This window comes from Streptococcus sp. IsoGale022 (genome assembly GCF_031142805.1).
GTDB classification, from domain to species: domain Bacteria; phylum Bacillota; class Bacilli; order Lactobacillales; family Streptococcaceae; genus Streptococcus; species Streptococcus sanguinis_A.
This window is the reverse complement of the sequence record NZ_JAKZJI010000014.1, coordinates 1-57671: the sequence shown is the minus strand read 5'-3', so window position 1 is coordinate 57671 and position 57671 is coordinate 1. Positions and strand designations below refer to the sequence as shown.

The 57671-nt window shown below is 43.8% G+C and carries 51 protein-coding genes and 2 pseudogenes (1 of these 53 running past the window's edge); 9 read left to right on the top strand and 44 right to left on the bottom strand.

All coding sequences use genetic code 11. The features are described 5' to 3' along the window. The 8 genes from RG608_RS08185 to RG608_RS08150 all read right to left on the bottom strand — a co-directional run. Positions 1 to 482 carry the beginning of a serine hydrolase gene (locus RG608_RS08185; RefSeq protein ID WP_308946825.1) on the bottom strand. Its footprint begins 598 nt before the window's first position, so only the first 482 of its 1080 coding nucleotides appear in the window; the start codon lies at positions 480 to 482; its stop codon lies beyond the left edge, outside the window. Between the two features lie 135 nt (positions 483 to 617). Continuing rightward, positions 618 to 1223, bottom strand: coding sequence for a superoxide dismutase SodA (gene sodA, locus RG608_RS08180; protein ID WP_002906995.1), 606 nt, complete (start codon positions 1221 to 1223; stop codon positions 618 to 620). 62 nt (positions 1224 to 1285) lie between these two features. Beyond that, a complete protein-coding gene (holA, locus tag RG608_RS08175; protein WP_268687938.1) occupies positions 1286 to 2332 on the bottom strand; it encodes a DNA polymerase III subunit delta in 1047 nt (348 codons plus the stop codon). A 250-nt stretch (positions 2333 to 2582) separates the two neighbouring features. Next, on the bottom strand, positions 2583 to 3677 hold the full coding sequence (locus RG608_RS08170; protein ID WP_268687937.1) for a DUF805 domain-containing protein: 1095 nt from the start codon (positions 3675 to 3677) through the stop codon (positions 2583 to 2585). Positions 3678 to 3802: 125 nt separating this feature from the next. Beyond that, positions 3803 to 6043 (bottom strand): DNA internalization-related competence protein ComEC/Rec2, encoded by a 2241-nt coding sequence (locus RG608_RS08165; protein WP_268687936.1) that lies wholly within the window; start codon positions 6041 to 6043, stop codon positions 3803 to 3805. After that, positions 6027 to 6704 (bottom strand): helix-hairpin-helix domain-containing protein, encoded by a 678-nt coding sequence (locus tag RG608_RS08160; protein WP_308946824.1) that lies wholly within the window; start codon positions 6702 to 6704, stop codon positions 6027 to 6029. The genes RG608_RS08165 and RG608_RS08160 overlap by 17 nt, the downstream gene beginning before the upstream one ends. Positions 6705 to 6853: 149 nt before the next feature. After that, on the bottom strand, positions 6854 to 7402 hold the full coding sequence (locus RG608_RS08155) for an HXXEE domain-containing protein (protein ID WP_268687945.1): 549 nt from the start codon (positions 7400 to 7402) through the stop codon (positions 6854 to 6856). Positions 7403 to 7475: 73 nt separating this feature from the next. Next, positions 7476 to 8216 (bottom strand): 1-acyl-sn-glycerol-3-phosphate acyltransferase, encoded by a 741-nt coding sequence (locus RG608_RS08150; protein ID WP_002925501.1) that lies wholly within the window; start codon positions 8214 to 8216, stop codon positions 7476 to 7478. 157 nt (positions 8217 to 8373) lie between these two features. Between RG608_RS08150 and RG608_RS08145 the strand changes: the two genes are divergently transcribed. From RG608_RS08145 to RG608_RS08130, 4 genes are all read left to right on the top strand, one after another. Then, entirely contained in the window at positions 8374 to 10713 is a 2340-nt protein-coding gene (locus RG608_RS08145) for a cation-translocating P-type ATPase (RefSeq protein WP_308946823.1), read from the top strand. Positions 10714 to 10842: 129 nt separating this feature from the next. Next, positions 10843 to 11589, top strand: a complete 747-nt coding sequence (locus tag RG608_RS08140) for a tRNA1(Val) (adenine(37)-N6)-methyltransferase (RefSeq protein ID WP_049542665.1) — start codon at positions 10843 to 10845, stop codon at positions 11587 to 11589. Beyond that, positions 11579 to 11842 (top strand): GIY-YIG nuclease family protein, encoded by a 264-nt coding sequence (locus tag RG608_RS08135; protein WP_049542667.1) that lies wholly within the window; start codon positions 11579 to 11581, stop codon positions 11840 to 11842. Before RG608_RS08140 ends, RG608_RS08135 begins: the two co-directional genes overlap by 11 nt. Beyond that, positions 11835 to 12701 (top strand): DapH/DapD/GlmU-related protein, encoded by an 867-nt coding sequence (locus RG608_RS08130; protein WP_268687932.1) that lies wholly within the window; start codon positions 11835 to 11837, stop codon positions 12699 to 12701. Before RG608_RS08135 ends, RG608_RS08130 begins: the two co-directional genes overlap by 8 nt. A gap of 44 nt (positions 12702 to 12745) precedes the next feature. Here the strand turns inward: RG608_RS08130 and RG608_RS08125 are convergent, their stop codons facing one another. From RG608_RS08125 to RG608_RS08115, 3 genes are all read right to left on the bottom strand, one after another. Continuing rightward, positions 12746 to 13279: an isoprenylcysteine carboxyl methyltransferase family protein gene (locus RG608_RS08125; RefSeq protein WP_023915926.1), complete on the bottom strand. Its 534-nt coding sequence runs from the start codon at positions 13277 to 13279 to the stop codon at positions 12746 to 12748. A 182-nt stretch (positions 13280 to 13461) separates the two neighbouring features. Continuing rightward, positions 13462 to 14208 carry a DeoR/GlpR family DNA-binding transcription regulator gene (locus tag RG608_RS08120; protein WP_002897983.1) on the bottom strand — a complete coding sequence of 249 codons (747 nt, stop codon included), beginning with the start codon at positions 14206 to 14208 and terminating at the stop codon, positions 13462 to 13464. 386 nt (positions 14209 to 14594) lie between these two features. Continuing rightward, on the bottom strand, positions 14595 to 16166 hold the full coding sequence (locus RG608_RS08115) for a DEAD/DEAH box helicase (RefSeq protein WP_268687931.1): 1572 nt from the start codon (positions 16164 to 16166) through the stop codon (positions 14595 to 14597). Positions 16167 to 16524: 358 nt separating this feature from the next. On the opposite strand from RG608_RS08115, the gene RG608_RS08110 reads away from it, so the two are divergent. After that, positions 16525 to 16923 carry a hypothetical protein gene (locus tag RG608_RS08110; protein ID WP_125434130.1) on the top strand — a complete coding sequence of 133 codons (399 nt, stop codon included), beginning with the start codon at positions 16525 to 16527 and terminating at the stop codon, positions 16921 to 16923. Between the two features lie 31 nt (positions 16924 to 16954). Here the strand turns inward: RG608_RS08110 and icd are convergent, their stop codons facing one another. The 31 genes and pseudogenes from icd to RG608_RS07955 all read right to left on the bottom strand — a co-directional run bounded on the left by icd (position 16955) and on the right by RG608_RS07955 (position 51974). Continuing rightward, positions 16955 to 18151, bottom strand: coding sequence for an NADP-dependent isocitrate dehydrogenase (gene icd, locus RG608_RS08105; protein WP_268687930.1), 1197 nt, complete (start codon positions 18149 to 18151; stop codon positions 16955 to 16957). A gap of 1 nt (position 18152) precedes the next feature. Continuing rightward, positions 18153 to 19271 carry a citrate synthase gene (locus RG608_RS08100; RefSeq protein WP_002911999.1) on the bottom strand — a complete coding sequence of 373 codons (1119 nt, stop codon included), beginning with the start codon at positions 19269 to 19271 and terminating at the stop codon, positions 18153 to 18155. A 2-nt stretch (positions 19272 to 19273) separates the two neighbouring features. Beyond that, positions 19274 to 21937 carry an aconitate hydratase AcnA gene (gene acnA, locus RG608_RS08095; RefSeq protein ID WP_268687929.1) on the bottom strand — a complete coding sequence of 888 codons (2664 nt, stop codon included), beginning with the start codon at positions 21935 to 21937 and terminating at the stop codon, positions 19274 to 19276. Between the two features lie 211 nt (positions 21938 to 22148). Further along, positions 22149 to 23057 (bottom strand): magnesium transporter CorA family protein, encoded by a 909-nt coding sequence (locus tag RG608_RS08090; RefSeq protein WP_268687928.1) that lies wholly within the window; start codon positions 23055 to 23057, stop codon positions 22149 to 22151. A 338-nt stretch (positions 23058 to 23395) separates the two neighbouring features. After that, the gene (locus RG608_RS08085) at positions 23396 to 24940 is read right to left on the bottom strand and encodes a peptide chain release factor 3 (RefSeq protein WP_308946822.1); all 1545 of its coding nucleotides are present in this window, start codon (positions 24938 to 24940) and stop codon (positions 23396 to 23398) included. 557 nt (positions 24941 to 25497) lie between these two features. Then, entirely contained in the window at positions 25498 to 26184 is a 687-nt protein-coding gene (locus RG608_RS08080) for a TIGR02206 family membrane protein (protein ID WP_268687926.1), read from the bottom strand. Between the two features lie 18 nt (positions 26185 to 26202). Then, positions 26203 to 26889 carry a TIGR02206 family membrane protein gene (locus RG608_RS08075; RefSeq protein ID WP_268687925.1) on the bottom strand — a complete coding sequence of 229 codons (687 nt, stop codon included), beginning with the start codon at positions 26887 to 26889 and terminating at the stop codon, positions 26203 to 26205. 58 nt (positions 26890 to 26947) lie between these two features. After that, positions 26948 to 28318 carry a UDP-N-acetylmuramoyl-tripeptide--D-alanyl-D-alanine ligase gene (gene murF / locus RG608_RS08070; RefSeq protein WP_268687924.1) on the bottom strand — a complete coding sequence of 457 codons (1371 nt, stop codon included), beginning with the start codon at positions 28316 to 28318 and terminating at the stop codon, positions 26948 to 26950. A 75-nt stretch (positions 28319 to 28393) separates the two neighbouring features. After that, positions 28394 to 29440, bottom strand: coding sequence for a D-alanine--D-alanine ligase (locus tag RG608_RS08065; protein ID WP_268687923.1), 1047 nt, complete (start codon positions 29438 to 29440; stop codon positions 28394 to 28396). Between the two features lie 217 nt (positions 29441 to 29657). Further along, complete coding sequence (gene recR / locus RG608_RS08060) at positions 29658 to 30254, bottom strand: recombination mediator RecR (protein ID WP_002897999.1); 597 nt, start codon at positions 30252 to 30254, stop codon at positions 29658 to 29660. Between the two features lie 104 nt (positions 30255 to 30358). Then, entirely contained in the window at positions 30359 to 32425 is a 2067-nt protein-coding gene (pbp2b, locus tag RG608_RS08055; protein ID WP_268687922.1) for a penicillin-binding protein PBP2B, read from the bottom strand. Between the two features lie 209 nt (positions 32426 to 32634). After that, complete coding sequence (locus RG608_RS08050; RefSeq protein ID WP_308946821.1) at positions 32635 to 33327, bottom strand: phosphoglycerate mutase; 693 nt, start codon at positions 33325 to 33327, stop codon at positions 32635 to 32637. 149 nt (positions 33328 to 33476) lie between these two features. Then, entirely contained in the window at positions 33477 to 34223 is a 747-nt protein-coding gene (locus tag RG608_RS08045) for a hypothetical protein (protein WP_268687921.1), read from the bottom strand. A 33-nt stretch (positions 34224 to 34256) separates the two neighbouring features. After that, a complete protein-coding gene (locus tag RG608_RS08040) occupies positions 34257 to 35000 on the bottom strand; it encodes a hypothetical protein (protein WP_268687920.1) in 744 nt (247 codons plus the stop codon). Positions 35001 to 35008: 8 nt separating this feature from the next. Further along, on the bottom strand, positions 35009 to 36046 hold the full coding sequence (locus RG608_RS08035; protein WP_268687919.1) for a hypothetical protein: 1038 nt from the start codon (positions 36044 to 36046) through the stop codon (positions 35009 to 35011). Between the two features lie 442 nt (positions 36047 to 36488). Then, a pseudogene (locus RG608_RS08030) lies at positions 36489 to 36933 on the bottom strand (Fur family transcriptional regulator). A 223-nt stretch (positions 36934 to 37156) separates the two neighbouring features. After that, positions 37157 to 40747 (bottom strand): LPXTG-anchored SHIRT domain periscope protein, encoded by a 3591-nt coding sequence (locus RG608_RS08025; protein ID WP_268687918.1) that lies wholly within the window; start codon positions 40745 to 40747, stop codon positions 37157 to 37159. A gap of 332 nt (positions 40748 to 41079) precedes the next feature. After that, positions 41080 to 41355 carry an HU family DNA-binding protein gene (locus tag RG608_RS08020; RefSeq protein ID WP_002896125.1) on the bottom strand — a complete coding sequence of 92 codons (276 nt, stop codon included), beginning with the start codon at positions 41353 to 41355 and terminating at the stop codon, positions 41080 to 41082. A gap of 112 nt (positions 41356 to 41467) precedes the next feature. Beyond that, positions 41468 to 42301, bottom strand: a complete 834-nt coding sequence (locus RG608_RS08015) for a DegV family protein (protein WP_268687917.1) — start codon at positions 42299 to 42301, stop codon at positions 41468 to 41470. A 439-nt stretch (positions 42302 to 42740) separates the two neighbouring features. Next, positions 42741 to 43469 (bottom strand): metallophosphoesterase, encoded by a 729-nt coding sequence (locus tag RG608_RS08010; RefSeq protein ID WP_268687916.1) that lies wholly within the window; start codon positions 43467 to 43469, stop codon positions 42741 to 42743. A 52-nt stretch (positions 43470 to 43521) separates the two neighbouring features. Further along, positions 43522 to 45180 (bottom strand): DNA repair protein RecN, encoded by a 1659-nt coding sequence (gene recN / locus RG608_RS08005; protein WP_268687915.1) that lies wholly within the window; start codon positions 45178 to 45180, stop codon positions 43522 to 43524. 8 nt (positions 45181 to 45188) lie between these two features. Then, positions 45189 to 45620, bottom strand: coding sequence for an arginine repressor (locus RG608_RS08000; RefSeq protein WP_268687914.1), 432 nt, complete (start codon positions 45618 to 45620; stop codon positions 45189 to 45191). Continuing rightward, the gene (locus tag RG608_RS07995; RefSeq protein ID WP_268687913.1) at positions 45613 to 46428 is read right to left on the bottom strand and encodes a TlyA family RNA methyltransferase; all 816 of its coding nucleotides are present in this window, start codon (positions 46426 to 46428) and stop codon (positions 45613 to 45615) included. Before RG608_RS07995 ends, RG608_RS08000 begins: the two co-directional genes overlap by 8 nt. After that, positions 46421 to 47296 (bottom strand): polyprenyl synthetase family protein, encoded by an 876-nt coding sequence (locus tag RG608_RS07990; protein ID WP_268687912.1) that lies wholly within the window; start codon positions 47294 to 47296, stop codon positions 46421 to 46423. Before RG608_RS07990 ends, RG608_RS07995 begins: the two co-directional genes overlap by 8 nt. Beyond that, a complete protein-coding gene (locus RG608_RS07985) occupies positions 47293 to 47505 on the bottom strand; it encodes an exodeoxyribonuclease VII small subunit (RefSeq protein ID WP_002896137.1) in 213 nt (70 codons plus the stop codon). Before RG608_RS07985 ends, RG608_RS07990 begins: the two co-directional genes overlap by 4 nt. After that, positions 47483 to 48823, bottom strand: a complete 1341-nt coding sequence (xseA, locus tag RG608_RS07980) for an exodeoxyribonuclease VII large subunit (protein ID WP_268687911.1) — start codon at positions 48821 to 48823, stop codon at positions 47483 to 47485. Before xseA ends, RG608_RS07985 begins: the two co-directional genes overlap by 23 nt. Beyond that, on the bottom strand, positions 48768 to 49004 hold the full coding sequence (locus RG608_RS07975) for a hypothetical protein (RefSeq protein WP_002919435.1): 237 nt from the start codon (positions 49002 to 49004) through the stop codon (positions 48768 to 48770). Before RG608_RS07975 ends, xseA begins: the two co-directional genes overlap by 56 nt. Further along, complete coding sequence (locus RG608_RS07970) at positions 48980 to 49822, bottom strand: NAD(P)H-hydrate dehydratase (RefSeq protein WP_268687910.1); 843 nt, start codon at positions 49820 to 49822, stop codon at positions 48980 to 48982. The genes RG608_RS07975 and RG608_RS07970 overlap by 25 nt, the downstream gene beginning before the upstream one ends. 107 nt (positions 49823 to 49929) lie before the next feature. After that, complete coding sequence (locus RG608_RS07965) at positions 49930 to 50703, bottom strand: HAD hydrolase family protein (protein WP_268687909.1); 774 nt, start codon at positions 50701 to 50703, stop codon at positions 49930 to 49932. Next, positions 50700 to 51554: a bifunctional methylenetetrahydrofolate dehydrogenase/methenyltetrahydrofolate cyclohydrolase gene (locus RG608_RS07960; protein WP_268687908.1), complete on the bottom strand. Its 855-nt coding sequence runs from the start codon at positions 51552 to 51554 to the stop codon at positions 50700 to 50702. Before RG608_RS07960 ends, RG608_RS07965 begins: the two co-directional genes overlap by 4 nt. A 189-nt stretch (positions 51555 to 51743) precedes the next feature. After that, positions 51744 to 51974, bottom strand: a complete 231-nt coding sequence (locus RG608_RS07955; RefSeq protein WP_002896146.1) for a DUF1797 family protein — start codon at positions 51972 to 51974, stop codon at positions 51744 to 51746. Between the two features lie 249 nt (positions 51975 to 52223). Here RG608_RS07955 and RG608_RS07950 point away from each other — a divergent pair, with 249 nt between their 5' ends. After that, positions 52224 to 54494 (top strand): ATP-dependent Clp protease ATP-binding subunit, encoded by a 2271-nt coding sequence (locus RG608_RS07950; RefSeq protein WP_268687907.1) that lies wholly within the window; start codon positions 52224 to 52226, stop codon positions 54492 to 54494. A 135-nt stretch (positions 54495 to 54629) separates the two neighbouring features. Here RG608_RS07950 and RG608_RS07945 read toward each other — a convergent pair whose 3' ends face one another. Beyond that, the gene (locus tag RG608_RS07945) at positions 54630 to 55244 is read right to left on the bottom strand and encodes a GyrI-like domain-containing protein (protein WP_268687906.1); all 615 of its coding nucleotides are present in this window, start codon (positions 55242 to 55244) and stop codon (positions 54630 to 54632) included. 59 nt (positions 55245 to 55303) lie between these two features. Continuing rightward, complete coding sequence (locus RG608_RS07940; protein ID WP_268687905.1) at positions 55304 to 56203, bottom strand: YafY family protein; 900 nt, start codon at positions 56201 to 56203, stop codon at positions 55304 to 55306. A 224-nt stretch (positions 56204 to 56427) separates the two neighbouring features. On the opposite strand from RG608_RS07940, the gene RG608_RS07935 reads away from it, so the two are divergent. From RG608_RS07935 to RG608_RS07925, 3 genes and pseudogenes are all read left to right on the top strand, one after another. After that, positions 56428 to 56877: an NUDIX hydrolase gene (locus RG608_RS07935; RefSeq protein ID WP_268687904.1), complete on the top strand. Its 450-nt coding sequence runs from the start codon at positions 56428 to 56430 to the stop codon at positions 56875 to 56877. A 67-nt stretch (positions 56878 to 56944) separates the two neighbouring features. Further along, a pseudogene (locus tag RG608_RS07930) lies at positions 56945 to 57246 on the top strand (DUF1827 family protein). A gap of 155 nt (positions 57247 to 57401) precedes the next feature. After that, on the top strand, positions 57402 to 57671 hold a 270-nt coding region (locus tag RG608_RS07925; protein WP_308946819.1), incomplete at its 3' end, for a transposase family protein.

The following is a 57671-nucleotide window of genomic DNA, read 5'->3' as shown; positions in this document are numbered from 1 at the left end:
GCAGCAACCTCATCTACTACCAGCATATTGAGAGGGAGCTTGTAGGTCGATCCCGCAGTCATAGGCTGGGTATCATTCATTGCAAAGGTCTTGCCAGTCGTCAAATCCTTATATGAAAATGCAACCTGGGAGGGTTCAATTCCCATTTCAGTCATATAAGCCTGAATGACCTGAGTCAAATCCAAATTTGCATAGTCAAATCGCAGCCCTAAAGCATCCATAGTCGGGCCGTCCGCCTCCATGACCTTCTGCTTCTCCTCTGGACTTTTTTCAACTGGCTTGGGCTTTTCTTCAACTGGTTTGGAATCAGGCTTGACTTTCTCCTCCTCCTGTTCTTGTTCGCCAGACTTTGCAAGTTGGGCAGACCCTTGTGCTTTCTTTTCAATGGCCTTATTTCGTTCGGTTATAAACAGGAAAATGAAGCCCAGCAGACAAAGACAAGAAACTATCGCTACGATAATCGTTACAATTTTTTTACTCAAAACATTTCTCCTAGCATTTGTATTATAAAAAATTATGAGGAAAATAACAAGTGAAATCCAGAAAAAAGGTATTTTAAGCATTAAAAAAGGCAAATCTTTAAACGATTCGCCTTTTTATATATTGAAACTGCCTGATTATTTCGCAGCTGCGTAAAGTTGGTCAACCTTTTTCCAGTTAATAACTGAGAAGAAAGCTTGAATGTAATTCGGACGAAGATTACGGTATTTCACATAGTAAGCATGTTCCCAAACATCCAGTCCCAAGATTGGAGTTTTACCTTCTGAAATAGGAGTATCCTGATTTGCAGTTGAGGTCACTTCCAACTTGCCTTCCTTATTGACAACCAACCAAGCCCAGCCAGAACCAAAACGAGTTGTTGCCGCTGCAGTGAAAGCCGCTTTAAAGTCTTCAAATGATCCAAAAGTAGCTTCAATATCTGCTGCCAATTCTGCAGATGGTGATGTTTCTGCTGGTGTCATCAATTCCCAGAAAAGAGCGTGGTTAAGATGACCACCACCGTTGTTGATGACTGCCTGACGGATATCAGCTGGGATAGACTCCACATCAGCCAATAATTTTTCCAAGTCTTCACCGATTTCAGGATGTTTTTCAAGCGCAGCATTAACATTCGTTACGTAGGTATTGTGGTGCTTGTCATGATGCAAGTGCATTGTTTCTTCATCAATGTAAGGCTCCAAAGCATCGTAAGCGTAAGGAAGATCAGGTAAGATAATTGCCATTTGATAGACCTCTTTTTCTATATGATTATAAAAATGATAACGCAATCATTAGAATTTTTCAACTATTTTGCTTGTAGCTCACCCGTCGCAATCTTGAGCAGAGCCAAATCAAACAGGTAATCTTTATCATACAGCCCCGATTTAATTTGGTAATCCGTTTCGATTAGACAGGCCATAGTCTTTTTAAGAAAGGCTAAACTCAGTGAGCGAGCATCCTTTAAGGCAAACTTGACTTGATAAGGATTGACCTTGCGGCCCAGATAGTCGGACAAATCAGACACAATCTGACTCTCAGTTCTGCCATTTGCCGCTAAAACCTTAACCTGCGTAAAGATACGAAACTGCCCCAGCATAATGGCAATAAGCTTGATTTCATCCTCACCTTGAAGAGTCAAATCTCGTACCAAACTTCTGGCTTCATCAATCTTCTGCTGCAAAATCAGCTGGGTCAGGTCAAAAATATTGTCCTGAAGAGTCTTGGGAATGGCCTCGGCAATGTCTTCTAAATCAATCTGACCAGACTCTTTATAACCTTTCAGAAAGGCTAAATTTTTACTAACTTCACTGAACTGAAAACCTGATTTCAGCAGCAACTGATCGAAAGCTGTCGGAGCAAATTGTAATCCTTCTGCCTGCGCTTCCTTGCTGAAATAAGCCCGTAGATCTGCTTCCTTGAGTTCTGCAGCCTCAAAAATTTTCCCATCCCGTTTCAGCAGTTTGACCAGACGTCGCTTGCTATCCAGTTTGCCTTCTGCAAAGATAACCAGACGAGTCGTATCCGCTGGATTTTCCAGATAACTTTCGAAAGATTTGAGTTCTTCATCAGTCAGATAGCGCTTCTTGGCTGTTGTCAAATCAGCAAAATGATCCAAAATCACGATTTTTTCATCCGTAAAAAAAGGCAGACTGACCAAGTCCAACTCCACATCCTGATAGTTTGCTTCTTTCATATCGAAAATAGCAGTGTTCAAATCGCCCGGTTGAAACTGAATCTGGCGGAGAAACTGCTCCTTCAACAACTCAAACTGCCCCAAGTCATCCCCAGTCAAAATGGTCAAAGCAGGAAGATTGCTTGGCGTGATTTTTTTAATTTCCTCAATAGCTAACACCGAAAGTCTCCCTTGCTTTATATTTCTTGTCAATTTTTTTCATGTATTGATTGTAACAAAAAAGAGTCGGAAAGTCTGCTATTTTCTTTGCAAACAAAATCTAATTTTTAAGTATATCCGCTATATAAATATAAACTGTTAGTGGCTTCATTTTTCTTTGTTCTAAAAAACTATAAATGTCCAATTCTGTTCAAGATTTTCTGCGAGCGACAGAACAAAAAGAGCTGGAAAAATTCCAACTCTTCTTTGTTTATTCTTGGTTTTCAGTTGCATCCTCTACACTGTTTTCAGCTGGTGTAGAAGCTTGCTCCTCTTGAACTGATGAAACAAAAGGATTATCCTGAACAGGTGCTTGAGTTCCAAAATCCTGAGGTGTTGACTGCTCAGGTGTTTCAGCAGTAAATGGATTTTGAACTGGTTCTGCTTGCTCCACCGCTTGATTTTGATCAGAAACAGGTTGTTGTGGCTGTTGACCAAATTGCTGATCTTGGAAACCACCTTGCTGTGGCTGTTGGCCAAATGGTTGGTTTTGGACTGGTTGCTGTGGTTGTTGACCAAACTGCTGGCCTTGGAAACCACCTTGTTGTGGTTGTTGGCCAAATGGTTGATTTTGAACAGGTTGTTGTGGTTGTTGACCAAATGATTGGTTTTGGACTGGTTGCTGTGGTTGTTGACCAAATTGTTGTCCTTGGAAACCACCTTGCTGTGGCTGTTGGCCAAACTGTTGATTTTGAACTGGTTGTTGTGATTGACCAAACTGTTGTCCTTGGAAACCACCTTGTTGTGGTTGTTTTTCATAGTTCAAACCTTGATTGTAAGGCTGTTGGCCAAACTGTTGTCCTTGGAAGTTTTGCTGGCCATATTGCTGACCGTATGAATTTCCAACCATTTCAGGCTTAGATCCTTGACAAAGCAAAACAATCAAAGCAATAAAACATGGAAGAGCTACAAGAACTGCAATAATATTTAGAACAGGAATAAGGATCGCAATAGACGGACCAATAGCCAAAAATAGGAAAGCCCAATGATAACCAGCATCCCGCAAACGGCGAACTATAATTGCCATACTAGGAACTAAGATAGCTAAATAATAAATCAGTAGGATAAACCAAAAAATAACAGCAAATCCTGCCCCAGCCAAGAATGCTGATGGATCTGGTTCATATCCATAAGCTGCGTCCTGAGCTATAGAAAAAATACTTCCTAATGCAGAAACCCAAATAATGATAAACAATGGTACGATGATAATCATGTTACACAAAAACGCCCACCAATAGTCTGACCGACTTGAACGGCCTGAAAAATCAGCATAGTGTGTCCAGAATTTTTTATATGCAGCAAACATAAAATTCTCCTCTATAATTTTTTTATACCCATTATCTTATCACAAATGCATAAATAAATCAATATGACTTCCTGACTGAAGCTAAGCAGTCTACAAAGTATGAGTTGACATCTTTAGCGCGGCTATCAGTGAACCGTTTCAATCCTCCAGGAATTCCAACCAGTCAACCGAATGGCCCCCTGCTGGTCAGTTCGATAGATGGCTGTATTAAACTTCTCAAATCTTTGCAAAGTTTCCTGATGCGGATGTTGATAACGATTATTCTGACCGGCTGATATCAAGGCCAGTTTCGGCTGAATTTGCTCTAAAAACTCTGGACTGGAAGAGCCTTTAGAGCCATGATGCCCTGCTTTTAAGACATCTGCTTTCAGCTGAGGAAATCGCTGCAGCAGTTCAGTTTCTCCTTGCTTTTCCAAATCACCTGTAAACAAAAATTTTGTCTGAAAGAACTCCCCGTAGAGTACAATCGAATCATCATTTCCACCGTCGCCTGTTCCACTAGGATAGAGAACCTGCAAAGCTGAGTCAAATACCGGAATCTCATCTCCTACTTCTACGACATGGACAGAAGTTTCTATCTGCTCCAGCTTTTGAACAAAATCAGGCTGAGTCAGACTTCCTTTAGAAACATAGATTTCCTTGATGGAAAAATGTTGGGATACCTCCAGCATATCGCCCATATGGTCGGTATCGGTATGAGTCAGGACCAATACATCCAGACTACCAACACCACGACTTTTGAGATAGGGAATCAAGGTCTTTTCTGCATTGGATGAAGTCTGTCGTTCTTGCCACTTCTCTTTCTTTCCTATCTCGACTCGTCCTCCTACGTCAATCAAAATCGTCCTGCCCTGCCAGTCCCTGAGAAAAATGCTATCCCCTTGACCAATATCCACCACCGTAATCTCATTTTGCAGCGGATGCTTTGTTAGGAAAAATAAGAGAAGAGCTAGGAAACTAAAAGACAAAAGCCAGCTTTTCTTTCTCCGAAAGTCATAGATTAAAGCCAAAACTAAAAGGAGGGCAACAAGTAGCCAGAGATTTGGCTTCCCAAAAATCAAAGGACGCGGAGCAAAATCAGCTACCCAACGAATCACACCTTCGAGTAACTCAAAGAAAAAATTGACCTGAGAGATTTTTATAAGTGGTGACAAAATAAAAATGAGGGTTAACCCTGGCAGAATCAGCAAGTCAAAGAGTAGTGAAAATAGAAAAGTTAAAATCACGGACCAAGGCTGAAATTCAGAAAAATAGTAGATTAGTATAGGCAAAATGCCCAATGAAATAGTCAGACTTTCTGCTAAAAGCTTCCGAATCGGCGGTAAATTTTCAAAATCCAGCATAGAAATCAAAAAAGCATAAGCGCAGGACAAGACACCGCCAGCTGTCAGAAGAAAATTGGGCATGATGATAAAGAGAACCATCAGTGTCAGGGCAAAATTATCAAGTCTGGTCAATCCTTGCTGGGCCAATAACTTCTGAACTAAGCTTCTGACGACAGAAACAGAAAAGCCTGTCAGTCCAGCATAGATAAATGAAAAAGGCAGCTGCAAAGCATTTACTGTCTCCCTCTTCATCCCCAAACGTAGAAGAATTCTGCGAAAACCATCCAAAAAGAAACCTACCTGCATACCAGACAAGGCAAACAAGTGGATGATACCCAAGCTAGAATACAGGTCACTCATTTCCGCAAACTCCGTATCCAAGTCACCAAACAAGAGTCCAGTCATGTAATGGCTCATTGGACTAGGAAAATTACTTCGAATATAAACTAGCGCTTTTCTCCGCCAGACAGACAGCCAATCAAGTGGATTTAGGCTGGAAATTGGTCTTAGTGACTGAATCTTATTGATTTTTAAGGTACGGTAAATCCCCTGACTCTTTAAATAAGCCTGATAGTCAAAGCCCGAAAAATTTCGTTGCTGCTGGGCCTGTTCAAACTCTCCTTCAATATTAAGGACGACCAAATCTGTCAGTTGCTGGAAATTTTCCTTTTCACTGGCTGATTTGATCTTATAGAAGACCTGATAAAGTCGACCGTTGGTTCGCCCTCGAAAGGATAGGGAATCTCCATTGACTTTGATCGTATCCGGCAAAACTTGAACCGAGCTAGCTGAAGGAGGTTCCTGCCTAAAGGCCTGCTCTGCCATTTCCCGACAAAGCAAGAAAAAGAGGAAAAAAAGGGACAGGAATGCCAAGGCAGCTAGACTCTTTTTGAGAGGATAACTGAAAAAGAGACGAAGCAGAAGGACACCTAGCCCCAAAAAAGCCAAGGAACTGCCAGAATAGACTGCAAAATAGACCCATACAAGAATGAAAGCTAGATAGATAGGGGTGAGGGGTAACTTTTTAATCCACTGTGACATATTCTTTCAGCTTTTCTAAGGTCTTATCTCCAATCCCTGACACCTTTTTCAGATCATCTACTGACTTAAAGCGGCCATTGCTTTCGCGGTAGGCGATGATGTCAGAAGCCCGCTTCTGTCCGATGCCTGAAATAGTCTGCAGTTCAGCCTCTGTCGCCGTATTTAGATTGACCTTGTCCGACTTTCCACCACTGGCACCAGCAGAATCAGAAGCTCCTGCTTGATGCTGGCCACCCTGTGTGACATCGGCTCCTTCTTCACCAATCTTTGCCACATAGACTACTGCTTCATCCGTTAATTTTTGTGCCTGATTAATGGACTTAGCCTCGGCGTCTGCTGTCAATCCGCCAGCTTTTTGGATGGCTTCATGGACTCTCGCTCCTGCTCTCAGCTCATAGACACCAGGATTCTTAACTGCTCCCTTTATATCCACAGTGACTTGCTCACTCTCTTCTTCGCCTTTAGTCTTAGCAACAACTTTTTCCTCCTCTTCCTCTGTAGAACTAGATGAAGAAGTGACTTCTTGACTCAAGGCGGCTACCTGATTTTGCGGCTGGTGATTTCCTTTGATGAGGAGAAAACCACCTAGTACAGCGCCAACTACTACCAGACCGACAAAGAACTTGTATTCTTTTAGCTTTTCAATGATTTCTTCAAGCATATTTTTCTCCTTTGTCTTTTTATTCGTAAAAAAAATTCAAAAAAATATGACAAACCGCGAGAATTTTCAGCTTGTCATATTTTAAAATCTTTATTTTACAAGTAGTCGTATAGATAGAAGGTGCATTGTTGAAAATAGGAGCTGTAATATCAGTCTGCTTTGCTTATCCTGTATATCCAAGCTTCTAACTTATGAGCTCTGCTATGTAAAAAAGCCAGATTTGCCAAAAGAAAAGCCATCACAAGCGCGCTTAGAATCAGAAGCAGCGCCCAAGAAACTGAATGCTGACTTAGATAAAGGATGAAGACTAAGATGAGCATAGGAAAAGTCGTCAAAGCTGTGAAGCCACCCGGTACCAAGCGACGAAAGCGAAACACTTGCATAATATGGCGTAGCAGATGGAGAGTATGACAGAAGCCAATAGCCAAAACTAACTCGGGAATACGAAATAGAATCGCAAGCAACAAAAGGATAAAAGCCAGCAGAAATTCCTCTGCAATCATCAGAGCAATACTTTCAGCAGAAAGATAACTTCCTCTCCTAGCAATGAACATCTCCTTTTGATAGTCTTGATGGTCTTGATTCTGAGCGATCCAAGGCCGAATCAGGATAATCTCATCAAACTCGTGCAGCATAAACAGTGATAAGGTTACAAAAGATAAAAATTCAAGAGACATGGCATCCTCCTTATAAAACATACCAATATTATAGCTCACTCGCATAAAAAAAATCAGCTCCCAAGCGAGATTGCTCAGCAAGCTGATTAGTATCTTATTTTCTATGCTTATCTGGATCCCAGACAAAGCTAGCAAAAAAGCTAAAAATGATGGTCAAAATTCCAATCAAAATAGCAGGAATAAAGACAAAGGCACGTAAAATCCGCAAGAAGATATTGCCTTTCTTATGTGTCTGGTAAGGGGCTACTTCAGCATCCAGACGGTCAAACTCAGCATGAACACGGCGGGCCACTTCCTCAACCCCCTCATCATTCATCTTCTTAATGTCTGAAATATCAATTGGATTACCAAAATTCATGTCCACGCGCTCTCCAGCTGCCAAGCCTTTGAGGCTCATGGGACCAGCGTAGACTACTGGCATGATACGGACTTTAGCCATCTTAGCAATCACTGCCACTCCTCCCTTGACATCCGTAGAATGGCGGCTGCCGCTTGGGAACATAATCAGGGAACGATTGCTCTTTTTCAGCATATTGACAGGGTACTTTATAGCTGACGGACCAGGATTTTCCCGGTCAATTGGAAAGGCACCGCACATGCGAATCCACCAGCCGAACACCCGATTTTCAAAGAGCTGTTTCTTAGCCATGAAAATGAACTGCTTGGGCTTGGTCGCAAAAGCCATGTAAACTGGATCCCACCATGTCCGGTGAGGGGCAACCAAGATATAATTTTCATCTTTTGAAGGAATCTTTTCTTTATTGTGGTAATGCGCATTGCCGTTCAAGGTCCACAGGATAAAAATCACTAAACCTCGCAAATAGGTATAAAACATAAACTCTCCTTATTTCAAACTAAAATTTTACTTGAAATTTATTACATCCTTTCCCATTATACCCTATCCCATTATAGTCTGCAATATTTTTCCAAACTTTGCCTGTAACAGCGGATTCTGATAGCCATTTCCCTAAAAAAATGGTATCATTAATCTCATGAACAAGAAAGAATTAATCGGTTTAAACCAAACCCAAGTAGATGAAAAGATTTCGCAGGGCTTGACCAACGATTTTACAAGTGACACCAGCACCAGTAACTGGCAAATCGTTAAGCGAAATGTTTTCACCCTTTTTAATGCCCTTAACTTTGTTATTGCTGTAGCCTTGGTCTCTGTCCAAGCCTGGAGCAATCTGGTCTTTTTCGCAGTCATTAGCTTTAACGCCGTCACTGGTATTATTACGGAGCTGCGAGCCAAACACATGATTGACAAGCTCAATCTGGTCAGCCGAGAGCTGGTCACAGTCATCCGCGACAGCCAGGAAGTCAAAATTCAGCCAGAAGAAATTGTACTGGGCGATCTGATCAAGCTGTCAGCCGGCGAGCAAATTCCTAGTGATGCCCGTGTAGTAGAGGGTGTTGCCGAGGCCAATGAAGCCATGCTGACAGGGGAGAGTGACTTAGTTCTCAAGGAAGAAGGCGCTGAGCTGCTATCTGGTAGCTTTCTGGCTAGTGGGCAGATCTATGCTGAGGTGCATCATGTCGGAGCAGACAACTATGCCAACAAGCTCATGACTGAGGCTAAAACTCTCAAGCCTATCAACTCGCGTATTCTATACAATCTTGCGAAAATTTCCCGCTTTACCGGAAAAATTATCATTCCTTTCGGATTGGCTCTCTTCTTTGAAGCCCTGATGATAAAGGGATTGCCTGTCAAAAACTCTGTCATTACTAGCTCGACAGCCCTCTTGGGCATGCTCCCTAAGGGAATTGCCCTGCTGACAGTCACGTCACTTCTGACAGCTGTCATCAAGCTAGGTATGCGCAAGGTTCTTGTCCAGGAAATGTATTCTGTTGAAACCTTGGCTCGGGTGGATACTCTCTGTCTGGACAAGACCGGGACAATTACCCAAGGTAAGATGACTGTTGAAGCCTTGCATAGTTTGTCAGATAAGTTTTCTGATGAGACCGTCGGTCAAATCTTAGCAGCCTACATCCAAACCAGCGAGGATAATAACCCAACTGCCCAGGCTATCCGCAAGGGATACGGCCACCTGGAGCACACCTATACTAGCGACAATGTCATCCCATTTTCTAGTGACCGAAAATGGGGCGCTATGCATTTATCAAGTGTCGGAACCATCTTTCTGGGAGCACCCGAAATGCTGCTGGGCAGCAATCCTGCAGCGGTTGGAGAGGCTCAAAAACGCGGATCGCGGGTTTTGGTGCTGGCTCACAGCGACCAAGTGCTAGACAAACACAGCATCCGCCTGCCTGAAGATATGACCGCTTTAGCTGTTCTGGAAATCACTGATCCTATTCGTGAGGGAGCGGCCGAGACGCTGGACTACCTGCGCTCTCAGGATGTTGATCTGAAAATCATCTCTGGTGACAATCCAGTGACCGTTTCGCATATCGCGAGCCAAGCTGGATTTGCCAACTACGACAGGTACATCGACTGCTCTAAAATCAGCGACCAAGAACTGGTTGAGCAAGCAGAAGAAACAGCCATCTTCGGCCGTGTTTCTCCTCATCAGAAGAAGCTGCTCATCCAGACTCTCAAGGCTGCCGGTCGGACAACAGCCATGACGGGAGATGGTGTTAATGATATTTTAGCCTTGCGTGAAGCAGACTGTTCCATCGTCATGGCCGAGGGCGACCCCGCAACTCGGCAAATTGCCAACTTGGTTCTTCTTAACTCCGACTTTAACGATGTACCTGAGATTCTTTTTGAAGGTCGCCGAGTCGTTAACAACATCGGCCGGATTGCTCCGATTTTCTTCATCAAGACCATTTATTCTTTCATCCTGGCTATCATCTGTATCGCCAGTATCCTGCTAGGAAAATCTGAATACCTCTTGATTTTCCCATTTATTCCGATTCAAATCACCCTGATTGACCAGTTTGTCGAAGGTTTCCCACCCTTTGTCCTCACCTTTGAACGCAATATTAAGCCGGTTGAAAAGCACTTCCTCAAACGCTCCCTGCAGCTGGCTCTGCCAAGCTCCCTCATGATTGTCTTTAGCGTCCTATTTGTTCGTATCTGGGGCAGCAGCCACGGCTGGAGCGACATAGAAATGGCAACCCTGACCTATTACTTGCTAGGCAGCATCAGCTTCCTGTCAGTCATTCGGGCCTGTCTGCCACTCAACCTTTGGCGCAGTCTGCTTATTATCTTCTCTGTCTTTGGCTTTTATCTATCAGCCTTTGTCCTGCAGCACCTTTTGGAAATTGCAACGCTGACAGCTGCAACTTTGCCTGTCTATCTGATTCTCATGGTCATTTTCGGAATTATCTTCGTTGTCTGCACCATCAAGCAGAAATACAGATTTGATTAAGGGCTAACTAAAAAAGAATTGTCATTTAAACTCATGGAAACATGCGAGAGCCCTCGCATGTTTTTTTGATTGTGCAAAAACTTCCCATATCCCTTTGGAATCCTTGCTAAATCATGCTATAATTGACTTATGAACGAAGCAAAACTAAAAGACGGAGAGCGCGTCAACCAGCTCTTTTCAACGGATGTCAAGATTATTCAAAATAGTGAGGTCTTCAGCTATTCGGTAGACAGCGTGCTGCTTTCCCGCTTTCCTAAGCTGCCTCAGCGGGGGTTGATTGTCGATCTCTGTGCTGGGAATGGCGCTGTTGGACTTTTTGCAAGCACTCGCACCAAGGCCAAGATCCTGGCAGTCGAGATTCAGGAACGTCTGGCAGATATGGCCGAGCGCTCCATTGAGCTCAATGATTTGACTCAGCAAATGCAGGTCATTCAGGATGATCTGAAAAACCTAGGCCAATATATCACCGGCAGCAAGGTTGACATGATTCTCTGCAATCCCCCATATTTCAAAGTGGACAAGCAATCCAATCTCAATGAAAGCCAGCACTACCTTTTAGCTCGCCATGAAATTTCAACCAATCTGGAAGAGATTTGCAAGATTGCCCAGCGAGTCCTCAAATCCAATGGTCGGTTGGCTATGGTTCATCGACCAGAACGCTTTTTAGATATTTTAGACACCATGCAAACCCACAACCTGGCTCCCAAGCGCATCCAGTTTGTCTATCCAAAGCTAGGCAAGGATGCCAATATGTTGCTCATTGAAGCCATTAAAGATGGTTCGCGCGACGGACTCAAAATTTTGCCCCCTCTCTTTATTCACAATCAGGACGGCAGCTACACTCCAGAGATTCACGAGATTTACTATGGAAAATAAAGCCTATATGTACGTGCTTGAATGCGGGGACGGATCCCTCTACACCGGCTACACAACAGATGTCCAAGCCCGACTCAAAAAACATCAAGCTGGCAAAGGAGCCAAATACACCCGCACTCGGCTGCCAGTTACCTTACTTTACCAAGAAGAACACCCTAATAAACCAGCCGCCATGTCGGCCGAAGCCCTCTTTAAAAAGAAAACTAGACAAGCCAAACTGGCTTACATCAAAGAAAGGACTCAAAATGCCTGAAATCCAGTTTAAAGGCGACTTTCATCATATCGAAATTTCCCCAGACAGCCAGCTTGATATCGGTCAAGATGTCATCTTCCAATCTTTTACCAGCCTCAGTGTAGGCAGTGGCGCACAACTCAAGCTAGGAAACCGGGTTTTCTTTAACGATCATTGCTCTGTCCGCTGTCAGCACTCTATCGAAATCGGGAAAGACACTATGTTTGGCGATGGGGTCCGCATTTTTGACCATAATCATCAGTATTCGAATTACCATATTGAGAAGATTGATTTTACTGTTGCGCCAGTCAAGATTGGAGCTAACTGCTGGATTGGGGCCAATACTGTGATTCTCAAAGGTGTGACCATTGGTGATAATGTCATCATTGGAGCCAACAGCTTGATTTTCCAGGATATTCCCAGCAACTCTATCGCTATGAGCAAGGAAGAGCTTATCATCAAGGAGCGTCCACAGGGCAATTTCCATGCCTTCACGCTGACAGCTTCTGATACCTTGGAACAATTGGCCTATTTAGCAGAAAATCTGCAAGACTTGGAATTTCACATTGCTGCCAAGACAAATATTTCTCCTTACTTGGCCAGCTTTAAAGACTATCCCAATATCAACCTCTACACCAATATCCACCAGGATGACTTTATCGAGGACTTGCTCGATAGAGCGGATATTTACTTGGATATCAATCACTGGGGAGAAGTCGACCAGATTGTCCAAAAGGCTATCCGCAAGGGGAAGCCAGTTTTAGCTTTCAGCCAAACTGCCCACCAGCCTGAAGAAAATAGTTTACTTTTTGAAGCGAGCCAACCCCAGCAAATGGCTGATGAAATACGAAAATTAATGCAAGAAAAGGCTAGGACATAAAGGTCCTAGCCTTTCTTTTGCAATTGATATGCATTTTATTAACTTTATTCACCAGCAATGCCATTTGGAATGATAACTTCCTTGAGCAACTGCTCTTCTTCCTTGATACGGACATAGAGGGTGATACAGTAGAGCGGGAAGAGGATGAAAAGAGCAAAGTAAGCATGACTGAGCAGGGCCAAGCCCACCAATTCTGGTACAACATTCAGGAAATAATTAGGATGTTTGACATTGCGAAAGAGCCAGTGGTCAACAAACTTATGATCCTTAACCAGCATGAGCTTGATGGTCCAAACTGGTCCCAAGAGCTTGGCAACAAGGTAGAGCATAAACATAGAAAAGAGCAACAACACAGCTCCCAATAGGCTCACAAAGTCAAAAGCTGGCTTTTTCAGCAGCAATTCCAGAAAGCAAACCGCATAAAAAAGCATGTGTAGGTACTTCATGATAGTTGAGTTTTTCACCCCGTACTCCATACCACCCTTAGCCAGAATATCCTGCTCATTCTGAGAGGATTTCCTCAAAAACACCAAACGAAAAAGCGACACTGCCACAAAAATCACTATATTGATTGTCATAAGACCTCCTAAAATTTAATAATACATTTTATTATATAAGGAATTCCGCAGCAAAGTCAAGACTGTTGTTTACAAAATCGACCAAGATATAAAAAAGCTGCGACTAGAATTTCTAGACAAAATCCCAGTCACAGTCTCTATAAATTATTCATTTGAACCAGGTTTCTCTCACCGGTCAGACATCACAAAATTTCAACATAGGTGCTGTATTTTTCCTTGACTTTCGGAGCGATATTATCGTCCGTTACAACTGCACTGAGGTTGTCCAGCCGGTAAAAAGAATAGAAAGAATAGCTATCAAACTTGCTGTTATCGGCTACAATGTATTTGCTGATGGCATTGTTAAGGATAATCGCATCTCCATTGCCTTCCTCTTCATTGCTGGTCGTAACATTATGACCGTCAATGCCATTCGCCCCGATAAAGGCCTTGGACACCTTGATTTCTTTCAAAAGATTATTGGCAAACTGACCGACAAAGGTTTGAGTCTTGGCCCGATAACGGCCGCCAATCAGAATTAAATCTAAATTGGCTCTTTCCTTTAACTTTTCAAAAATTGGCAGTGAATTGGTGACAATGCTGATATTTTTGCCATCCAAATAGTCTCCGATAAAATCGGTTGTGGTGCCTGACCCAATAAAAACCGTATCTCCGTCAGCAATCAAATCTGCACATTTACGGGCAATCTGCTTCTTCTCCTCAACATTCAGCATTTGCTTTTCTGAGTGGGAAATCTCGTTGAGGGCATTCTTGACCTTCTTATGGGCCCCGCCATGAACACGAGTCAACATGCCCTGCTTCTCCAAATCAATCAAATCCCGACGGATGGTCATATCCGTAACGCCAAGCATTTCTTTGAGGTTTTTAACAGCAACCACACCTGTTTGATCCAGTTCTTGCAGAATGATTCTATGTCTACTTTCTTTCATTTTACATTCTCCTTTTGCTCCTGAATTTCTTACAGACTCACCTTCACCTTATTATACAACAGTTCCAGCATATAAACAAAGATTTGTGAATTTTTTTATTTTAAATGGCTGATATGTTGAATTTTGATGTCGAAATTAGTTGTAATACTTCGAATCCTGTTCTATAGCAAGAAGATTAAGAACTGTTCACAGCAGAAATAAGGGGGCTATAATTTACTTTGAAAAACAGGACTGCTTCAATCAGCACGCTTAAGAAAACTACATTGACTCAGACTTATAGTTCTGTAGGACAGATGATAAGGGGAGCCATCAAACAAATAAAAAAGAGAGAACTTGCATTCTCTCTCGACGCTAAAATTGCCGCCAACTCCAGTTAGCTATCTGCCTTATTTATCACCCTTGTTACGGATGACAAAGCCGGTTTTCTTTTCGCTAGAAGTATTGCGTGGCTTCTTGTGGTCCTTGCGGTAGCGATTTTCTTTGTCAAAACGCTCGTCTTTGCGACCTTTCTTGAATTGATCGCGACGGCCACCTCGGTCACGGCGATTGTCATTGCTGCGACGGTTATTATTCCCGCCACGACTGCCCTTGCCTTTTCCGCCAAAGCCTCCGCCAGACGGTTTAAATGGCAATGGTTTTTCACGGGCAATTTCTACTTCAGGAAGGGCATCTGGATCCTGCACCGTCAAGCTGAGGATATACATAGCCAGCTCTTCTGGGCTGAATTCTGCTGCTAGCTTGCGGGCATCCTTGCCAAATTTCTCAAAGTTAGAACGGATGCTTTCATCCGCAAAATCGCGTTCAATCTTCTTAAGAGCAACTTTTTTCTTAGCTTGGAAAGCTTCCTCTGCAGTCGCTGGCTTAAGGCCTTTCATACGCTTCTTGGTCAGATTTTCGATAATCTGCAGATAGCCCATTTCATTTGGCGCTACGAAAGTAATAGACTGACCTGACTTACCAGCGCGACCAGTCCGACCAATCCGGTGAACATAGCTTTCTGGATCCTGCGGAATGTCATAATTGTAGACATGGGTCACACCAGAAATGTCCAAGCCACGCGCGGCCACATCTGTCGCCACTAAAACATCCAAATTTCCGTTTTTAAAGTCGCGCAGAACGCGGAGGCGCTTGCCTTGGTCCAAATCACCATGGATACCCTCTGCTCGGAAACCGCGGATTTTCAGGCCACGAGTCAGCTCATCCACCCGGCGCTTGGTCCGGCCAAAGACGATAGACAGCTCTGGCTGCTCCACGTCCATCAGGCGGGTCATAGTATCAAATTTTTCATTTTCTTTGACACGGATATAATACTGATCTACCAGCTCCGTCGTCAGCTCTTTAGCAGCAATCTTGACATGCTCAGGCTCCTTCATGAACTTGACACCGATACGCTTGATAGCATCTGGCATGGTCGCTGAAAAGAGCAAGGTCTGACGCTCTTCTGGCACACGGGAAATGATCGACTCAATATCTTCTAAAAAGCCCATGTTAAGCATTTCATCCGCTTCGTCCAAGATTAAGGTTTCAATCTGATTCAGCTTAAGCGCCTTGCGTTTGATTAAATCCAAGAGACGGCCAGGTGTTCCTACGACGATATGGGCACCAGATTTGAGGGCCTTGATTTGCTTTTCGATGCTGGAGCCACCGTAGACAGAGCGCACCTTGACACCCTTGCTGCGGCCAAAACGGAAAAGCTCTTCCTGACTCTGCACAGCCAATTCACGGGTCGGAGCGATAATCAAGGCTTGCACAGCAGGATTATCTGTATCAATCTTCTCCAAAGTTGGAAAGCCAAAGGCTGCTGTCTTTCCTGTCCCTGTCTGGGCCTGACCAATGACATCCTTACCTGCCATAGCAAGTGGAATTGTCTGCTCTTGAATAGGGCTTGCTTCTACAAAGCCAGCTTTTTCAATCTCTGCTAGTAATTCAGTAGATAAATGTAATTCATTAAATTTCAATGTTCTTCTTCTTTCTAAAGGCGGTGCGAAGCCACCTTATAAGGCTTTTGATACTCAACTATCGAAATATACCAAGCAGTTTTAGCTTGCTAAATCTCAATTTTCTGAGAGTATTCGCTCTTCTCTTCATAAATATGGTCTCTCAAGTCTAGGCACTAAAAAAGCGCCGACTCGGTCGCTAGTTCCCACTGAATAGAAAAACTGTATTTCTGCAACTAATCTAGTATACCACAAAAGTACCTAAAAAGATAGGACTTGCCTGTAAAATATTTTATTAGAGCTTTCTTTTTGTAAAAAATGAAAACTTGAAAATCACTTTCAAAAACATTATAATCTACAAAGAAGAAAGGAGACAGGTATGAATAAATTTTTACGAGTGGCTTTCATTTTACTAATCTTAGCTATGCTGGGCGCGGCTATGATCCAGATATTCCAGCCCCAGCTCTTGGGCAATGAGTCCATCTATGGTCTAGCTCCCTACTGGCAGCGGGAAATTGGTTTCTGGAATCTGGCTATTCTGCCTTTAGTCATTGCTACCAACATAAAGTATGATTGGTTCTATCTGCGTATGACCTTGCTAGCACTGATTCTGGGCGGACTGGGCTTTGGCACCAACCATCTGCTAGGCTATCTGGAAAAGGCCAATCAAGCAAACATTCTGGGCTGGATTGAAAATTATCTGCTAGTTTTTTGTTGGATGATCGGCTGGGGACTGGAATATCGAAAAAGACAAAAAAGTGATGAAGAGACTGTCTAGATGAACAGTTTCCTCATCGCTTTTTTCTTTACTATGAGCACTTTTCTATATTGGCTAGTAGCTCCTCAGCAAATTGACTAGTGGTCAAAGCTGCTACTCCTTCCAGCTGACTTGCAAAATCCCCTGTCACTTTTTGCTCAAAGAGAGCCCTCTCAACAGCCTTAGTCAGGAGATGAGAGACCTCCGTCCAACCAATGTAATCAAAGAGCATGGCTCCTGATAAGAGAAGAGAACAAGGATTAGCCCTATTTTGACCCGCTATGTCTGGCGCCGTTCCATGAGTTGCTTCAAAAATAGCATGACCAGTCTCGTAATTGATATTGGCTCCTGGCGCAATACCGATTCCGCCCACCTGAGCAGCCAAAGCATCACTGGCATAGTCACCATTTAGATTGGTCAAGGCGACAACATCAAATTTCTCTGGAAAAAGCAAAATCTGCTGCAAAAAATTATCAGCAATGACATCCTGGATGATTAGTTTTCCAGAAGCCAGCTCGTCCACATACTCTCTTTGAGCTAGTTCATAGCCCCATTTCCGAAAACCGCCCTCTGTAAATTTCTGGATATTGCCCTTGTGGACCAGAGTTACCCGCCTTAGTCCTTTGGCTAGCGCGTAGTCAATAGCCGCCCGTATCAGCCGCTCACTGCCCTGCTTAGAGATAGGCTTGATCCCAATAGCAGAGCTTTCTGGGAAGCGAATCTTGTCAACTTGCATATCCTTCTGCAGGAAATCAATAACTTTTTTGACCGCAGCCGTTCCACACTCCCACTCAATCCCTGCATAGATGTCTTCTGTATTTTCCCGAAAAATCGTGATATCTGTCTTCTCTGGGTGCTTGAGCGGGCTTGAAACACCCTTGAAATAACGAACCGGCCGCAGGCAGGCATAGAGATCCAATTCTTGTCTCAGGGCCACATTCAGCGAACGAATCCCTTCTCCGACTGGGGTTTCTAGCGGGCCCTTAATAGCCACTAGATGACTCTTAATCGTTGTCAGCGTTTCATCTGGTAGCCAGTCACCCGACAGGTCTGTTGCTTTTTTCCCAGCCAAAACTTCCTTCCAAACAACCTTTCTCTGGCCGCCATAAGCCTTTTCCACCGCCTTATCAAAGACCAGCTGGGCATTTTCCCAGATATCAACCCCAATCCCATCACCCTGGATATAAGGAATAATAGGAGCATCCGGCACCTGCAACCGATCTTTCTCAAACAAAATCTTATCTGCCATTTTATCTCCTTCCTATGGGAAGATACTCCAAACCTTGAGCACCAATGTAGTTAGAACGTGGTCGAATCAGCTTATTGTTCTTGCGCTGTTCCTGAATATGGGCAATCCAGCCAGCTACCCGACTCATAGCAAAAATCAGGGTGTAGATACTGCTGTCAATGCCCAGTACATGGTAAACCGTTGCCGAATAAAAATCGACATTCGGTATCAGATGCTTGGTATGCTTCATATAGGCTTCAATTTCCTCTGAAAGCTGATACCAGACTTCGTCTTTGGTTCCCTGTGTCAAGTCTTTGGCCATTTGACGCAGGTATTTTTCACGTGGATCCTGTGTCTTGTAAACCCGGTGACCAAAGCCCATAATCTTCTCGTGAGAGGCCAGCTTGCGGTCTAGGTAGGCTTGGCAATCCCCTTCCTCTCTGATCTCTTTCAGCATATCAAAGACACATTCATTAGCGCCGCCATGAAGCGAGCCCTTGAGTGCTCCAACAGCTGCTGTCACGCAGGAATAAATATCGGTCAAGGTTGAGGCACAGACTCGAGCCGCAAAAGTTGAAGCATTGAGTTCATGATCTGCATGGAGCACCAAGGCGCAGTTAAAGGCTTTGACTTCAAGCTCACTAGCCTCTTGTCCTTTGAGCATATAGAGGAAATTGGCCGCAAAACCTAAATCCTCCCGCGGCTCTATCGGAGTCTGACCCGACCTCAGTCTGGCAAAAGCCGCAATAATAGTCGGCATCTTTGCCATAAGCTGGATGCTCTGCTCATAGGTCGCTTCTAGAGACGCTTCCTCAGCATGGACATTATAAACGCCCAAAAGACTGACCGTTGAGCGCAAGACACTCATGGGATGAAGGTGCTTGCGGGACTGGATAAGAATACACTGCTCCACCGCATCGCTAATGGCATAATTAGCTCGCAGATCTTCTTCAAAATGCTTGAGCTCAATTTGAGTCGGTAAATGCAAATGCCACAGTAGATAAATCACCTCTTCAAAACTTGCATGGTGCTCTACCAATTCAGAAATATTGTAGCCCGCATAAGACAAAGAATCATCCACAATCTGGCTAATCCTGGTATCACAGGCAATGGTATCTTTCAAACCGTCCGTCTGACTCATGCTCACACCTCCTCTAATTTCTTTCTAACGACCATGGGCAAAATTCCTCCGTTTTCATAGTAACGAATATCCGCTTCTGCATCAAAACGCAGCCGAGCCTGAAAAGCTATTTCTTCAGCACCCTTCCGAGCTACTACATCAACCAGCTGACCAACCTGTGGGTTCTGTGGCAGATTGATGTCGAAAGTTTCCTTGCCTGTCAAACCAAGACTAACCGCATCTTCACCCTCTAGATACTGCAGAGGAAGAATCCCCATCATGACCAGATTGGACCTGTGGATACGCTCAAAACTCTCTGCCAGCACCACCTTGACACCCAAAAGATTAGCCCCCTTAGCTGCCCAATCACGGCTGGACCCCATACCGTAGTCTTTGCCAGCTAAGACAATAGTGTCAATTTGCTCTTTCTTGTAGCGCATGGCTGCCTCATAAATGGATAGCAACTCTCCTTTATAATCTGTGTAACCACCAATTTTCCCATCCGCCAATTCATTTTTTATCCGGATATTGGCAAAAGTCCCCCGCATCATGACCTCATGATTGCCCCGACGACTGCCATAAGAATTAAACTCTTGGTAATCCACTCCATGCTCCATCAAATAGGAAGCTGCTGGGCTGTTTCTGGCAATATTTCCTGCTGGGGAGATATGGTCTGTCGTCACTGTATCCCCAAATTTTGCCAGCACTGCAAGATTTTTCAGAGGCTGAATGGCTAAATCATCAGTTAAGCCATCAAAGTAAGGCGGGTTTTGAATATAGGTCGAAGCCTGATTCCACTGATAATTTTTAGAAGAGGCTGTCGGAATCTGATTCCATTTTTCATTGTCGTCAAACACATGAGCATATTCTTTTTCAAAAAGCTGGCGCGTCACGTATTTTTGAACATAGTCAGCAACCAAGTCGTGCTCCGGCATCAAATCCATCAAATAAACTGGCTGCCCCTTTTGATCATAACCTAGTGGCTCGCTGGTCAGATCGACATTGGTATTTCCAGCCAGAGCATAGGCAACTACCAAGGGCGGACTAGCTAGGAAATTGGCCTTGACCAGTGGATTAATCCGCCCTTCAAAATTGCGATTTCCTGAAAGAACAGCACTAGCCAGCAAGTCAGTATCCGTAATCGCTTGAGCCACTTCCGGTCGGAGATCGCCTGAATTTCCAATACAAGTGGTGCAGCCATAGCCGACAAGATTGAAACCAAGCTGATCCAGATAGGACTGAAGACCACTCTTCTTGAGATAGCCTGTGACCACCTTGCTGCCGGGAGCTAAAGAAGTCTTGACAGTCTTTGAAACGCGTAAGCCTTTTTCTACTGCTTTCTTGGCCAAAAGCCCCGCAGCCATCAGGACATAGGGATTAGATGTATTGGTACAGCTAGTAATGGCAGCGATAGCCACATGACCAGTCTTAATCGTCTCCTCATGGTCAGAAAACTGAACCACTGCAGACTTTTTCAGCTCGCTCTCATCTAATCCAAAACCTCGGACTCCCGCTTCCCTGACTAAACTAGCTTGAAATTCTTCTTTAGCAACTGTTAATTCAATCAAATCTTGGGGTCGCTTGGGTCCTGAGATACTCGGCACAATGCTGGACAAATCAATTTCAACTACCTTGGTATAGTTCGGCTCAACCATTTCGTCATAGAAGAGGTGATTTTTTTGAGCGTAGAGACGGGTCAGCTCAATATGATCTTCTGATCGATTGGTCAGACGCATGTAATTGAGCGTTTCCTCATCTATCGGAAAATAACCACAGGTAGCTCCGTATTCTGGCGCCATATTAGCCACAGTTGCCCGGTCAGCCAGACTTAGATAAGACAAACCAGGCCCAAAGAACTCGACAAATTTACCAACGACATTTTCCTGCCGCAAGATTTGCGTGACCTTTAAAGCCAAATCTGTCGCTGTCGCAATCTTAGGCAGCTTGCCCAAGAGACGAACACCAATCACCTCAGGAACAGGGAAATAAGAAGCCTCACCCAGCATGGCAGCCTCGGCCTCAATCCCGCCAACTCCCCAGCCCAGAACACCGATACCATTAATCATAGTCGTATGACTGTCCGTTCCAAACATGCTGTCCGGATAGAGTTGGCCATCCTTTTCAATGATGACATCACTAAGAAATTCGATATTGACCTGATGGATAATCCCAGTAGCAGGAGGAATCGCCCGATAATTATCAAATGATTTTTCTGCCCACTTGAGAAATTCGTAGCGCTCATTATTGCGGACAAATTCCTGGGTCATATTGGCCTCTAGAGCTGTGTCACAGCCATAAAAGTCCACCTGAACACTGTGATCAATAACTAAATCAACCGGAATTTCTGGATTAATCTGATCCGCCCGACCACCCTGACCGACAATCGCATCACGCATACTAGCCAAATCCACTACGACAGGAACACCCGTAAAATCCTGGAGAATAACTCGGCTAGGTTTAAAAGGAACTTCTCCGCTTGGTGATTTAGCTTTATAATGCATTAAAGAACTAATGTTATCTTTTGTTACGTCAATTCCATCTTCCTTACGAAGGACACTTTCTAATAATATGCGAATAGAATAAGGAAGCCCTTCTATATCCCCTCCTAGTAGAGCTGAGGCTTTTCCAAGGTCTGTGTATTGGTATGTTTTGCCTTTATAATTTAAATCGCTTAGGTATTCTGCCATATTTCTACCCCTCACTTATTTTAAATTGTCTTATATTATACTTTATTATGAAATTTTATGCAATTGAAATTATAATTTTTATGTGATGTTTTATGACACGAAGAAACAGTTTTTTAAATACAGGCAAACTGTACTAATAATTATTTTTCCCAAGCACGAAAAAACAAGCACCATTCTCGGTGCTTGTTATAGGTAAAATAATCTCAAATTTTCACTTCTTATTGGCTAACCATTTAAGAAGCTTGGTCAGAAGTCCCCAGATGATTAGACTAACGCCAACAATATAAATCCAGGCGTTCCTGTCGTTAGACAGAGGTAGAGGAACATTCATACCAAAGAATCCAGTGATAACTGCAAGCACTGCCAGAAGGACCGAAATGATAGTCAAGACCGTCAAATTGTCATTCAGATTGTTGTTCAGGATGTTATTGTAGGAGCCAGAAAGCTGGCTGAGAACTTGAGCAATCAGATCAGTCATCGAAACGAGCTGACGAGCTTCAATCATAGCATCCTCAAACTGCTCGGTTTCTAATTCATCAAAACGGCGGTAAATGCCGTGGCTTTTGATATGCTCTAGGAGCATGTGATTCTGCTTAGCAGCTGCAAGCAGGTAGACCATAGATGTCTCTAAGTCCGACAGAGCAAAAAGATGCTTTTTGGTAGTTGTCTGACGCAGGAGAGCATTAATCTCATCCTTGCGCTTGTCCATCCGCTCAACGACTGGATAGTAAGAATTGGAGACCAACTCCAGACTAGCGAAGAGAAACTTATAGACCGATACTGGCTCATGATGCTCGGTATAGGCTTTCATCATGTCTACAACATAGGCATTGTCTTGGTTACTAATAGTGATGAGACGCCCCTGCTGCACCACAAAGGTCATGGGAATCGTCTCATAATGTTCCTTATCTGTCGCTAGATTAAGGACATTGTAGATAAAGACAACTGTTCCATTCTCACGATTGTAGTCCATGTGTGCCCGCTCGTTCTTATCGAGTGCATACTCAATGGTCTCTTTATCAATTTCATAATCCTGATAAATCCGCGCGTTCTTTTTGAAACTATCTGAGTCAATGTTGATCCAGACAGACTGATCTTTTAGTTTTCTTTCCAGAAACATGGAGCTCCTTTCTATGAGGTAGAGTGATTCTCTAATAAACTAGCACCCAACTTCATAAACTCTTCCTGCAAGTAAATATGCAATGTCGAAGCACAAAACCAACCAAATTAGTTGTCTCGCCTGATGAGATTAGTCAAGTGGATAGCAAGGATCCAACAGAACTCGGCCTTAGTAACTTTAGTTTGTTATACAATCATAACAATCCCATTCACTAGGACATAAAAGAAGCGAAAACGATTATTTTTTCGCCGATGAGTTAGTAAGGCAGCTAGCTAGTCCGTGCAACAGCGGCTAGCGTCCAACAAGTAGGAACTTTAGTTCCAATTGTTGGTACTGAGTTACATCTTCTCTTCCAGTTTAACATCTGGATACTTATCCGCGAACCAGCGCAAGGCAAAGTCGTTTTCAAAGAGGAAGACTGGCTGATCAAAGCGGTCTTTGGCTAGGATATTACGACTAGAAGACATACGCTCGTCTAAGTCATCTGGTGAAATCCAACGGACAGTCTTTTTGCCCATAGGATTCATGACCACTTCAGCATTGTATTCATTTTCCATGCGGTGCTTGAAGACCTCAAACTGGAGCTGACCGACAGCGCCCAGCATATACTCGCCTGTCTGGTAGTTGGTATAAAGCTGAATGGCTCCCTCTTGCACTAGCTGCTCAATCCCCTTATGGAAGGATTTTTGCTTCATAACATTCTTGGCTGAAACCTTCATAAAGATCTCTGGAGTAAAGGTTGGCAGAGGCTCAAATTCAAACTTATTCTTGCCTACAGTCAGGGTGTCACCAACCTGATAAGTCCCTGTATCATAAACTCCGATAATATCACCAGCTACAGCATTGGTCACATTCTCCCGACTTTCGGCCATAAATTGAGTGACATTGGATAGCTTGGCAGACTTGCCAGTGCGAGGCAAATTGACACTCATACCGCGCTCGAACTCGCCAGAAACGATACGGACAAATGCGATACGGTCGCGGTGGCGCGGGTCCATATTGGCCTGAATTTTAAAGACAAAGCCTGAAAAATCTGGGCTGAGCGGCTCAACTTCCTCGCCATCTGTCTTCTTATGGCCATGCGGTTCTGGAGCAAACTTAAGGAAGGTTTCCAGAAAAGTCTGGACGCCAAAGTTGGTCAGGGCTGAGCCAAAGAAAACAGGTGTCAACTTGCCCTCCAAAATCGCTTCTTCTGAGAATTCATTTCCAGCTTCGCTCAAGAGCTCAATATCTTCCTTAACTTGCTCATAGAAAGGATTGGAAGCAAACAGTTGGTCGCCTTCTGCCAGAGTCGCAAAACGCTCCTCACCCTTATAAAGCTCCAACCGCTCATTGTAGAGGTCATAAAGACCTTCAAAACTCTTCCCCATGCCAATCGGCCAATTCATCGGATAGCTGGCAATGCCTAAAATCTCTTCCAATTCTTCTAGCAAGTCCAAGGGCTCGCGGCCGTCACGGTCCAGCTTGTTCATAAAAGTGAAAACCGGAATACCACGATGCTTGACAACCTCAAAGAGCTTCTTAGTCTGAGCTTCAATACCCTTAGCCGAGTCAATAACCATGACCGCAGCATCCACTGCCATCAAGGTCCGATAAGTATCTTCTGAGAAGTCCTCGTGCCCTGGTGTATCTAGAATGTTGACGCATTTGCCATCGTAGTCAAACTGCATGACAGAGGAAGTCACTGAAATCCCCCGCTGCTTCTCAATATCCATCCAGTCCGACTTGGCAAAGTTACCCGTCTTTTTCCCCTTGACTGTCCCAGCCTCACGGATCTCGCCCCCGAAGTAGAGCAACTGCTCCGTAATAGTCGTCTTCCCCGCGTCCGGGTGGGAGATAATGGCAAAGGTCCGGCGTTTCTTAATTTCTTCTTGTAAAGTCATCTTCTTCTCTTTCTTTCATTTAGGATAATGGTGAATCTTAGTATTTGTTTTTTTATTTTACATCGGAGTATTTCAATCCTTTCAACCTACCTATTATAGCGGATTTAGCGCTTTTTTTCAATTATCTAAAGAAGATAAAAAATCGCCCTTCCGAGCGATTCTATTCTCCTATGTCAATAAAATTTCCTTTAAAATCCGACAATGACGCTGCTAAAGGGAAAATTGCAAAGATTAAGATTAAATCTAGGAAATAGAGCAGGCGTTTTTCTGATTTCCAGCTCTTCCTTTTCTTCAGCTGTCATGGAAAAAATGGCCTTATTCCGTTTCAAGAGATAGAGGATCAAGCCTTCTCCCCTTTGTCCGCGAGGCTTTAAGAAAGCCAAAAATTTGGAGTGTTTCATTCAGCGAACGGAAGCATCTAGTTGAACCAGCTTAAAGAGTTGATAGACAAACCGTCCATTTTTGTTACTAGAAGCAAAGCAAGTCATAATTAAGCTTTCTAATTTTTAAAAAATCCTGCCACATTAACTTGACAGGACTTGTAAACTTGAGATGAATTAACTGCGGACCAAACTTAACTGTTTTTTCCACCGTTTCTTAAACAATATATCAAAGAGAACCAGAGCCAGAGAAAGGATGACTGATACAAGAAGGTACTTTATCCATAGGGAGGCATTAGGGATAAAAGGCGGATTTTTTAGTAAGCCGTAATTACCACCTGTCACTTGATTAACGCCGACTAGGAAAAGATTGAGGCCAAAGGTGTAGGCTACAATCATGTATTTCTTGAGAAGGCTCTTGTCGTAGTGATTCATCAGATAAATCAAGGAATTAACCAAAAGGGCATAGTGGCCAATCAGGAAAGAAAAGCTGGTAATGTGTGGGAAATCATAGGGGTCAAAGACTGGGTAGCCCAAGGCAAAGACCGCTCCGCTAGCTCCTAATAGAGCAAAATACTGCTTACTGCGCCATTTGTCTGGCAGAAAGACCACCGCAAACATAGCCAGGCGGCAATGATAAAAAGGTAAGCTATTGGTAAAGGGAATCCGAAAACCAAAATACCAGCTATAAAGTATCAGCAGCTGGGCAATCTGAATCCACTTAAAAGCCTTGACAAAACGCGGATTATCATGATATTTGAGCGAACTCCAAATAGACAGCAAGACCAGAGCAATCATCACAGCATACCATAAAATCGAGATAGGCGGTGCCACCGTTTTTGTCGTAGTTAAAAAATCTTTCATAAATCCTCCGTTAGATGATTAGGTTAGGGTGACTGTCTTAGTCTGCTCCACGCGCTTAAAAATTTCAGAAACTAAGCAAACTGCTGCACTTAAGACGATTGAGACAAGCAGATAATTGAGCAATAGTCCGTGATTGCCAACAAGCGGCGGATCTGTGAGAAATCCATAAGAACCCTTTGTCAACATATTGATAACAAGCAAAAAAGCATTCATCATAAGGGTCGTCCACACCACTCGCTGCCAGCTCATAGAGAAAGTATGATAATATCTGAAAAGATAAATCAAACAATTTCCCAAGAGCGCTAGATGGCCGATAATAAAGGACAAAATAGTGATATGGGGAAAAGGGTAAGGATCAAAAATCGGATAAATAAAGGCTACAATCGAGCCAAAAGTCCCCAAAAGTGCAAAATAAAATTTATACACCGAGCGATTAGGCAGAAACATCAAGGCAAACATAGCCATTCTGCAATGATAAAAAGGCAGACTCTCAGACAGCGGGGCAGCAGTCAGCATATACCAAGAGTAGAGGCCTATCAGCTGGCAAACTTGCATCCCGACAAATAGCCGCTGATAAGCTTTCCGATTGTAGTAGCGATAGGAAAGCCAGATAATCGCAAAGACCAGCCCAAAAAGAACAAAATACCAAAGTCCCAGTTGAGGCGGTTCGGTTTTATAGGTTGTAAACATATCTCTTATTCCCATCTCCTAGGCTCCCATTCTAATATAAGGTTTGAACAAGGCTGAGTCTGCCTGTTTTTGCTCAGAATTTCCCCTCCAAATCCTCTACCAGCTTAGCCAGATTCATGGAATTGCTGCCTTTGAGAAGAATTTGGTCGACAGGAGTCAGCTTCTCTCTGACAGCTTTAGTCAGCTGTTCAAACTGGTCTTTCTCGTCATTTTTGATAAAGTAATGAACCTTGCCAGACGGATAAATCTCCTTGGCGTAGTCATAGAGGGCTTCCATGTCCTGTCCATAGAGGAAAAGGTCGGTCACAATTTCTGGATTGAGGCTGGTAATCATAGAGCCGTGCATGGACTTAGAGTCCGCTCCCAGTTCTTTCATATCCGCCAGCACCGCCAATTTTCGTCCGCCTGGATTGGCCGGAATGGTCGAGAAAGTCTCAAGAATCAAGCGCATGGCTGTTGGATTGGCGTTGTAGACATCCGATAAAATATCTGCGCCATTGGCAGCTTTCTTCCACTCCGTTCGATTGCGGGTCAGCTCCAGCTCAGAAAAGGCTTGAGCAATTGCCTCCTCAGATACACCCTCCTGCAGAGCTGCATAGGCTGCAATCATGGCATTGGTTGCATTGTACTTACCGGTCACAGGCAGGTCAATCCTCTGCTCTAAAAAGTTACATTCAAAGCTCAAGCTGTCCTTGCGCTCTTCCAGACGCGTCAGGAAGATATCCGCATCAGGACCAAAGCGAACTAGTTTGCAGTCTGCTGGCAAAAATTCATTGATAATCTTATCCGCCGGCACGATCAAGAGACCGTCTTTTCTCAAGCCGTCCGCAATCTGCATCTTGCCTTGGGCAATCTCAGCTCGGCTGCCGAAAAATTCCAGATGGGCTTCTCCGACCAGAGTTACAATGCCTGTCTTAGGTTTGGCAAGTTCCGACAGGAGATGGATATCGCCCAAGTGGTCCTGCCCCATTTCTAAGACAAGTTTCTCTGTGTCCTCAGGCATGTGAAGAACCGTATAAGGCAGACCGATTTCATTGTTGTAATTGCCCTGGGTCTTATAGGTCTTGTAGCTGGTTGCTAGTAACTGAGCCAGCATGTCCTTGGTTGTCGTTTTGCCGTTGGAACCTGTCACCGCCAGCACGTCCACTTGCATCTTTTCCAGATAATACTGAGCCAAGCGCTGGAAGGCTGTCAGGACATCATCGACCAAGATATAACCCCCCTCTGTCACTGGACGCTCAGATAGGGTGGCAGCAGCTCCCTGAGCAAAGGCTGTCGCAATAAAGTCGTGGCCGTCACGCGCTCCCTTAAGCGGCACAAAAAGGCCACCCGACTCAATCAAACGGCTGTCAAACTCTGCATTTCTAAGCGCAACATTTTCAAACTGAGTCACATCATTTTTCGCAGACAGGACTTCTGCAATTTCATATAAATCTAATTTCATACTTCTTCCTCATTTTTCGGTTTGCTCGCAAAAAGAAAGGACCGAAAATTTTCAGCCCCTCTATTATATCATATTTTAGAGAAGATGCGCCTCTCTCTTAGCAAATGCCTCTTTAGCTAGACCAACTAACTTCTCAATCAAATCAGGATAGGCCAGCCCCATATTTTCCCAGAGCAATGGATACATAGACCACTGGGTAAAACCTGGCATGGTATTAAGCTCATTAAGGAAGACTTGACCATCTTCTACATAGAAGAAATCACAGCGGGACAGCCCCAGACCACCCAAAGCTCGGAAAGCCGCCTCTGCATTTTGACGCATCAGGATCACCACTTCTTCTGGAATCTTAGCCGGAATATCCATGGTAATTTTATTATCAATGTATTTGGCTTCGTAGTCATAGAAAGCCACATCCTTGACCACTTCTCCGGGCAGAGTACTCTTAACGTTAACATTGCCCAGAAGCCCAACCTCAATTTCGCGAGCCGTCACTCCTTGCTCAACCAGTACTCGGCTGTCGTATTTGAAAGCCATGTCCAGAGAAGCACGCAGTTCTTCTCGGTTCTCCGATTTAGAAATGCCGACACTAGAGCCCATATTAGAGGGCTTGGTGAAGACCGGATAGGTCAATTTCTCCTCGATTTCCTGGATTTTTTGCTCTAAATCCTCGCCATCAACTAGCGCTACATAAGGCACTTGGGCGATTCCTGCCGATTCCAGCACTCGCTTGGTCGTAATTTTATCCATGGCTAGGCTAGAAGATAAAATATTACAGCCGACATAAGGCATTTTGAGCACTTCTAGGAAGCCTTGGATAGAGCCATCTTCTCCCATGGGACCATGCAGGACTGGAAAGACCACTGCTCCATCTTCGTAAATATCGCTGGGCTTGATCTTCCGAGACATATCCACTGTGGCATTGGTCATCAGCTTCTCATCAGCCGCTGGCTTTGCTTCAAATTCCTGAGTTTGGATAAAATCTCCCTCCTTGGTGATGAAGTAAGTTTTCACCGAGAATCTATCATAATTGACAGCCCGCATGACGCTCTCAGCTGATAAAACAGAAACTTCCCGCTCTGCACTGCGTCCGCCATACAATAAAATCAATCTTTGTTTTGCCATGATTTTTCCTATCATTTCTAAGAATAGTACGATTTACAAAAGCTGCCAGCCCGAGAAGAATCAGACTCAAAAGCTTGGTTTTGCATCTACCTAGCTGGTCGATTCTTCTAAGCAGGAGCTTCTATATCAGTCCGTTTTAGTATATCACAATTCCCAGCATTTTTGAACAGAAAAAAGGACTCTTCCAGCCAGCTAAAGCCAGAAAAATCCTTGATGTTTATAATTCCGTCCGATTTTCGATAGCGCGAATCAGCGTAACCTCGTCCGCATACTCAATGTCAGAGCCAACCGCCAAACCACGCGCTAGGCGAGTCACCTTAATCCCAGCAGGTTTCAAGACACGTGAGATATACATGGAAGTCGCTTCGCCATCCGCAGTCGCATTGGTCGCGACGATAACCTCTGTCACCTCACTATCCATCAGACGAGTGATTAGACTTTTGAGATTGATATCGTCTGGTCCAACACCGTTCATAGGTGAAATCAAGCCATGCAAGACATGATAAAGTCCGTGGTATTCCTGGATATTTTCCATGGCTGACACATCTCGGCTGTCCTCAACAATCAAAATAGTTGATTGGTCTCGCGACTGGTCTTGACAGATTGCACAAGGGTCTTCGTCCGTCAGGTTGCCACAGACAGAGCAGTAGCTCAGCTCACGCTTAGCAGCCAGCAGATTCTTGGCAAATTCATTGACATCGTCATCACTCATGCCAATAGTGTAAAAAGCCAGTCGAGTGGCTGTTTTGATGCCAATGCCGGGCAGCTTTGAAAAACTGTCAATCAGCTTGGCAATAGGGGTTGGGTAAAGCATAAAATCCTTTCTCTATTCTCAAAAAATCTCCTCAAACCAGAATGCTGCACTTGAGCACTGACAGCTCTTAGCTTTCTCCGTTTGCTGATGATTTTCATTGAGCACTAATTCATAGGGTGTTGTTGATTGTAAAGATTGATAATATCGCGAGTGATACTGTGGCTGACAGTAGAAGATAGATTCGTATTGTGAGGAAACACCACTGCCACCGCAATCTGCGGCTTCTCACTTGGAGCATAGGACACGACATTAGTATTGATGGCTTCTTTCTTGCCCTTGTCCACAAAGGTCTCAGCCGTACCAGTCTTGGCACTGATTGGCACGCTCTCTCCCTGAGAAATAGTCCGGCCAGTCGTAAAGCCACTGCTGCCATGAACCACTTGATAGAAGCCTTGCTTGATAATGCTCATATCCTCGTCAGAGATATTGACCTGGTTCAGCTCCTTGGTGTCAATTTTCTGCACCAAATCACCCAGTCCTCCTTGGTCACTGTTGCCGTAAATGCCTTCAACGATATGCGGAGCCACACGCTTGCCGTTATTAGCTACTGTTGAGGCATACTGGGCCAGCTGAAGTGTCGTATAGTTGTCAAACTGGCCGAAAGAATTGGTCAAATAGTTGGCAAAAGTAAACTTGTCTGGAAGATAGCCTGTGGACTCATTTGGTAGGTCAATCCCTGTTGAAGTGCCCAGACCATACTCTGCAAAAGTCGACCGCAGCTTTTTCATGGACGGATCCAGCTCATCAAAATCCAGCTTCATATCCGCTGAGTACGGCGTCCCCATCATCTTCAGCGCTACCTGCACCATGTAGGTATTGGAAGAGTATTCCAAAGCCTCTTGGGCTGTGATAGCACGCGAACCATACTGGGTAAACCAAGAAGTGATACTGTCCGTACCGCCAAAGCTAATCGGCTGGTCTGTCAGGACTTGGTTGCCGCTAATGGCATTATTTTCCCAGCCCGAGGTCAATGTTGCGGCCTTGACCACGGATCCCGGAACAAAGACATTGGTCATGGTCCCCAGAGCATCGACCGAGCTTTCTCCCGTTTCCAGGTCGTGCCGGATGCCTGCCATGGCTAAAATGGCGCCGGTATTGGGATCCATAGCTACGGCATAGACGCCCTCAGAGTAAGTCGCATTGCCACTAGCCAACTCTGCATTAAAGGCATTTTTGAGAATGTCCTCCACTCCCTGCTGGAAGTTCAAGTCCACCGTCAGCTTGAGATTGTCGCCCTTACTGCCGTCAGAGATATTTTCCACACTCTCCATATTACCATTTTTGTCCAGATGAATCTCCTTCTCAGCTCGCTTGCCTTGCAGGACTGACTCATACTGCTTCTCCAGATAAGAGGTTCCCACCCGGTCATTGAGGGAGTAGCCTTTTTTCAGATAATCATCCACTTCCTCAGCCGGAAGTCCAGTCTTTTCTGTCGAGATATTTCCCACGATAGAAGCCAGCGAGGTATCCAAGACCTTGCGGTCCCAGCCCGTTGAGACACTGATACCTGGCAGTTCCTTGCTGCTGGAAGCCAGTACAGCCACCTGCTCTGTTGTCAGCGGATCTGTCTGGATGGTTCCCGTAGCAAAGTTGGAAATTGCATTCATCTGACTAAAGAGAACGACGGCCTTCTTTTCCTCATCCGTATAGCCCAGTTGTTTAGGGTCAATGCTCTCAGCTGCCGCCTTATAGATTTTGGACTCAGGCAGACGGTTGCCGTCTGTATCAAATTTCTTGTCCTTGGGCAACTTTTCCACTACTTCCTGATAGACTGCACTGTCCGCCAAATAATAGTCCACCTCTTGGCGATCTGTCACCTCTGTATCGCTGACACTGACATAGGTCAGGAGCTTTTGAGCCGTCGCCCGAATCTCACCAGCCGTCAGACGATTATCCCGTGTATAGGTCACCACCTGCTTGGTCGTATTTTCCACCAAGGGCTTGCCGGTAGCATCATAAATCTGCCCACGCACTGAGCTAGTGGTAATCTTGGTCTTGCTAGCCTTGGCCAACTTATCCGTATAAAAGTCCTGATTGATCACCTGCATATAGCCCAGACGAGCAATCAAGGCTAAAAACAAAAACATCACGATTCCAAACAGTAGATAAAGCCTTCTGGTGATGGAATGACTGTCAAATTTTCTCTTCTTCCTTGCCATCTTCTCTCTCATTCTAGTAAAAGTTCTGACCTTTATTTTACCATAAATCCAGCTCGATGAATGTTTCAAAACTGATAGAAAATCTGAAAATATGGACGAGTTAAGAGGAAGTCTGCCAAACTACTGAACCTAAAAGACTTGCCGGCTAGGCTTCCAGCAAGACTTGTTTTTCCTCTCTGGAAAAGCAAAGAACCTGAGAATAATCTCAGATTCCTTTAAGCTTATTTTCCAAGGTAGTATTCTTTTACTACATTCAATTTTTCGTCAAATTCGAATACCAATGGTGGGAAGTTTGGAATTTCCACATCCATGATTTCATCGTCAGACAATTGTTTGATGTGCTTCACAAGGGTACGGATAGAGTTACCGTGTGCACCTACAAAGACATTTTTGCCATCTTTCAAAGCTGGAGCAATCTTATCTTCCCAGAATGGAAGGGCACGTTCCAAAGTAACTTTCAAGTTTTCAGCATCTGGAATAACTGAGTCGTCAAGTGAAGCATAACGACGGTCAGTGTGAGCTGAGTATTCGTCATCACGAGGCATTGCAGGAGGCAATACATCGTATGAACGACGCCAGATGTGCACTTGCTCATCACCAAATTGCTCAGCTGCTTCTGCCTTGTTTTTACCAGTCAGGCCGCCGTAGTGACGCTCGTTCAAACGCCATGATTTTTCAACTGGTACCCAAAGCTGATCAGCCGCTTCCAAAGCAAGGTTAGTTGTCTTAATCGCACGCTTCAAGACTGAAGTGTAAGCTTGGTCAAACTCGATACCAGCTTCTTTAATCAGTTCACCAGCGTCGATTGCTTGCTGTGTACCTTTTTCAGACAAGTCAACATCAGCCCAACCAGTGAAAAGGTTAGCTTTGTTCCATTCAGACTCACCGTGGCGAGCAAAAACTAATTTTACCATTAGATGGATTCTCCTTTTATTTTCCGAGGCAGTCCCCGTTTATCTATTCTATTTTACAAAATTTTCGCCTAAAAAGCTAGCCCATTTCGTCAAATCAGACCTTTTTCAGCAAGAAAGCGCTTTTGTATTTCCGGGCAGAAACCTTTGCCTTAGTACCCGCCAGACAAATAAACCTCGTTGGCTTCCTTGAGCCACCAAGTCCGTCTCCTGTCTATCAGTTGATGAATGGCCAACAAGCCTGCTACTATCCAGTTACAAAGCATATTGACAAAGATGAAAAGCTCCACACCTTTAGCATGCTGGGCGGGAGTTAGCTGGATATGTTTACCTATAAAGACATCTCCTTCAACCCCATAAATCTTTGGCATAATAATATTAATGAAGCAAATAACAGCGATAAAAGTAACAAGACGAACAGGCCAAGAATAAAGGATTTTATGAAAACGCTCAAATCCTAAAGAAAAAGTAGAGAAACGTTTAAAGCGTTCTTTACCCATAAAAAAGATGAATAAAGGAATATAGCCTTCATAAGTGAAGCTAATCATTGTAGGCGTATGACGGCTAGCAATGAAAAAGCTAGAAAAGCCGTAATCTCCAGTACTTAAAAGCCAATAGCCTAGATATTCTGGAACAAAGATAGCTGGAAATAGAACTAACCATAAGGAATAGCCTTCTCCAAACTTGACACTCCACAGTTGCTGAACCTTTTTCCATATTAAATGCAGTCGGGCTTTATCCGTATTTTTCTTAGGAAAATTCTCTTTTATGAGTCCGCCACAAGAAGGACAAATAGGATAGCCAGCTTCCTCTTCAAAGAGAAGATGACGGCATTCCAAAAGAGACGATTCATCACTGTCTGACAACTCATCCAGCCATTTCTTTCTCCACCAGAACATAAGACCTCCTAAAAATCCAAATTTCTCCTCATATCAACATCCGCCACACAGATAAGCCTTGTTGGCTTCCTTGAGCCACTTGGTTCTACGTCTATCTATTAACTCATGAATTGCCAACAGACCAGCTGTCATCCAAATTGAAATCATGTTAGTCTGGATAAAAAGCTCCACTCCTTTGGCATGCTGAGCGGGAGTCAGATAATCATGCTTAGATATATAATACTGTGCGTATGGCTCGTAAATCTTAGGCATATAAAGATTAAGTAAAAAGATGATAACAGCAAAAAGAACGACACGCACAGGCCAAGAATAAAGAATTCTATGGAAACGTTCAAAGCCTAAAGAAAAAGTTGCAAACCGTTTAGTGCGCTCCTGACCTAGAAAAAAGAAAAACAAAACAAAGTAGCCGTCAATAGCATAACTAATCATTGTAGGTCGATGCCGACTTGGAAGAAAGAAGCTAGTAAAACCATAATCTCCAGTACTTAAAAGCCAATAACCTAGATATTCTGGAACAAAGATAGCTGGAAAGAGGACTAGCCATAAGGAATAGCCTTCTCCAAACTTGACACTCCACAGTTGCTGAACCTTTTTCCATATTAAATGCAGCCGGGCTTTATCCGTATTTTTCTTAGGAAAATTCTCTTTTATGAATCCACCGCAAGAAGGACAAATAGGATAGCCAGCTTCCTCTTCAAAGAGAAGGTGTCGGCATTCAAAAAAAGGAGATTCTTCGCCTTCTGGCAATTCATCCAACCATTTCTTTCTCCAAAACATAAGACCTCCTAAAAATCGAAACCATAGTAACGCATAATACGTTTAGAAACTCTCAGATTATTATACTGAATAAGTGAAATCCATAATGCTTTATCATACAAGTCTTTTGCAGCATAGGCCAAAAATTCTCCTCCACCTACAACAAGATCTTTAATGATTTCAGGATCTCCAATGGTAAAAGCTGTTATGGTATGCAATAACAAGCTTTTCAACGTTCCTTTAACTGATTCTTCATATCCTTCGAGTTCAAAACTTTGTTCTAAAGCTGCAACCACTGCTTTAGGATCATCTGAATTGTTCCAAGCGGTTTTTAGAGCTTCAACATCATCCAGTAATTTTCTTCGTTGTTCATCCCGTAGCATCAAAGATGAAGCAAAATAAATAGTTCTAAAAAAAGAGCTTTTTATTTTATCTAGTTTTTCAGCATCATCACTAGGTGTTACGTTATCTATGAAAGATTTTACTGCTTTCACTGCTGTGAAAGTCTTCTCTCCTGACAATGCCTTAGACACATATTGGTCATATGCTCGCCTATCATCATTGACAATCCACGCACTGAAATAACCATCATTTGATATGTTAGGATTAACCGTATCCAAAACACCTGTCCTAATATCTACATAATGAGATAGATACATATAAAGAGTTTCTTTGTTAACATCTTTTGCATTTCCATCTCGCTGCATATTCTCCTTAGCCATTTGAGAAGCGTAGACCCATTTATCAGATATTTTTCTGGCCTTCTCTAATTTTTTTTCAGCTTCCTTTTTTTGCTCTTCAGTTAGAGGCATATCTCTATCCATAGATGATAGTATCGCATCCAATATCTTATAAAAGTCCGAACTTTTTTGTTGAAATCCTGTAAATTGTTTAAGTGATAAACCGTGTTCATTCAAGCTCTCTTCTGTTGCAAAAATAGAAGACAAAACTTCTTTGCCACTAGTATTAGCATTTGCCTCTTCAGCAAAGACACGAGCCGGAAGAACTAGATTTGAAACAATCAGTAAACTAAGCATAAAAATGCTAGTGAGTCGTACTTTTTTCATGATAAAAACCTCCAAAAATGATAAATCCTTAGAAACAACAAAACGGATCAAGGCCTTATTTTTTAATATTTTACTCCCTTCTATTATTTAAAAGCGCTTTCTATGTACCCATTATATCACAGATTATTCTACCTGTAAAATAATAGCATAAGTATATAAGGGCTTGTACTTGAAATATCTGATCTTGCTAAGTGCTGTACTTGACTAGGTATCAACGTCTCTAAGCTCAGATGATATCCTTGTCCTGCGAATATGCCTTGCTAAAACACATAGAAAAAGGCTAAGAGACATAAGTTCTAGCCTTACTTTTTATTTGAAAAAGAATCTTAACGCAATAGCCGATAGATCAAAGTACTGCTTTGAAGTTGCAGATTGAATTTGCAAAACGAGTCACATCTTTGTTCGTCTTTAGGCTCCAAAAAGATCCTAATCATCCTCGCAGTCACACCGCCTCTTGCTGGCATTGGGGGCAGAGGCCATAGACAGTCGTCTGGCTTTGGGTGATGTGGTAGCCAGTCTGCACTTCAGCCTCATGCTTCACATCTGGAAGTTCCAGCTCCATATCAGCAATACGGCCACATTTTTTCACAGATAACATTGAGATGCTGATGACCCATAAAGTCAAAGTAGGTCGTCGTATCATTGCGAACCTTGAGCTCAGCGACAAAACCCTCATCAATCAGAACCTTGAGATTATTATAGACCGTTGCCAGACTCATATTAGGAAAATTGGGCTTCAAGTCCTGATATATCATTTCAGCGCTAGGATGATCGTGACTTTGGATAATATAGTCAATTACCGCCTTCCGAGTTTCTGTAATACGCACGCCCTTGGCGCGCAGATGGCCAATTACTTGGTCAAAATCATGCTGATGTTCTTGTTTCATTATTTACTCCGTTACAGCCTCTCATCTAAGTCATTACCATTATACCATGACTAGGCTTACTTGGCTATTAAGAATGATTGTAAATAAGTCCTAAAATTTTTAAATTCTATCAGTGCCTTGATTTTCCTGCCAAAAATAAAAAGCCTGCTATTCTCAACAAAAGTTGAGACAACAGACTTTTCATATATTCTAGATTTTCAAAGCTTTTTACTGAAGCTTAATCTTAGTCACGCTGACGTTTGGTCAAGCCAACTGCTCCTCCAAAAGTCAAGAATCCAAGAATCAGCATCCAGATAGATGTGTCTTGCCCGGTCTTAGGCAGAATTCGTTTCTTGCCAATCTCTTTAACTTGAGCATCTACAAGCAAGCGATTGGTTACATTCATGCCTTCAGCTTGATTGCCGTAGCCTTCCACTTCGTCCTCGCGGACACTATAGACGATTTCTTTTCCATCCTTGAAGCGAGGCAGGTTTTCAAAGCTATATTTCCAGCCCATCGCCTCATCAACACTTACGCTGATGCCTGTATCCTGTCCATCTGCAAGTAAGTGAACAAGGACACTCTGTGGTCGGCGACCTGCAGCGTTATCATTGTCAATCCAGATCACAGTGCCAGTAAGCGTAGTTGAGTCAGCTGCGAAAGTCCAAGTACCGACAAAGTGAACATCTGCACCATTAATAGTTGCTTCGTTCTTGTCATATGACTTAAAGGTCCAAGTACCATCTGCAGTCTTCACTTCCGTCTTGACTGGCTGTGTTGGAGTAGCTTTAGTGCCATCTGACAAGTTTGCTTGGTCGCTTGGAAGGAAGGATTTCACTTCTTGTGGTAATTCCTTACCTGCTGTGCCACTGACAAATTCATGTATAGCCTTATAAGTTGGTGCTGGGCTAGGCTTCGCCACAAATGTCCAAGTTCCAATAAATTTAGTGTCTACACCATTAATGGTTGATTCGTTCTTGTCATATGATTGGAAGCTCCATGTGCCATCAGATGTTTCAACTTCCGTCTTCACTGGTTGCGTTGGAGTAGCTTTCGTACCGTCAACTAAATCAGATTTATCAGTTGGAAGCAAAGCTTTCACTTCTTGTGGCAATTCCTTACCTGCTGTACCGCTGACAAATTCATGTGTAGTTTTGTAAGTTGGTACTGGGCTAGGCTTCGCCACAAACGTCCAAGTTCCAATAAATTTAGCGTCTGCACCATTAATGGTTGATTCGTTCTTGTCATATGACTGGAAGCTCCAGCTGCCATCAGATGTTTCAACTTCTGTCTTCACTGGTTGCGTTGGAGTGGTCTTAGTGCCGTCTGCCAAATCAGATTTATCAGTTGGAAGCAAAGCTTTCACTTCTTGTGGAAGTTCCTTACCTGCTGTGCCGCTAATGAACTCATGCACAGCTTTATAAGTTGATGACGGAGTTGCTGTGAATTCCCATGTACCAACAAAGTGCGCATCCGCTCCATTGATAGTCTCTTCTGTCTTGTCGTAAGACTTAAAGGTCCAGGTACCGTCGGTTGTTTTCACTTCTGTCTTCACTGGTTGCGTTGGAGTGGCTTTCGTACCGTCGGCTAAATCAGATTTATCGCTAGGAAGCAAGGATTTCACTTCTTGTGGAAGTTCTTTACTTGCTGTGCCACTGACAAATTCATGTGTAGCTTTATAAGTTGGCGCTAGGCTAGGCTTCGCCACAAACGTCCAAGTTCCAACAAATTTAGCATCTGCTCCATTAATGGTTGCTTCGTTCTTATCATATGACTGGAAGCTCCAGCTGCCATCAGATGTTTCAACTTCTGTCTTGACCGGCTGTGTTGGAGTGGCCTTAGTACCGTCCGCCAAGTCAGATTTATCAGCAGGAAGCAAAGCTTTCACTGCTTGTGGCAATTCCTTACCTACTGTTCCACTAACGAACTCGTGAGTAGCCTTATAAGTTGGATTTGGGGTAAAGTCCCAAGTGCCGACAAAGTGAGCATCCGCTCCGTTAATGGTCTCTTCCATCTTGTCGTAAGACTTGAAAGTCCAGTTGCCATCGGTGGCTTTCACTTCTGTCTTGGCTGGTTGTGTTGGAGTAGCTTTCGTACCATCTGCTAAATTAGGTTTATCAGTTGGAAGTAAATCCTTCACTTCTTGTGGAAGTTCCTTACCAGCTGTGCCGCTGACGAACTCGTGTGTCGCCTTATAGGTTGGCGCTGGAGTAAAATCCCATGTACCAACAAAGTGAGCATCCGCTCCGTTAATGGTCTCTTCTGTCTTGTCGTATGACTTGAAGGTCCAAGTACCGTCTGCGGTCTGCACTTCCGTCTTAGTTGGCTGCGTTGGAGTTACCTTTGTACCATTCTCCAGATTCTTTTCTGTTGCTGGTGTTAGGTCTTTGATTTCCTGCGGGAGTTCCTTACCAGCAGTACCGCTGACAAATTCATGTTTCTTTTCATAGAGCAAGTCAGTAGTAACTTGATTAGATGGTGCTGAAAGATTATCTACTTTCAAGGTCACTGTATTTTCAACCGTTGCAGCACCCTTTTCTGCTACCTTTTGATTGGTTGCAGTCTTGTAGGTAATGACTATATCTTGAGAAGAATTTGCTTTTACATACTCCGGTGTCATCTTGACCGTAACGGTCTGACCTTTCTTTTCAATCGTGTAATCACGACCTTCCTGCAAGACATTGCCGCCAGTCTCAACCTTGAGCTCCTTGTAATCCAGTCGCTCATCAAAGGTTTCAGTCATCTCAATAGTAGTCGGGGTAGCCAAAATATCCTTACCAGGAACTGGAATCTTGAAGGTTCCCTTATAAGTCACCTCTTGACCTTCCTTAGCTGGAATCTTAACTGGATCCACTTCTAAGACTGGCTTGGGATCAACTTTTTCAATATAAAGACCAAAGACTGCCGAGCAAACCTCTGTTGATGAATAACCAAAATTCATCTTATTACTATTTGACCGAAGCGCTAAACCAGAAATATTGTTCTCAGAATAGCTACCGCTTGTAATCTGAGTTGCTACCCAAGCAGTTCGTTCTCCTTGGTCTTCCTGTCTTAAGACATTGGCATTATTCATCAAACGAAGATTAACATCATTTTGATAATCTTTAACATAGAAGGTTTCCTTCAAGTTGTTGGCATCAATTGCATCGATGTCTGTTGGCTTCATAACCAACTTCAAATCTGTCTCGGAACCATCTGCATAACGCAACTCTGCTGTTACATCCGCATCAAGCCAAAAAGCCTTATTCATAATGTAGTCATGAGCTGCATCTACATAGGGAACATTCCCAATTTCAAAAGCATTATTTTCCCATAATTCCGAAATAGAGAAAAATTCTACCGTTTGCTTTTGAGCACTATTCATCTCTGACTCTGCCTGAGCAGTATTGAGGTAGTGTAAGGTTACCTTATTGAAATTCAGATAAGCATCCACTTGCTTACCGTGAACAGTTCCAATATTGGTAAATTTTAAAGCCAGGGGATTATCAAATACTTGATCCTGCTTCTTGCTTTTATCCACTTTGAGAGTGAAATTCTCCATCTCACCAGGATAAACCCCGCCACTCAGATATTCATAATGCGGATTGGACAAATGAAATTGATCAACAGCCGATGACTTAGATAAGACACTGACATTATTGATATTCAAATTAAACTTATGGATATCCAGAGTAGAAATATCCGTTGCATTCTTAATCTCCTCCAAGGCAGACAATGTCTGAATGGGGAGCAGAAAGATTGAAAAAAGCACAACAAATAATCCCATCAGCAGGCGAAACTTGCTGCCAAAAGGATTAACAGGACGCAGTGAGTCCTGAAGTGGTTTCCATTTCATTTCTTACCTCCTAAACTTTTTCAATGATCTCGCAATCATTACGCAAAAAGAAATGTTCCCTTCATTTTATCATAAAGACCTATGATTTAAAAGTACTTTTGCTAAAATTTTCAACTTTTTATTTTACGTCTTTGAAAATGTTTGTCCTTTATCATTCTCTTTTGATTAGAGACAATCTCCTTCACTTCTTTGCAAAATAAAAACTCCAAGAAAGTTCATCAATCAACTTTCTCGAATAGCCAACTTTCTTTGCTAAGCTCAAGAACTGAGAGCAAAAAGAAAAACCTGACATACTCGCCAAAGGCAAGTGTGTCAGGCTTTATTAACCAAAATTATTTTACAGCATCTTTAAGAGCTTTACCTGCTTTGAAAGCTGGTACTTTAGAAGCTGCGATTTTGATCTCTTTACCAGTTTGTGGGTTGCGACCTTTACGTGCTGCACGCTCACGAACTTCAAAGTTACCAAAACCGATAAGTTGAACTTTTTCACCTTTTGAAAGGTACTCAGTTACAGCTGCGAATACAGCGTCAACTGCTGCTGCTGAATCTTTTTTAGTCAATTCTGTAGCTTCTGCTACTTTTGCGATCAAATCTTGTTTGTTAGCCATTTAACAAATCCTCCAAATTTTTTCTGGGTTGATAACCCTAACAAATATTATCATATCTAAAAATAGCTTTCAGGTCAAGTACTAAGCCGCTATTTTCTAAATTATTATGGTTTTATTCGTAACGAATCAGCACAGCCCAAGCATTTTCCCCTGTATGTGTCTGAATAATGGACCCTGTTTCCAGCACTGAAATAGGTTTCTTGACATACGGCTGTAAACTTTCCTTCATTTCCTGGGCCAATTCTGGACCGCCAGCATAGGAAATTCCAATCTCAGCCACTTGCTTATTTTGCAGACTTGCTGTCAAATCATCCAACCATTTTTTAAAGGTCTTAGCGCCCCTGCCCTTGACAATGGGCTCTAGCTGATGGTCCTTCATTTGCATGATAACCCGAATATTAAGCAAGGAGCTAATCAGACCGGAAACTCGGCCTATACGGCCTCCTTTAACCAGATTTTCCAAGGTAGAAAGACCGATGTAGAGCTCTGTCTTTTCCTTCACTTCCTCGATTTTAGTCAGAATCTCCTCTAGGCTAACTCCTTCCTTGGCCAGTTTAGCTGCTTCGGTGACTTGGAACTTCATAGCCTGATCAGTGAAAGAACTATCAACAACCGTCACATCCGCATTAGCCAAAGTCGCTCCCTGACGGGCGGCTTCTACAGTTCCTGATAAGGCGTGAGACATGTGAATGGAGATAATCTGCGCTCCATCCTCTGCCAAGCGCTCAAAAACATCAGCAAAGACTCCGACAGGCGGCTGGCTGGTTTTAGGAAGATTGCGACTAGACTGCATGAGACGAAGAAACTCACCTTCCTCTAGATCTGCATCCGAATAGACCACCCCGTCCACCATAACAGAGAGAGGCACAATTGTAATGTCTAATTCCTTAGCAACCTCAGGTTCAATGGTTACAGATGAGTCTGTTACGATTTTTATTTTTGTCATAGATTTCCTACTCTGTATCTAAATTTTAACTTGTTATTACACTACATTATACCAAATTTTTATGGTTTTGTGGGGGAATATTCACTAAAATCACAGCTCAGACCAAGCGTTTCCTAAATTTAATCTGCTTGTTTTAGTTTTTTAATCTTTTTGCGCTTCTTTAAAATTAGATGAAAAAGTGTTTACATGCAACTTTTTTAGCTTTATTGGGGAAAATTATAGGAAAAAGCTGGTTTTCAAAGAGAATCTCAGCAAAAAAGAGAGTGGGACAGAAATCGGTAATTCGTTAGAATTCGATTTCGTCGTCCCACCTCCGCACAGTTGAGTAGGACTGTAAAAGCTGATGAAATCAGCGTAGTAGAGCCCACTCAACCACTGCGTCTTGCTCGACAATCCAAAGACAATTGAGAGGCTAGGACTTTTGTCCCAGCCTCTTTTTTCAGTCTTCAGCTACCAAACCATCATTTTTTATGGCATACCGCTCTATGATGCCATTATGACCAAAGACAACTCCGTGTAGGACTCCGCCATAAACAGCTCCGCCATCCATGCCAATCTTGCCATCCTCAGTCATCCATAGCTGATTAGTTCCCGGCGCCTTATGCAAGAGGTAAAATGTCGGTGTATGACCAAAGACAATCGTTTTGCCAGTCTGATTGCTGCCTTCGTGAAAAGGCGCGCGAATCCAAACTTTTTGATAATCACTGGTCTCTCGCCAGTCTCTCAGTTCCAAATCTAGACCAGCATGGACAAAAATGTACTGCTCCGTCTCCAATAGGAAGGGCATCTGACGAATAAAATCTACTAAATCTGCCGCCTCCGTCTTGACACGTTCCGCGTCCGCTACTCCATCTACAGGAGCATTGAGAGGTCTGCCTAAAAGCGAATTAATCGTCGTATCTCCGCCATTACGTCGGTAGTGGTCATAAGACTTTTCAGGATTGTCCAGCCAGGTCAGAAACATATACTCATGATTGCCAGACAGACAAACAGCTCCTGCTTGGTCCACTAGGTCCTTGACCCGCTCCAAAACTGCTCGGCTGTCCTCACCACGATCTATCAAGTCACCTAGAAAGACTAGTTGGCTGCGACCATCCCAGTGCTGGAGCAGCTCATCTAGCATACCAGCCTTGCCATGGACATCTCCGATCGCAAAATATTCTATCATAAGCGCCACCTCCTAAAGGAGACCGAAACACTAGTGTCTCAGCCTCGTTTGTTTATTTTTTTAATAATTCTCTGGCTTGAGTCAAAGCAGCCTCCGTCACATCTTCGCCAGCCAGCATCTTAGCGACTTCCTGAACACGCTCGTCAGCCGTCAGCAATCGAACCGTTGAGACGGTCGAATTCTCATCCGAGATCTTCTCAATAAAGAACTGATAATCTGCAATCGCAATGACCTGAGGTAGATGGGAAATAGCCAAGACTTGCCCGTTAGAGCCAATCTTGTGAATCTTCTGAGCAATAGCCTGGGCCACTCGGCCAGAAACACCCGTATCCACTTCGTCAAAGACAATGCTGGTCTTGCCTTCCTTACGAGAAAAAGCAGACTTGATAGCCAACATGAGACGGGAGAGTTCCCCGCCAGACGCAACCTTCACCAAAGGTTTAAAATCCTCGCCCGGATTTGCTGAGATGTAAAACTCTACTTGTTCATTGCCTTCACGGTTGAACTTGCCCTTACTGAACTGCACTTTAAAGCGCGCCTTTTCCATGTAGAGGTCTTGCAGCTCTTGCTTGATTTCCGCTTCCAGCTGGGCTGCTAGGCCGTGACGAGCCTGACTCAGCTCCTGGGCCAGCTCAACCAGCTCTCTCTCCAATACTTTCAGCTCTCGGTCCATATCCTCTGAGGACAAGTTACTTCCAGTTAAAAGGCTGTATTCTTTGGAAATCTGAGCAAAGTAATCCAGCACATCATCTACTTGGCCGCCGTATTTACGCGTGATGCTGTTAATCAAATCCAAACGACTCTCCACCTGCAACAGCCGATCTCCGTCAAAATCCAGTCCATCTAAAATGTCCTCTAGGCGCTTGCTGATATCTTCCAAGACATAATAAGTCTCTGACAAACTGCCTGAAAGCTCCTTGTAGGTTGGATCGTAATCCTCGATAGACTCAAGGTCATTCATAGCTGAGCGGACATTGGTTAGACTGGAAAAATCTTCATTATCCAGCATGGTATAGGCGTTGGTCAGCGTATCGGCAATGAACTTGTGGTTGAGCAAACGATCTCGCTCCTGATGCAGGGCAGTATCTTCACCACTTTTGAGAGCTGCGCTCTCAATCTCCGCCATCTGAAACTCCAGCATCTCAATCCTGGCCTTATGCTCCTGCTGATTTTTCTGCAAAGTCAGGACTTGCTTGCGCAGGCTTCGATAGCGGTCAAAGGTTTCCTGATAGCGGCCTTTGAGATACAAAAAGTCTGCTGAGCCAAACTCATCTAGCATGGCGATATGAAGCTGGGGTCTCATCAGCTCTTCCTGATCATGCTGACCATGGATATCAACCAAGTGCTGGCCGACAGCCTTTAGAACAGACAAATTAACCATCTGACCATTGATACGGCTGACACTTCGGCCGTTTTGCAGAATTTCCCGACGGATAATCAGCTCATCGGTCATCTCCCAGCCCTGCTCCTCAAAAATCTCTCGCAAAGCTCTGCTATTTTCCAGCGAAAAAAGTCCCTCTATCTCAGCTTTGGGTGCCCCATGACGAATAACATCCGTCGTAGCACGGCTGCCCAGCATCATGTTCATCGCATCAATAATAATAGACTTGCCGGCTCCGGTTTCCCCGGTCAAAACCGTCATACCTTGCTCAAAATTAAGGGATATCTCCTCAATAATGGCAAAATTTTTAATCGAAATTTCTAATAACATAGGCTTTCCTACCAATGGTGAATGATGGTTGCAATCCTTGCGGCTGCTTCCTCTGTCATCATAACCATCAAAATACTGTCGTTGTCTGCCAAGATACTGAAAATATCCTCAGCAAATTCATTCCTAAGATGACGCTTGACCAGTGCTGTGCTCCCCGGTACCAGACTGAGATTAATCATATTTCCCAAAATCTGACAGGACAGGATGTTATTTTCAGCCAAGCCCAGACTGCTAGTCATGGTCTTAGGCAGCTCGTAGATATAAGTGTTGTCCTTGAGCGGTATCTTGACAATCCCCAGCTCCTTGATATCCCTAGAGACCGTGGCCTGGGTCGCTGTAATCCCAGATTCCCTGAGATGTTCTACAATTTCCTCCTGTGTGCCAATGTCATAGTCACTGACAAAGCGTCTAATCTTTTCTAATCTATCCTTCTTATTCATCCTTAAATTCCTTGTGTGCTGCCTCTACGACAGCTGTCATCAGTTCTGAATCAAGAGCCTGCGGTTCTGTACTCTTTTCTAAATAGGCCAGAAATTCTACATTGCCCTGACCGCCCTGAATAGGCGAAAAATCCAGTCCCCTAACAGAAAAACCAGCCTCCATCATAAATGCTGTGACCTTTTCCAGAACTGCTAAATGGACCTTTTTATCCTTGACAATCCCTTTTTTCCCAATCTGCTCGCGGCCCGCTTCAAATTGGGGCTTGATTAAAGCGACCACTTGGCCATCCCGAGTCAAAATCTCATGCAGAGCTGGCAAAATCAAGCTCAGCGATATAAAGCTGACATCAATACTGGCAAAGCTCGGCTCCTGCTCAAAGTCAGTCCTTTGGGCATAGCGAAAATTAAACTGCTCCATGCTGACAACCCGCTCATCCTGTCTGAGCTTCCAGGCCAGCTGATTGGTCCCCACATCCACTGCATAGACCAGCTTAGCTCCGTGCTGCAGCATGACATCTGTAAAACCGCCGGTCGAAGCTCCGATATCCAAGGTCACTCGGTCAGTGACCGAAATATCAAAGACTTGCAAAGCCTTTTCTAGCTTGAGCCCGCCTCGGCTGACATATCTGAGTTTCTCACCTTTTAAGCGCAGCTCTGTGGCTGTGTCAATCTTTTCACCAGGCTTGTCAAAGCGCTGGCCATTGACCGCAGCAATAACCAGCCCAGCCATTACACCACGCTTAGCCTGCTCTCTGGTCTCAAAGAGCCCTTGTCTGTAGGCCAGCACATCTACTCTTTCCTTAGCCATTCAATCTCAAACTTTCTATTATCTTTTGAATTTCTCCGCCTGAAAACTCTGTCTTCTCTTCCAAGTCTGTCAGAATGTCCACAGCTTCATCAAGGGTCTGATTGAAAAAGCTCTTAGCTCCATCTAGACCCAGAAAGGCTGGATAAGTCGACTTGGCCGCAACTAAATCTTTCTGCGGCGTTTTACCCAGCTCTTCAAAGCTGGCTGTCACATCCAAAATATCATCCCGCACTTGAAAGGCCAAGCCCAAGAGCTCTCCAATCCTACGAAGCTTGTCTTGAACAGACTGCTCGACCTCAGCAATCAAACCAGCTGCGACAAAGGGATACGCCAGAAGTTTTCCAGTCTTATTGACATGGATGGTTTTTAAATCTTCTAAACTAATTGCTTGTCCTTCGCCTTGCATGTCCAGAACCTGTCCTGCAACCATACCAAAACTCCCTGCTGCTAGAGACAGCTCAGCAATCAAGTCCACCTTGACCTGACTAGGCAGCTCGGTTCTTGCCAATAATCCATAGGGGTCTAAAAAGAGAGAATCACCCGCCAAAATAGCCATATCCTCTCCAAACTTCTTATGGCTAGTCAAGTGGCCTCGACGATAGTCATCATCATCCATAGCCGGCAAATCATCATGGATAAGGCTGCCAGTGTGAATCATCTCAAGAGCCGCCGCGACCTGATAGTGGGCCTCAGCCAGCTCTAGGCCAAAAGCTTGAATCAACTCCAATAGCAATAAGGGACGAATCCGCTTGCCGCCTGCCTGCACCGAGTACAAAATAACTTCAGACAAATCTGACGAAACTTGCTGAGATTTATAAAAATCTTCAATCGTCAGACCGATTTTTTCCAGTTTCTCGTTTCTTGTCATTCCATTTCCGTTTCTGTGCCGTCTGCCTGCATGACCTTAACTAAGGTCTTTTCAGCCTTGTCCAGACTAGCCTGGAGTTCCTTTGAAAGCTTCATCCCCTTTTGAAATTCCGCAATCGCCTCTTCTAGCGCTACGTCACCATTTTCCAGCTTTTGGACAATGACTTCCAAGTCTGCTAAATTTTCTTCAAATTTCTTTTCTTTGGACATGTTTTACCTCTACTTCCAGCTGCCCATCCCGCATAAGCAGGGTCAGCTCATCTTTTTCTTCAATGCCTGCACTTGACTCGACAACCTTTTGATTCTTTTGGACAATAGCATAGCCACGCGCCACGATTCGACTGGTATCCAGCATAAGCAAGGCCTCGGACAATCTCCTGACTTGAGCTACCTTATTATCATAAATGACTGCCATGTTGCTGCGCAGCAAACGCTCCAGCTGGGCAGTCTGCTCTTGAAAACGCTGAATGCGACTGAGCGGATTCAATGTTTCCAAACGATGCTGCAAGATTTTGACCCGCTGTTGCTCTTCACTATAATATTCGCGAATTTTTTGCTTGAGTCGCAGGTTGAGCTGGTCTAACTTCTGCAGATGGCCATCGTAAAGCCGCTCTGGCTGTCGGAAGATAACCGACTGGGTCAGTTTATTCAGTCGCTCTCGATAATAGCTCAGGCGATTGGAAATCGCTCGTGACATGCGGTTTTCCTGCTGCTGCAAATACCCCAGCAGATCCAGCTTGGTGACCGGTGTTGCTAGCTCAGCCGCAGCCGTTGGAGTCGCAGCTCTGCGATCTGCTACAAAGTCCGCCAAAGTCGTATCTGTCTCATGGCCGACACTAGAAATAACAGGAATCCGAGACTCAAAAATAGCCCGAACTGTTTCCTCTTCGTTGAAAGCCCAGAGATCTTCGATAGAACCACCACCTCGACCAATAATCAGTACATCCAAATCCGACCGCTCATTGGCCAGTCTGATGTGGTCAGCAACCTGAGCTGCAGCCCCATCTCCCTGCACTTTTGTCGGATAAAGGACAATCTCCACTCCCGGAAAGCGACGGCTGACCGTCGTGATAATATCCTGAATAACCGCTCCGCTGGGACTGGTTACGACGCCGATTTTCTTAGGAAATTGAGGTAAGGCCTGCTTGAATTTATCTTGAAAAAGCCCCTCTTCTCCCAGTTTTTTCTTGAGCTGTTCAAACTGGATAGCCAAGGCACCGATACCATCCGGCTCCGCTTTTTCAATGATGATAGAATAGGAACCGCTCGGCTCATAGAGCTGCACCCGGCCAATGACATTGATTTTCATACCTTCTTCTAGCTCAAAGCCTAGCTTCTGGTAGACACCAGACCAAATCGTAACCTGAATGACGGCCTTCTCATCCTTTAATGAAAAATACTGGTGATTGGGGCGCCGGCGGAAATTGGACACCTGGCCAGTCAGATAGACCCGCTCCAAATAAGGATCCCGCTCAAACTTCATCTTCAGATACTTGGTCAAGGTCGAAACCGACAAATACTCTGGCATGTCCTTTTCCTTTCTTTTCTAGTTTTTCCGTAACTTTTATTATAACAAAAAACTGCATAAAAAACCGATTACAAAGTCTAAAAATACCCTGAAAAGCAAGAAAAAAACTGGGCTTCCACAAAAGAAACCCAGCTGACTTAAAACCCAAGAAAAAGTCTACTGACTCATCTCCTTCATCCACTTTGGAATGACCCTGCTGATTGCCGTTGGCAGGACGACATAAACTTCATGACTCAGCTCATCTGCGATAAGGGAGTGAAGAAGAGTTGCAGCCGCCACTCGCTCAAAGAGACTGCTTGACTTGAACTGACCCGCAAAAGCGGCAATCATACCAGCCAGCGTATCCCCCATTCCGCCAGTTGCCTGATAAGGTCCGCCTACTGTCAGCTCAAAGACCTGCTCTTGCCCGCTTTGATAGATGGTCGTCCCATGCTTTTTCTGCACGACAATACTGTCCAGAGGCAGTTGATTGACCGCCGCCTGATTGGCTGCAGCTGTCTGATCTGATAAGCTCAAACCCGATAAACCTTCCCACTCCTTTTGGTGAGGGGTAAAAACTGTTTGGGCTTTTGGAAATGGCAAAGCTGCTTTGCTAAAGAGAGAAATGGCGCCGCCATCCATGATAAGTATCTGCTGTTCTGCCACAGTCTGGACTACCATTTGTAGGATATCTAGACCTAGTTGATTCTCCGCCAAGCCAGGACCAATCAAGACTAGATCTGATTTGGCCAGTTGCTCTGTCAATCGGTCTTGCTCCTCTAAGTCAAAGGCCATGGCCTCCGGTAAATGACTGTGCAGAGGGGCGATATTTTCTCTATCTGTAGCAACAGTCACCAGACCAGCTCCGCTATTGACTGCTGCTAAAGCTGCCATGATGATGGCACCCCCATAAGGATAGGTCCCTCCAATCAGTAAAAGACGACCGTAATCGCCCTTGTGACTATCCAAGGGACGTTCCCGAATGACTCTTTTTAAAATATTTTCAGCATTTTTTACCATGATATTCTCCTAGACCAACTTCATCCTGCACTTGTCTCAACATGACAAAACCTATCTTCATTATACACCAAAAGGCACCTAAACAGGTGCCTCGTATCGCAGGAAAGTTATTTTTCTCGGAAATCTGCAAATTTTTGTAAGATTCTTGCTGCGACTGCCTTGGGTAAATTTTCTTGAAAGGCGACCTGCTCATCCGCATAATCGCTCAAGCCTAGGAAATCCCCAACCTGCACAGCGTAGAGAGAATTCTTAAAGAGCTGAATATCATTTTGATCATTACCAAAAGCCACATAATCCGAACCGCATAGTTCCTTTACAGTTGAAGCTTTATTAGTTTCAGCCGGATTGATATAAAAACATTTCTCATGTTCATGATAGTCTAGACTCAGATTGGACAAGTTTGCAAAACGAGCCTGTAAATCGTCTAAGAGTTGCTCATGATTCCCCATGTAAATAACAAGCTTAATAGGATGCTGGAGTTCAGTCAGTTCCAACCGTCTTGCCCGCTTGAGAGGATCTACACTGGCAATAAAAGGGATTTTTTCTAAAATCTGGCCGCTGTAGTCAAAAGTATTATCAACGAAAAAAGGCAAATTATAGGTCAAACAAGTGTCTAGAATGGCTTGATAACTTGACTGATGCAGCTGACGCTCAAACATCAGCTGTCCATTCTGATAAGCTACTCCGCCATTCAGGCCAATCACTATCCGCTGGCTCAATTCTGGACCCAATAGTCCCAGACAATCTCGATAGGAACGCGCTGAAGCAAACAAAACTTCATGCCCAAACTGAGGAGCCGTTAGCAGAACCTGCTTAATCTCCTCATCAATCGTCATATAATCAAAGGACAAGGTCCCATCCAAATCAAAAACAAATTTCATGATTCAAGACTCCATTTAAAGGCTTGGTAGGTCTGCTCCATCAGCATGGTAATGGTCATGGGCCCAACACCTCCAGGTACAGGGGTAATCAGACTGGCAAGTTCAGACACTTCATCAAATTTAACGTCGCCAATCAGCTTGCCATTCTCATCTCGGTTCATACCGACATCAATGACAACAGCTCCTTCCTTGACAAAGTCCTTGGTCACAAAATGTCCACGACCGATAGCCACCACCAAAATATCTGCCCGCTTAGCAGTCTTAGCTAGATTGTGGGTCCGCGAATGCGTCAGAGTCACTGTTGCATTCTTAGCTAAAAGGAGCTGAGCCATGGGCTTACCGACAATATTACTCCGCCCGATGACGACCGCTCGCTTGCCTTCCAGTTCAACGCCATATTCATGGAACATTGCCATAATGCCTGCAGGAGTAGCCGGAATCATAACAGGATGGCCGCTCCATAGCTTGCCCATATTAAGCGGATGAAAGCCATCAACATCCTTGTCTGGATCAATGGCCAGCAGCACAGCTTCATCATCAATATGGTCAGGTAAGGGCAGTTGGACTAAAATGCCATGCCAATCAGGATTTTGATTATAAGTTTCAATCAAGCTCAAGAGTTCTTCTTGGCTGGTCTCTTCTGGCAGACGTTCTATCTTACTCCGAAAGCCAGCGGCCAAGGCCGAGCGCTCTTTATTACGCACGTAGATTTGACTGGCTGGATTATTTCCCACCACAATCACTACCAAGCCCGGAACCTGACCTGTCTTTTCTTTGAGGCGAGCCGTTTTTTCGGCTAATTTTTTCTGAAGCTTCTCTGCCAAACCTCTACCATCAATAATCTGCGCCATGTCATTCTCATTTCTTTTTCATTATCTTTTTCATTATACCAAAAAAATCTGTGCCCAGCCTATAACTTTTTCTTATACAAGGTTATAAGACGAGGTTTCATTGGCACCTAGTGGTAAAATTTTCAGACCTGCTAAATCTTTTTCAAAATAAGATAAAAAGGGTAAAAATAAAAAGCAGCTAAGTGCTTTTTAGTAGAGTAATTCATAAATTTCCATTGCAATCAAATCGATGCTGTCGAAAGTATAGGTCTCACGCGCTGCAACGTCACGCAAGGTGAAGACAGAGCCGTTTTCTTCGTCGTAACTGTAAGCTACTTCTGCTACAACCACTCCTTCACGCTCAAAATTACGTTTCAAATTTCCGCCATCCTTAGCCATAGCTTCTAAGCGGTTAATAATTCTAACTAAATGTGATTCCATTTTGTTTCTCCTATTTACTTAGTTCCCTCTTATTTTACCATAAATAGCGACTGAAATACCACTAAAAGCCCATTTTTTGTAATTTTTCAAGAATTTGTTTTCATTCTGCTCGGTCTAAGGGAGGATTTTGTAGTAAATTCTTGCAAAGTTCGAGAATACTGATATAATGAAACTATAAAACTTTGACTATTTTTGACCTTTAATTTTTTCTATAAATAGCTTGCACACTAAAAGAAAAGAGGTATCTGCATGCTTTGTCAAAATTGTAAAATCAATGAATCTACGATTCACCTTTATACCAACGTAAATGGCCATAAACAGCAGGTGGATTTGTGCCAAAACTGCTACCAAATCATGAAAACAGACCCCGAACATTCCTTGTTCGGTGGAATTGCTAATGCAAACAATCACGGAACAGATCCTATCGATGACTTCTTTAACAGCCTCAGCAATTTTCAACAGCCTCAGGAACCAACTACTCCTCCTACTCAATCTGGCGGAGCCTATGGAGGCGGTGGCGGCTACGGTTCCAATCCCAGCAAGGGTGGTCAGCCTCAGCCAAGTCCGCAAAAGCCAAAAGGTCTGCTGGAAGAGTTTGGTATCAATGTGACTGAGTTGGCTCGCCGAGGCGAGATTGATCCTGTTATTGGCCGTGATGAAGAAATCGTCCGTGTCATTGAAATCCTCAACCGCCGCACCAAAAACAATCCCGTTCTCATAGGAGAGCCAGGAGTCGGGAAAACAGCCGTGGTGGAAGGTCTGGCCCAGAAAATTATTGATGGTGATGTCCCTCATAAACTCCAAGGCAAAGAAGTTATCCGCCTAGACGTTGTCAGCTTAGTACAGGGAACTGGTATCCGTGGCCAATTTGAGGAGAGAATGCAGAAGCTCATTGATGAGATTCGTTCTCGTCAGGATGTCATTCTCTTTATTGATGAAATACATGAAATTGTCGGAGCAGGCTCTGCTGGCGATGGAAATATGGACGCTGGGAACATCCTCAAACCAGCTCTGGCTCGCGGTGAGCTCCAGATGGTCGGAGCAACCACCCTCAATGAATACCGTATCATTGAGAAGGATGCAGCACTGGAGCGCCGGATGCAGCCAGTTAAGGTAGACGAGCCGACTGTTGAAGAAACCATTACCATCCTCAAAGGGATTCAGAAAAAATACGAAGACTACCATCACGTCAAGTACACAGATGCGGCTATTGAAGCGGCTGCCCTTCTCTCCAACCGCTACATCCAAGATCGCTTCCTGCCAGACAAGGCTATTGACCTCTTGGATGAGGCTGGTTCCAAGATGAATCTGACCCTCAACTTCGTTGATCCCAAGGTCATTGACCAACGTCTGATTGAGGCCGAAAATCTCAAGGCTCAGGCAACCCGTGACGAAGATTTCGAGAAAGCGGCTTACTTCCGCGACCAGATTGCCAAGTACAAGGAACTCCAGCAGACAAGTGTGCTAGACAAGGATACTCCAATTATCAGCGAGAAAACGATTGAACACATCGTAGAGCAAAAGACCAATATCCCAGTTGGTGACCTCAAAGAAAAAGAACAGTCTCAACTAGTTAATCTCTCTAGTGACTTAAAGGCTCATGTCATCGGTCAAGACGATGCTGTGGATAAGATTGCCAAGGCCATCCGTCGGAACCGGGTCGGACTAGGAAGTCCTAATCGCCCAATCGGCAGCTTCCTCTTTGTCGGACCTACTGGTGTCGGTAAGACTGAGCTGTCTAAGCAACTAGCCATTGAGCTCTTTGGCTCGGCTGACAGCATGATTCGCTTTGATATGAGTGAATATATGGAAAAACACAGCGTGGCCAAGCTGGTCGGTGCCCCTCCGGGCTATGTCGGCTATGATGAAGCTGGCCAATTGACTGAGCGCGTCCGTCGTAATCCATACTCCTTCATTCTGCTGGATGAGGTGGAAAAAGCCCATCCCGATGTTATGCACATGTTCCTGCAGGTTCTGGATGATGGCCGCCTGACCGATGGCCAAGGCAGGACTGTCAGCTTCAAGGACACCATTATCATCATGACATCCAATGCCGGAACTGGCAAAGCTGAAGCCAGCGTTGGCTTTGGAGCAGCGCGTGAAGGCCGCACCAATTCCGTCTTGGGTGAATTGGGCAACTTCTTCAGTCCTGAGTTTATGAACCGCTTTGACGGCATTATCGAATTCCAGGCGCTCAGCAAGGACAACCTGCTTCAAATCGTCAACCTTATGCTGGACGATGTCAATCAACGCTTGGCAACCAACGATATTCATCTGGATGTTACGGAGAAGGTCAAGGAAAAATTGGTTGATCTGGGCTACGATCCGAAAATGGGGGCTCGCCCACTGCGCCGTACCATTCAGGACCATATCGAAGACGCTATCACTGACTTCTATCTGGAAAATCCAAGCGAAAAAGAGCTCAAAGCTATCATGACCAGCAATGGCAAGATTCTCATCAAGTCAGCCAAGAAAACTGAAAACGCAGAGTCCGTTAATTCATCACAAGAAGAAAAATAAATGTTGACAAAAGAGAGTGGGACAGAAATCGGGAATTCGTTAGAATTCGATTTCGTCGTCCCACTCAACCACTGCGTCTTGCTCGAAAATCCAAAGACAATTGAGAGGCTAGGACTTTTGTCCCAGCCTCTTTCTTTATTGTTCTTTCTGAACCTTGTAGCGCAGAATTGTTTTCAGCTTACTAGGGTCTGTCCTATTCAGATTATTGAGATAGATTTCCCTATGAGTGTGTGACATCCGTGTCAGCTGGTGATTCTGGCAAAAGGCATCCATTTTAGCGAAGGATTGAGGTTCTTCGTCAAAAGGACCCAGATGCAGTATGGAGACACACGCTCCTTCAGTCATTTCTTCAAAACGAATCTCGTCATAGAGAGGATTAGGCTTTTTGACACGGACTTGTTCCAGAGCCTTTTTCACCATCTCTCCAGTGATAAAGTCCGGCTGCCCAATCATAATAGTATAGATCAATTCTTCTTTAATCAGTTCTCCTGCTTGCTTTTGCTGCCAAAGTCCTTCCAAGGGATAGACTGTAAAATCAGTAAATTCTTGCTCGGTCGCTGTCTTTTTGTAGTTCATCTTGATAGCATAGGCTAAGCTGTACAGAGCACCAACTCGTTCCGAAAAGTCAGCAGCATTAGGATTGCCCTTGCCGTCAATCATGATAAAAGACTGGGCAGGAACATCTATGAGACAGGGTTCAGACTTGATTTGATATATTTCTCGATTGGCTTTTCTCCATTCATATTTCATGAGAGAGCCCTCCTTTCTTTACTACAAAAAGTATAGCAAAGAAAAGCTGACAACCTCTGTCAGCTTTTATAAATATCGGTAATAGCTTTTAACTTTTCTTTGAATTCTTCCCGTAACCGAGGCGGCTCCAAGATTTCAACTCCATCCAAAAAGGATAGCAAGTAGGTATAAAGACTATCGTGACTCAGCAAATACGTTTGGACATAAAGGCTCCCATCAGTCTCCTCTATCTCTGCTTCTGAAAACTCCTCGTACACTCGAAAGGCATGCTTCCGGTCAAATTTCAAGAGGACTTTTACAGTATCTCCTAGCCGCTCTTCAGGACTAAATTTCTCATCCAAGACTCTCTGTTTAAATCTTTCCTCTAACATCTGACAGTCTCTCATTCTGCTAAGTTTAAAAAAGCGGGGAGCTTGTCTTAAACGACAAAAGCCAGCAACATACCAATCTTGACTTTTAAATACTAACTTCAACGCCTCTATCTTTCGCTGCTCTCTTTCTCCCCGCCCATTCAAATAAGAAAATGACAAGACTCTTCTTTGCAATATTGCTTGCTTAATGGTATCAAACAGTTCTTTCTGATCTGCTTTCTTGCGCCAATCAGTGAAATCCACCTCTAGCCAGGATGTTGCCTGAACTTGAAACAAAGACTGCAACTTAGACAGGGTCTCTACTTGCTCGCCATCTGTTAAAATCTGCAAGCCTTGAAGAGCAGCTAATAGCTCATCCCTCTCAGACTCTGAAAATAAGGCCTTGTCTAAGACAAAATCCTTCATCAGAAAAATACCCCCGCCCTTGCCTGGGCTGCAATAGACGGGTATTCCTGCCAAACTCAGCTTGTCTACATCTCGATAGATGGTCCGAATAGATACTTCAAATAGTGAGGCCAATTCGGGAGCTGTTGTACGGCCTTGCTCTAAAAGAAGATATAAGATTCTAAAAAGTCTGCTTTCTGTCATAAAACTACCTCGCTCCTATTATAACAATTTCTTCTAAAAATTTTTTACCATTCCTATAAAGAAGAGTTTTTTAAACGGTCAGGAGAAGGAATTTATTATTTGAAGGGTATTCCTTTCAAAGACTATCATTCTTTTTCTGTCCAATAAACCGAGTAAATTCTTGACAGGTGGGCCTTAGTCCATTATGATAGATAGTAAACTGACTAGAGATTGAGGATATTAGAATGACAAATCCAACCTTTGGTGAAAAGGAAGCAAATGTAGAATATGTGACCCGCTACGGAGTCTATGCCGTTATCCCAGACGAAAAGAAAGAAAAGATTATTTTGGTTCAGGCGCCTAACGGGGCTTGGTTTCTGCCCGGTGGAGAGATTGAAGAGGGGGAAAACCATCAGACTGCCCTTGAACGCGAGCTGATGGAAGAACTTGGCTTCACAGCCCAGCTTGGACGCTATCTTGGACAAGCTGATGAATATTTTTACTCCCGCCATCGCGACACCTACTTTTACAACCCAGCCTACCTCTATGAGGTCACCTCTTTCCAAGAAGTCCAAAAACCGCTGGAAGATTTCAATCAGCTTGCCTGGTTCCCAGTCGAAGAAGCTATTGGAACACTCAAACGCGGCAGCCATAAATGGGGTATCCAAGCCTGGAAAAATACGCTTAAAGCTTAAAGAAATCATTCACAATTTATAGCAAACATGTTATAATAATAGCAGGTATAAAGCAGGAGGAAATCGTATGAAGCTTATTAATACAACAAACAGTCATGCTGACCTTGTCAAAAGCCAATTGGAAGCACCGATGCGATATTAGTCGAAGTTTATTCTGCTGGAAACAGCGATGTTGTTTTTACACAAGCTCCTCTTCACTATGAAATTTTGATTTCAAACATGCACCGTGCTGTACGCGAACAGGAAATCGAAAAAATCAGAGAATTTTTCTTGAAGAGAAAAATTGATGCAAATACTATTGATAAAGCTGCTATCCGCACGATTTACGCTAATAATCTAATCGAAATTTCCATTCCTGTTAAACAGTAAAAACTAAGGCCATCGCCTTAGTTTTTTTATTGGGCTCTATAATTTCTGTAGTGGGTAAAAGCACTATAGGAATGATGGAGTCTATTTTGTTGTAGAAAAAAAGTCCCATAAGACCTATAATGAAAAGCGACAAAACCATCATTAGAAAGACTCTTATGGAACAGTTCAATTTTATCACAAACTTACTAGGAATTAAAGACAAGAACATCATAATCTTGGATGTTCTAGATGCTGGAACGCATAAAGAAATCATGGCTAAGCTAGATTATCCAGCACCTGAATGCCCTCACTGTAAAGGACAAATGGCTAAATATGACTTCCAGAAAGAATCGAAAATTCCCTATCTAGAGTGTGTGGGATACAAAACGCTGATTCAGTTAAAGAAACGACGTTTCCGCTGTAAAGTCTGTAGGAAAGTGGCTGTG

Excerpts from the sequence above, each read along its gene's own strand:
- sodA (WP_002906995.1), bottom strand. The coding sequence starts at position 1,223 with ATGGCAATTATCTTACCTGATCTTCCTTACGCTTACGATGCTTTGGAG.
- RG608_RS08170 (WP_268687937.1), bottom strand. The coding sequence starts at position 3,677 with ATGTTTGCTGCATATAAAAAATTCTGGACACACTATGCTGATTTTTCA.
- RG608_RS08165 (WP_268687936.1), bottom strand. The coding sequence starts at position 6,043 with ATGTCACAGTGGATTAAAAAGTTACCCCTCACCCCTATCTATCTAGCT.
- RG608_RS08160 (WP_308946824.1), bottom strand. The coding sequence starts at position 6,704 with ATGCTTGAAGAAATCATTGAAAAGCTAAAAGAATACAAGTTCTTTGTC.
- RG608_RS08155 (WP_268687945.1), bottom strand. The coding sequence starts at position 7,402 with ATGTTTTATAAGGAGGATGCCATGTCTCTTGAATTTTTATCTTTTGTA.
- RG608_RS08150 (WP_002925501.1), bottom strand. The coding sequence starts at position 8,216 with ATGTTTTATACCTATTTGCGAGGTTTAGTGATTTTTATCCTGTGGACC.
- RG608_RS08145 (WP_308946823.1), top strand. The coding sequence starts at position 8,374 with ATGAACAAGAAAGAATTAATCGGTTTAAACCAAACCCAAGTAGATGAA.
- RG608_RS08140 (WP_049542665.1), top strand. The coding sequence starts at position 10,843 with ATGAACGAAGCAAAACTAAAAGACGGAGAGCGCGTCAACCAGCTCTTT.
- RG608_RS08135 (WP_049542667.1), top strand. The coding sequence starts at position 11,579 with ATGGAAAATAAAGCCTATATGTACGTGCTTGAATGCGGGGACGGATCC.
- RG608_RS08130 (WP_268687932.1), top strand. The coding sequence starts at position 11,835 with ATGCCTGAAATCCAGTTTAAAGGCGACTTTCATCATATCGAAATTTCC.
- RG608_RS08125 (WP_023915926.1), bottom strand. The coding sequence starts at position 13,279 with ATGACAATCAATATAGTGATTTTTGTGGCAGTGTCGCTTTTTCGTTTG.
- RG608_RS08120 (WP_002897983.1), bottom strand. The coding sequence starts at position 14,208 with ATGAAAGAAAGTAGACATAGAATCATTCTGCAAGAACTGGATCAAACA.
- RG608_RS08110 (WP_125434130.1), top strand. The coding sequence starts at position 16,525 with ATGAATAAATTTTTACGAGTGGCTTTCATTTTACTAATCTTAGCTATG.
- icd (WP_268687930.1), bottom strand. The coding sequence starts at position 18,151 with ATGGCAGATAAGATTTTGTTTGAGAAAGATCGGTTGCAGGTGCCGGAT.
- RG608_RS08100 (WP_002911999.1), bottom strand. The coding sequence starts at position 19,271 with ATGAGTCAGACGGACGGTTTGAAAGATACCATTGCCTGTGATACCAGG.
- acnA (WP_268687929.1), bottom strand. The coding sequence starts at position 21,937 with ATGGCAGAATACCTAAGCGATTTAAATTATAAAGGCAAAACATACCAA.
- RG608_RS08090 (WP_268687928.1), bottom strand. The coding sequence starts at position 23,057 with ATGTTTCTGGAAAGAAAACTAAAAGATCAGTCTGTCTGGATCAACATT.
- RG608_RS08085 (WP_308946822.1), bottom strand. The coding sequence starts at position 24,940 with ATGACTTTACAAGAAGAAATTAAGAAACGCCGGACCTTTGCCATTATC.
- RG608_RS08080 (WP_268687926.1), bottom strand. The coding sequence starts at position 26,184 with ATGAAAGATTTTTTAACTACGACAAAAACGGTGGCACCGCCTATCTCG.
- RG608_RS08075 (WP_268687925.1), bottom strand. The coding sequence starts at position 26,889 with ATGGGAATAAGAGATATGTTTACAACCTATAAAACCGAACCGCCTCAA.
- murF (WP_268687924.1), bottom strand. The coding sequence starts at position 28,318 with ATGAAATTAGATTTATATGAAATTGCAGAAGTCCTGTCTGCGAAAAAT.
- RG608_RS08065 (WP_268687923.1), bottom strand. The coding sequence starts at position 29,440 with ATGGCAAAACAAAGATTGATTTTATTGTATGGCGGACGCAGTGCAGAG.
- recR (WP_002897999.1), bottom strand. The coding sequence starts at position 30,254 with ATGCTTTACCCAACCCCTATTGCCAAGCTGATTGACAGTTTTTCAAAG.
- pbp2b (WP_268687922.1), bottom strand. The coding sequence starts at position 32,425 with ATGAGAGAGAAGATGGCAAGGAAGAAGAGAAAATTTGACAGTCATTCC.
- RG608_RS08050 (WP_308946821.1), bottom strand. The coding sequence starts at position 33,327 with ATGGTAAAATTAGTTTTTGCTCGCCACGGTGAGTCTGAATGGAACAAA.
- RG608_RS08045 (WP_268687921.1), bottom strand. The coding sequence starts at position 34,223 with ATGTTCTGGTGGAGAAAGAAATGGCTGGATGAGTTGTCAGACAGTGAT.
- RG608_RS08040 (WP_268687920.1), bottom strand. The coding sequence starts at position 35,000 with ATGTTTTGGAGAAAGAAATGGTTGGATGAATTGCCAGAAGGCGAAGAA.
- RG608_RS08035 (WP_268687919.1), bottom strand. The coding sequence starts at position 36,046 with ATGAAAAAAGTACGACTCACTAGCATTTTTATGCTTAGTTTACTGATT.
- RG608_RS08025 (WP_268687918.1), bottom strand. The coding sequence starts at position 40,747 with ATGAAATGGAAACCACTTCAGGACTCACTGCGTCCTGTTAATCCTTTT.
- RG608_RS08020 (WP_002896125.1), bottom strand. The coding sequence starts at position 41,355 with ATGGCTAACAAACAAGATTTGATCGCAAAAGTAGCAGAAGCTACAGAA.
- RG608_RS08015 (WP_268687917.1), bottom strand. The coding sequence starts at position 42,301 with ATGACAAAAATAAAAATCGTAACAGACTCATCTGTAACCATTGAACCT.
- RG608_RS08010 (WP_268687916.1), bottom strand. The coding sequence starts at position 43,469 with ATGATAGAATATTTTGCGATCGGAGATGTCCATGGCAAGGCTGGTATG.
- recN (WP_268687915.1), bottom strand. The coding sequence starts at position 45,180 with ATGTTATTAGAAATTTCGATTAAAAATTTTGCCATTATTGAGGAGATA.
- RG608_RS08000 (WP_268687914.1), bottom strand. The coding sequence starts at position 45,620 with ATGAATAAGAAGGATAGATTAGAAAAGATTAGACGCTTTGTCAGTGAC.
- RG608_RS07995 (WP_268687913.1), bottom strand. The coding sequence starts at position 46,428 with ATGGCTAAGGAAAGAGTAGATGTGCTGGCCTACAGACAAGGGCTCTTT.
- RG608_RS07990 (WP_268687912.1), bottom strand. The coding sequence starts at position 47,296 with ATGACAAGAAACGAGAAACTGGAAAAAATCGGTCTGACGATTGAAGAT.
- RG608_RS07985 (WP_002896137.1), bottom strand. The coding sequence starts at position 47,505 with ATGTCCAAAGAAAAGAAATTTGAAGAAAATTTAGCAGACTTGGAAGTC.
- xseA (WP_268687911.1), bottom strand. The coding sequence starts at position 48,823 with ATGCCAGAGTATTTGTCGGTTTCGACCTTGACCAAGTATCTGAAGATG.
- RG608_RS07970 (WP_268687910.1), bottom strand. The coding sequence starts at position 49,822 with ATGGTAAAAAATGCTGAAAATATTTTAAAAAGAGTCATTCGGGAACGT.
- RG608_RS07965 (WP_268687909.1), bottom strand. The coding sequence starts at position 50,703 with ATGAAATTTGTTTTTGATTTGGATGGGACCTTGTCCTTTGATTATATG.
- RG608_RS07960 (WP_268687908.1), bottom strand. The coding sequence starts at position 51,554 with ATGGCGCAGATTATTGATGGTAGAGGTTTGGCAGAGAAGCTTCAGAAA.
- RG608_RS07955 (WP_002896146.1), bottom strand. The coding sequence starts at position 51,974 with ATGGAATCACATTTAGTTAGAATTATTAACCGCTTAGAAGCTATGGCT.
- RG608_RS07950 (WP_268687907.1), top strand. The coding sequence starts at position 52,224 with ATGCTTTGTCAAAATTGTAAAATCAATGAATCTACGATTCACCTTTAT.
- RG608_RS07945 (WP_268687906.1), bottom strand. The coding sequence starts at position 55,244 with ATGAAATATGAATGGAGAAAAGCCAATCGAGAAATATATCAAATCAAG.
- RG608_RS07940 (WP_268687905.1), bottom strand. The coding sequence starts at position 56,203 with ATGACAGAAAGCAGACTTTTTAGAATCTTATATCTTCTTTTAGAGCAA.
- RG608_RS07935 (WP_268687904.1), top strand. The coding sequence starts at position 56,428 with ATGACAAATCCAACCTTTGGTGAAAAGGAAGCAAATGTAGAATATGTG.